27 protein-coding genes and 4 pseudogenes are annotated in these 41,986 nt (G+C 43.4%); 17 read left to right on the forward strand and 14 right to left on the reverse strand.

The window, feature by feature from the left end:
* Positions 1-214 precede the first annotated feature (214 nt).
* From DXA15_RS14275 to DXA15_RS26580, 7 genes are all read left to right on the forward strand, one after another.
* Positions 215-1,372: a HAMP domain-containing sensor histidine kinase gene (locus tag DXA15_RS14275; RefSeq protein WP_010800623.1), complete on the forward strand. Its 1,158-nt coding sequence runs from the start codon at positions 215-217 to the stop codon at positions 1,370-1,372.
* Between the two features lie 88 nt (positions 1,373-1,460).
* Positions 1,461-2,045 (forward strand): DUF177 domain-containing protein, encoded by a 585-nt coding sequence (locus DXA15_RS14280; RefSeq protein ID WP_128134448.1) that lies wholly within the window; start codon positions 1,461-1,463, stop codon positions 2,043-2,045.
* A gap of 12 nt (positions 2,046-2,057) precedes the next feature.
* Complete coding sequence (gene rpmF, locus DXA15_RS14285; protein ID WP_009859681.1) at positions 2,058-2,243, forward strand: 50S ribosomal protein L32; 186 nt, start codon at positions 2,058-2,060, stop codon at positions 2,241-2,243.
* Between the two features lie 104 nt (positions 2,244-2,347).
* Positions 2,348-3,352, forward strand: coding sequence for a beta-ketoacyl-ACP synthase III (locus DXA15_RS14290; RefSeq protein WP_122328827.1), 1,005 nt, complete (start codon positions 2,348-2,350; stop codon positions 3,350-3,352).
* Positions 3,336-4,226 carry a GTPase Era gene (gene era, locus DXA15_RS14295; RefSeq protein ID WP_009859679.1) on the forward strand — a complete coding sequence of 297 codons (891 nt, stop codon included), beginning with the start codon at positions 3,336-3,338 and terminating at the stop codon, positions 4,224-4,226. Before DXA15_RS14290 ends, era begins: the two co-directional genes overlap by 17 nt.
* Before the next feature lie 24 nt (positions 4,227-4,250).
* Complete coding sequence (gene der, locus DXA15_RS14300) at positions 4,251-5,564, forward strand: ribosome biogenesis GTPase Der (RefSeq protein WP_128134449.1); 1,314 nt, start codon at positions 4,251-4,253, stop codon at positions 5,562-5,564.
* 674 nt (positions 5,565-6,238) lie between these two features.
* Positions 6,239-6,505, forward strand: coding sequence for a hypothetical protein (locus DXA15_RS26580; RefSeq protein WP_233567281.1), 267 nt, complete (start codon positions 6,239-6,241; stop codon positions 6,503-6,505).
* A gap of 138 nt (positions 6,506-6,643) precedes the next feature.
* Here DXA15_RS26580 and DXA15_RS14310 read toward each other — a convergent pair whose 3' ends face one another.
* Positions 6,644-7,480: a DUF6261 family protein gene (locus DXA15_RS14310; protein WP_128134450.1), complete on the reverse strand. Its 837-nt coding sequence runs from the start codon at positions 7,478-7,480 to the stop codon at positions 6,644-6,646.
* 399 nt (positions 7,481-7,879) lie between these two features.
* Here DXA15_RS14310 and DXA15_RS14315 point away from each other — a divergent pair, with 399 nt between their 5' ends.
* Positions 7,880-8,188: a nucleotidyltransferase domain-containing protein gene (locus DXA15_RS14315; RefSeq protein WP_128134451.1), complete on the forward strand. Its 309-nt coding sequence runs from the start codon at positions 7,880-7,882 to the stop codon at positions 8,186-8,188.
* 449 nt (positions 8,189-8,637) lie between these two features.
* Positions 8,638-9,309: a hypothetical protein gene (locus DXA15_RS14320; protein WP_128134452.1), complete on the forward strand. Its 672-nt coding sequence runs from the start codon at positions 8,638-8,640 to the stop codon at positions 9,307-9,309.
* 231 nt (positions 9,310-9,540) lie between these two features.
* Here DXA15_RS14320 and DXA15_RS14325 read toward each other — a convergent pair whose 3' ends face one another.
* The 3 genes from DXA15_RS14325 to DXA15_RS14335 all read right to left on the reverse strand — a co-directional run bounded on the left by DXA15_RS14325 (position 9,541) and on the right by DXA15_RS14335 (position 13,162).
* Positions 9,541-11,295, reverse strand: a complete 1,755-nt coding sequence (locus tag DXA15_RS14325) for a DUF4091 domain-containing protein (RefSeq protein WP_128134453.1) — start codon at positions 11,293-11,295, stop codon at positions 9,541-9,543.
* A 214-nt stretch (positions 11,296-11,509) separates the two neighbouring features.
* The gene (locus tag DXA15_RS14330) at positions 11,510-12,580 is read right to left on the reverse strand and encodes a TIGR04133 family radical SAM/SPASM protein (RefSeq protein ID WP_128134454.1); all 1,071 of its coding nucleotides are present in this window, start codon (positions 12,578-12,580) and stop codon (positions 11,510-11,512) included.
* Positions 12,581-12,760: 180 nt separating this feature from the next.
* Positions 12,761-13,162 carry a radical SAM-associated putative lipoprotein gene (locus DXA15_RS14335; protein ID WP_233567282.1) on the reverse strand — a complete coding sequence of 134 codons (402 nt, stop codon included), beginning with the start codon at positions 13,160-13,162 and terminating at the stop codon, positions 12,761-12,763.
* Positions 13,163-13,283: 121 nt separating this feature from the next.
* Between DXA15_RS14335 and DXA15_RS14340 the strand changes: the two genes are divergently transcribed.
* Both DXA15_RS14340 and DXA15_RS14345 read left to right on the forward strand, forming a co-directional pair.
* On the forward strand, positions 13,284-15,131 hold the full coding sequence (locus tag DXA15_RS14340) for an ABC transporter ATP-binding protein (protein ID WP_128134455.1): 1,848 nt from the start codon (positions 13,284-13,286) through the stop codon (positions 15,129-15,131).
* A 33-nt stretch (positions 15,132-15,164) separates the two neighbouring features.
* Positions 15,165-17,630 carry a glycoside hydrolase N-terminal domain-containing protein gene (locus tag DXA15_RS14345; RefSeq protein ID WP_128134456.1) on the forward strand — a complete coding sequence of 822 codons (2,466 nt, stop codon included), beginning with the start codon at positions 15,165-15,167 and terminating at the stop codon, positions 17,628-17,630.
* Here the strand turns inward: DXA15_RS14345 and DXA15_RS14350 are convergent.
* From DXA15_RS14350 to pstC, 10 genes and pseudogenes are all read right to left on the reverse strand, one after another.
* Positions 17,627-18,723 (reverse strand): annotated as a pseudogene (locus DXA15_RS14350) (porin). The gene DXA15_RS14345 and the pseudogene DXA15_RS14350 overlap by 4 nt on opposite strands.
* 394 nt (positions 18,724-19,117) lie before the next feature.
* Positions 19,118-20,725: an endonuclease/exonuclease/phosphatase family protein gene (locus DXA15_RS14360; protein ID WP_128134458.1), complete on the reverse strand. Its 1,608-nt coding sequence runs from the start codon at positions 20,723-20,725 to the stop codon at positions 19,118-19,120.
* Positions 20,726-20,740: 15 nt separating this feature from the next.
* Positions 20,741-22,354 (reverse strand): RagB/SusD family nutrient uptake outer membrane protein, encoded by a 1,614-nt coding sequence (locus DXA15_RS14365; RefSeq protein WP_128134459.1) that lies wholly within the window; start codon positions 22,352-22,354, stop codon positions 20,741-20,743.
* Between the two features lie 20 nt (positions 22,355-22,374).
* Positions 22,375-25,662, reverse strand: a complete 3,288-nt coding sequence (locus tag DXA15_RS14370) for a TonB-dependent receptor (RefSeq protein WP_128134460.1) — start codon at positions 25,660-25,662, stop codon at positions 22,375-22,377.
* Between the two features lie 143 nt (positions 25,663-25,805).
* A complete protein-coding gene (locus DXA15_RS14375) occupies positions 25,806-26,810 on the reverse strand; it encodes a FecR family protein (protein WP_128134461.1) in 1,005 nt (334 codons plus the stop codon).
* 95 nt (positions 26,811-26,905) lie between these two features.
* Positions 26,906-27,487, reverse strand: a complete 582-nt coding sequence (locus DXA15_RS14380) for an RNA polymerase sigma-70 factor (protein WP_233567283.1) — start codon at positions 27,485-27,487, stop codon at positions 26,906-26,908.
* Between the two features lie 85 nt (positions 27,488-27,572).
* Positions 27,573-28,246, reverse strand: a pseudogene (gene phoU / locus DXA15_RS14385) (phosphate signaling complex protein PhoU).
* A 42-nt stretch (positions 28,247-28,288) separates the two neighbouring features.
* Positions 28,289-29,041, reverse strand: coding sequence for a phosphate ABC transporter ATP-binding protein PstB (gene pstB, locus DXA15_RS14390; RefSeq protein ID WP_128134463.1), 753 nt, complete (start codon positions 29,039-29,041; stop codon positions 28,289-28,291).
* A 131-nt stretch (positions 29,042-29,172) separates the two neighbouring features.
* A pseudogene (gene pstA / locus DXA15_RS14395) lies at positions 29,173-30,059 on the reverse strand (phosphate ABC transporter permease PstA).
* 7 nt (positions 30,060-30,066) lie between these two features.
* Positions 30,067-31,253 (reverse strand): annotated as a pseudogene (gene pstC, locus DXA15_RS14400) (phosphate ABC transporter permease subunit PstC).
* Between the two features lie 246 nt (positions 31,254-31,499).
* Here pstC and DXA15_RS14405 point away from each other — a divergent pair.
* From DXA15_RS14405 to DXA15_RS14425, 6 genes are all read left to right on the forward strand, one after another.
* A complete protein-coding gene (locus DXA15_RS14405) occupies positions 31,500-34,157 on the forward strand; it encodes a sugar-binding domain-containing protein (RefSeq protein WP_128134464.1) in 2,658 nt (885 codons plus the stop codon).
* 89 nt (positions 34,158-34,246) lie between these two features.
* Positions 34,247-34,882, forward strand: a complete 636-nt coding sequence (locus DXA15_RS14410; protein WP_233567284.1) for an RNA polymerase sigma factor — start codon at positions 34,247-34,249, stop codon at positions 34,880-34,882.
* Between the two features lie 70 nt (positions 34,883-34,952).
* Positions 34,953-36,020: a FecR family protein gene (locus tag DXA15_RS14415; RefSeq protein WP_128134465.1), complete on the forward strand. Its 1,068-nt coding sequence runs from the start codon at positions 34,953-34,955 to the stop codon at positions 36,018-36,020.
* A gap of 174 nt (positions 36,021-36,194) precedes the next feature.
* Positions 36,195-39,089 (forward strand): TonB-dependent receptor, encoded by a 2,895-nt coding sequence (locus DXA15_RS14420; RefSeq protein WP_369683071.1) that lies wholly within the window; start codon positions 36,195-36,197, stop codon positions 39,087-39,089.
* Complete coding sequence (locus DXA15_RS28040; protein WP_369683072.1) at positions 39,086-39,649, forward strand: hypothetical protein; 564 nt, start codon at positions 39,086-39,088, stop codon at positions 39,647-39,649. The genes DXA15_RS14420 and DXA15_RS28040 overlap by 4 nt, the downstream gene beginning before the upstream one ends.
* Positions 39,650-39,673: 24 nt before the next feature.
* Positions 39,674-41,602, forward strand: coding sequence for a RagB/SusD family nutrient uptake outer membrane protein (locus DXA15_RS14425; RefSeq protein WP_128134466.1), 1,929 nt, complete (start codon positions 39,674-39,676; stop codon positions 41,600-41,602).
* Positions 41,603-41,986 lie beyond the last annotated feature (384 nt).

The raw sequence follows: 41,986 nt of genomic DNA on the forward strand, positions 1-41,986 counted from the left end.
AACCACGTCGATGGTACTGCGTAAAAGTGGGAGAGTAGATAGCCGCCGTTTTAGAGTCACAGACTCCAAACAAATGAAAGGAATCAATCGTAAGGTTGGTTCCTTTTTGTATTTATAGCTTCTTTTCGTTTTTATTCTTCCTGATTTAACATCTCTCTTATAATAATGTATCTTATTTTCCGTTCTAATATACATTGAGTATGAATTTTAGATTATGAGCAGTATATATGATTCCCGGCAACGGCTGAAATATCTTTTCATTTTAATAGCCACATTGATTGCGATCGTTTCAGTGTTTGTCTCTGATAAGCTTGTAAAGAGTTTAGCACAGGAAGAACGCCAGAAGGTCGAGATTTGGGCGGAAGCGCAACGTATGATTGCTACCGAAACCAACGGTTCAAATATGGCTCTTATTCTAAAGATTCTGGAAAGTAACACCACGATACCTGTTTTATGGTGTAATGAGAAGGACAGTGTAATTGCAGAGAAGAATATCGACCTTCCGGAAAAGGATTCAGACTTGTTTCTGAAAAATAAAGTACGGGAATTAAAGAGCAAGAACCCTCCTATACTGATCGACATGCAGGATGGAACCTTCCAGTATTTATACTACGACGATTCTATTATCCTGAAAAGGCTGCTTATCTATCCTTATGCCCAGTTGACAGTTGTTTTCATATTTATCCTGATCGCCTTCCTGGCTCTTGCCAGTACGAAGAAGGCAGAACAGAATAAAGTATGGGTCGGATTATCGAAGGAGACAGCCCATCAGCTAGGAACTCCTATCTCTTCCTTGATCGCCTGGGTGGAATATCTTCGTACAAAAGAAATCGATCCGTCTCTCCTGGGTGAAATGGAAAAAGATGTGAAGCGTTTGGAGATGATTGCAGAACGTTTCTCGAAGATTGGATCAAATCCCGATCCGACACCGGTAAATATCAGCAATTCGATTCGTACGGCCTTAAATTATATGGAAACACGTATTTCTGCCAAGGTGAAGATATATACTCATCTTCCGGATAATCCCGTATTGGTTTTAATGAATGATTCACTGTTTGCCTGGGTTATTGAAAACCTGACAAAAAATGCTGTGGATGCTATGGAAGGCCAGGGCGAAATAACGTTTCAGGTGGAAGAGCGTGACAAGACTGTGCGGATAGATATTACGGATTCGGGAAAGGGGATTCCCAAATCAAAATATAAGACTGTCTTCAATCCCGGCTATACGACTAAGAAGCGCGGATGGGGACTCGGGTTATCTCTGGTCAAACGTATCATAGAGTCCTACCATGGCGGCAAGATATTCGTAAAGAACTCGGAGGTCGGAAAAGGCACGACATTTCGTATAGAGCTTCGTAAATATAGAGGCTAAATAGTTCAATAATAAAAAATAACTGCATAGGTATTGCATTTGTGTTTAGTTTTTTCGTACCTTTGCAAGGTTTTTACACTAAAAGGCTTTGGGAAAGTTTAAATTATATAACGTAGATTTGAAAAATCTCGCTCCAGGTGTGCACGAATTCGAGTATTTACTGGAGAACAAGTTTTTTGTGGACATTGACGGAGACGAAGTCCAGAAGGGCAAAGTCAAGGTTCACCTGACAGTGAAGCGTACGTCAGTGGCTTTTGAAATGAACTTTCAGATGGAAGGTGTAGCAATCGTTCCGTGCGACAGATGTCTGGACGATATGGAGATTCCGGTTGATACACATAATCGCTTGGTAGTGAAATTCGGTAAAGAATATGCCGAAGAGAGCGACGAGGTAGTAGTAATACCAGAAGAGGAAGGTGCGATTAATTTGGCATGGTTCCTTTATGAGTTTATTGCATTGGCTGTACCGATGAAGCATGTACATGCTCCGGGAAAATGTAATAAAGCGATGTCGACGAAGCTGAAGAAGCACACTGCTAAAAGTACAGATGACGGAGATGATGATTACGAAGAAGACGAAGTGGAAGATATATCCATGGATGATGACGTAAGCGGTAATTCTGATCCTCGCTGGGATGCCCTGAAAGGTTTAATAGAGAATGATAACAATTAAATAAATTAAAACATGGCACATCCTAAAAGAAGACAAGGTAAGACAAGAACAGCCAAGAGAAGAACTCATGACAAGGCTGTCGCTCCAACAATGGCTATTTGCCCGAACTGCGGCGCATGGCATATTTATCACACTGTATGCGGCGAATGCGGCTACTACAGAGGTAAGTTAGCTATCGTAAAAGAAGCAGCTGTGTAAGTTTGTCACGATCATATTGAGTCTGATAAACGAAAGAAATAGCCCTAAAATATTTTTAGGGCTAATTTTTAATTGGGATATAGAGTCTCTTTATTTTTTTAAGTATGGATAAATTAAATGCGGTTATAACAGGTGTAGGCGGATACGTTCCGGAAGACGTGTTGACAAATGAGGACATCTCCAAATTGGTCGATACGACTGACGAATGGATCATGACACGTGTTGGCATCAAAGAACGCAGAATTTTGAAAGGGGAAGGGGTTGGTACCTCTTACATGGGTATACGTGCTGTGAAGCAGTTACTCGAAAAAACACAAGTAAATCCGGAAGAGATCGAAGTGATTCTGTCAGCTACTACAACGGCAGACCATCACTTTCCAACCATGTCTTCAATCATCGCCTATCATACCGGCTGTAAGAATGCAATGACTTTCGATTTGCAGGGAGCTTGTGCCGGATTCTTATATGGGTTGGAAACAGGTGCGAATTATATTCGTTCGGGACGCTATAAGAAAGTGATTGTTGTTGCCGGTGATAAGATGACCTCGATTACCGATTATCAGGATCGTTCTACCTGTCCTTTGTTCGGGGATGCCTGCGGTGCGGTTTTACTGGAACCGACTACGGAAGAAGTCGGCGTTCTCGACACGATTCTACGTACTGACGGTGTTGGCTATTCTCATCTGATTATGAAGTCAGGTGGCTCGGCTTATCCTTCCAGTCATGAGACCGTGGATAAACGGGAACATTTTGTTTTGCAGGATGGCAAATATGTCTTTAAGTATGCTGTTTCGTATATGGCCGATGTGGCTGCCGAAATAGCGGAACGAAATAAACTGACCCACGACGATATTACATGGATCGTGCCTCACCAGGCAAATCTGCGTATTATCGATGCGACGGCTAAACGTCTGGGTGTGGATATGGAGAAGGTAATGATCAATATCCAGAAATATGGTAATACTAGTGCCGGTACTATTCCTATCTGCCTTTGGGAGTGGGAAGACAGGCTGAAGAAGGGGGACAACCTGATTCTGGCAGCATTCGGTGCAGGCTTTACCTGGGGTGCAATTTATCTTAAATGGGGTTATAATGGAAAACAAGCATAAGTCCGGCTTTGTTAATATTGTCGGTAATCCTAATGTGGGGAAGTCCACGCTGATGAACCGTCTGGTGGGGGAACGTATCTCCATCATCACGTCGAAAGCGCAGACTACCCGTCATCGTATCATGGGGATTGTGAATACCGACGATATGCAGATCGTGTATTCAGACACGCCGGGAGTCCTGCATCCGAATTACAAGTTGCAGGAGTCTATGCTGAATTTTTCGGAGTCGGCTTTAGGTGATGCCGACGTGTTACTCTATGTGACCGATGTCGTTGAGACAATCGATAAAAATGAAGAATTCCTCCAACGGGTCCAATCGGTGGAATGTCCGGTCCTGCTGCTGATCAACAAGATCGATACCAGCAATCAGGCCGAACTGGAAAAGATGGTAGCCCATTGGAAAGAGGTTCTTCCGAAGGCCGAGATCATTCCGATCTCCGCGCTTTCGAACTTTAATATTGATTATGTGAAACATAGGGTGGAGGATTTGATGCCCGAGTCTCCCCCTTATTTTGAAAAAGACGCGCTTACCGATAAGCCGGCCCGCTTCTTCGTTACGGAGATTATTCGCGAGAAGATACTCCTGTATTATCAGAAGGAGATACCGTATGCAGTGGAAGTCGTTGTAGAGCTGTTTAAGGAAGAAGAAGAAATGATTCACATCAAGGCGCTCATTATTGTGGAACGGGATTCCCAGAAAGGGATTATCATCGGGCATAAGGGACAGGCACTGAAGAAGGTAGGAGCGATGGCCCGTAAGGATATTGAACGCTTCTTTGAGAAGAAGGTGTTCCTGGAAATGTTCGTCAAGGTTGAAAAAGACTGGCGTAACCGGGATAACCTGTTGAAGAATTTTGGTTATCAGCTGGATTAAAAACAGCGCACAGAAAAGAAATTTATGGGAAATATTGTAGCAATTGTTGGTAGGCCCAACGTAGGAAAGTCCACCCTGTTCAACCGTCTGACCCAATCGCGTCAGGCCATCGTGAACGAGGAAGCAGGGACTACCCGCGACCGTCAGTACGGTAAAGTGGACTGGACCGGTAAAGAGTTTTCGCTGGTCGACACCGGCGGATGGGTAATTAATTCGGATGATGTTTTCGAAGAAGAGATAAATAAGCAGGTACAGGTCGCTTTGGATGAAGCAGACGTGATCTTGTTTGTGGTGGATGTATTGAACGGTATCACGGACCTGGACATCGAAGTGGCCAAGATACTGCGCCGTAATAAAAAGCCGGTTATCGTGGTGGCAAACAAAGCGGATAACTTTGAGATGCATGCCGAGGCCGCAGAGTTCTATGCGTTCGGTTTGGGCGATCCTTTCTGCGTTTCAGCTATCAACGGTTCCAATTCCGGCGACTTGCTGGATAAGATCATCGAGATCCTTCCGGAAGAAAAAAATGAAGAATTGGAAGAAGAGTTGCCCCGTATTGCCGTTATCGGTCGCCCGAATGCCGGAAAATCGTCTTTGATCAATGCGTTTATCGGTGAAGACCGTCATATCGTAACGGATATTGCCGGGACTACCCGCGATTCTATCTATACCAAATACAATAAATTCGGCCTGAATTTCTATCTGGTGGATACAGCCGGTATCCGTAAGAAGGGAAAGGTGAACGAAGACCTGGAATATTATTCGGTGATCCGTTCGATTCGTGCGATTGAGAATTCCGATGTTTGTGTGCTGATGGTAGATGCTACCCGCGGTATCGAAAGCCAGGATTTGAATATTTTCTCTTTGGTGCAGAAGAATAAGAAGGGGCTGGTCGTTTGTGTGAACAAATGGGATTTGGTAGAAGATAAAGGCCAGAAGGTGATCGACAGCTATACGAATGCGATCCGCGAACGTTTGGCGCCGTTTACAGATTTCCCTATCCTGTTCATTTCGGCATTGACCAAGCAGCGTATCCTGAAAGTGCTCGAAACAGCCAAAGAAGTATACGACAACCGTAAGAAACGCATCCCGACAGCCAAGCTGAACGAGATCATGTTGCCGATCATCGAGAACTATCCGCCTCCCGCATGGAAAGGAAAGTATATCAAGATCAAATACATCACCCAGCTGCCCGCAGGCTCTGTTCCTTCCTTCGTTTTCTTTGCCAACCTGCCGCAGTGGATCAAAGATCCTTACAAACGTTTTCTGGAAAATAAGATCCGGGAGAACTGGGATTTCACAGGGACATCGATTAATGTATTTATTCGCGAGAAATAAAAATTTTGATAATTCATATTATAAACCCGATGACGCTTTTATAAAATCAGCGTCATCGGGTTCTTTTGTTAAATTTTATCACGTTTTATTTGTTCTGCCGCTAAAAAAATGAAATCTGTTGTAAAAATATTCACTTGAACGTGTCTTTGATATAAAAGATATGTATCTTTGACCCATTACATGTAATAATCAACATGTTAATCAACAAAATCATCAACAGATTTTGTTATATTGTCGTTAGAGTAATAGATATGGGAAACTTAATTAGAAAAACAAAAGCCGCAATTAGTTGTAAGGAAAAGTCTACAACTGTTGTTTCGGACGTTAAAAATGATCCGAAGAAGGATACTGCTATTTTCGTACAAGTTTCATCAGAAGAACTGAAAAAAAGACGAATAGACCTGTATCCTTATTTAATCTGAAATGGCGTTTTTTACCCTCACCGGTTTGTCCAAAATTTTAATGAAGAAGCTGGGCATTTAAAATCAAAGATATTATATACGTTTAAATCGACCAAATCCAATCAGTAGTATTGGGTTTGGGTTGAATGCTATGATTATCATGTATATGCTCTAAAATTTCACCTTAAAAGTATGAGGAACTGTGAGAACAAGTATAGTGTATTAACTAATACCTACGAACCCAGGCGCATTGTTATGACCTGTATAAATATTATGCTTGAAATATATCAAAAAGATGACCACGCCTCTTTCGGATTTATTGGTTCAAATATGGTAGAAGAGGACACTGATAATACAAAACGATTTCGTTTTTATAAAAGAATAATGGCAACCTATTTTTCTGAAAAATATTTTATCCATCAGGAGAACTGCTTGAAAAGTGCTTATCTGATGCTAAACAAAGTTGAGAAGGTCAATAATCCGAGACTCAAAGAAGATATAGAAGCTGCTTTTGCGGAACAATATGAGTATTTTGATTAATTCTCCAACCACTAATTGGAGAATTAGTTAATCTTTCCTGCCAGGAGTTTTTTTCGGATATGATAGCCCCTCTATTTGGGGGATCAAATGAAAAAAGGGAAGTAATCACCTCCCTTTTTCGTTTTTTCTCCGATCAACCTATTCGATTTCTGGGCGATCGCTACTTCCGTCTCCGCCTCCGCCTTCACCTGCCGAGCCGGCACCTTTCTTTCGTTGGTTGAAAGCGGTGACGGTTTCTGAGATCAGCTGGTTCAGATTGCTGACAAATGTCGTAGCCTCTTCGGATGGTACGGCTATGCTGAAGGATTGTGCCAACGTAACCAGGTCGTCGTACTGGCTGTCGAGACGTTGACGTATTGTTGCGCTGTTGTCCTTTTTATTGGCAGCGCGGCTCTGTGTTCTCGCCGAGGTGAGTGCGATGTAGGCATTGTTTTCCTTTTCGAGTTCGGCCAGGTAGGCTTCCAGTCCGAGGGTGGTGACGTAGATCGCGTTTTCGTCCTTCCGCAAGTCAATCAGCAAGCCTTGTATTTTGGCTGTTTCCTGTGCTACCGGCAGGCGGGCGATGCCGATGTACGGTTTGATTACCTTATAGAGAAACTTTCCGGCATCACGTTCGGCTTCGAGCGGCAAGCCGCCGGCACGCGAGATGCGGGTGGTGATGTAGATGATCAGCTTATCGCGGTTGGCTTCGTGAACGGCAGCCTGCTCCGTTTCCTGTGCAATGCGGCTTTCGTCGACCGTGTCGGCCAGGAGCATGATGTCGTTTTCAAAAGTCTGTATAAACTGTGCCGACAATCCGATGCTGGGCGATTCGTTTGCCGCCTGCACGTCGGCATTGAGCGACTCGATTTCGGGACGGTCGCCACCGCCGGTCGGAGCGGGGACGAGGTCCAGCACGGAGTTGAGGAAGGCCAGATATTCGGCATTGTTGAGATTGGTCAACGGGAGTGTCTTGATTTTAGTAAAAGTTCCCATGGATTGATTTTTTAGAATTAAATATGCGCTAATGTAGATAATATGTCTGGACGGAGGAAATATTTACCACATTATTTTCAGAAAAAAATCCTCGAGGCCTCGGAAATGTCTGTCAAACGTTGAAAATGACTTATCGAGACCTCGGAAGGCGGTTTTCAACGTTTAAAGTGACCTCTCAAGGCCTCGGGTGTGAACTTTGAATGGTGAAAAAGACCTCTCGAGGTCTCGGAAAGCCACTTTCACCATTAAAAAACTCTTCCCGAGGCCTCGAAAGGTTACTTTCACTTGTTAGGGGGCCTTCTTTTGTCTTTATCTTGACGAAACAACCCTCTTTCTTGTGATTTTGAGATTTATAGTTACCTTTGCGAAAATAGAAATTAAAGAAGAAAGGAGTATCTTATGAGACGTCCTGAAATAGTAAACCGTATACGGGAAGTTATCCGTCGTGTTGCTCCCGGCGCACAGGCGATTCTGTACGGAAGCGAAGCCCGTGGCGATGCCCGTCCTGACAGCGATATTGATCTGCTTATCTTGCTTGACAAAGAAGATATCTCTCTGAAAGAGGAACAGGAGATCGCTTATCCGCTTTATGACATAGAGTTTGAGACGGGAGTAATCATCAGTCCCCGTGTATTCAGTAAAAAGATATGGGAAAAGCTGACGACGCCTTTTTCTGAAAATGTAATGAGAGAAGGAGTTGCGTTATGACGATTTTATTATGATGACGGAGGAAAAGGCAAAGGAACTTTATCCGCAAGCTGTTGATTTTATACAAGCTATAGAAGGTTTGATAGAAATGTAACAATATAAATATCCGAGAGAAAAAGATCTCGGATATTTTGTTTAATAATCTAAATGTGCGATCTTTGCGACGTATTGAAAAAATAACGTAGAAGCGTTTCGATATTATCTTGTTCTGAAATCTGGACAATTTCAACCAATCAAGATAATGGATAAATGACCTCTGCGCTTATGTTTGTTATATAAACTTACCTGGTGACGGGTGAACTATATACCTGCATAAAGCGTGGGATCATTGATCTATTATTGATTGGTGGGCAGTCCAGAGCCTCAGAACAGTGATAGCCGATGGTTCCCATGCTTCTTTTTTTGTTAACACCGAACGGCGGGGACAGGGAGGATAAAACTATATTACTATGACTTTCGATGAAATTATTGAGGCTTTATATAGCGAAGATAAGTCTCTTATTTGTGATGTGTTAAATACTGGTGGATATATAAGTGACTTTAATGACTACCTTGAAACTGATGCTATACACACAGGTTTTTATTGTAGGGTTCAGACCGGAACTATTTTTGAAGTTATCTATTTGATACCTAAACAAACAATTTGTTATAAAGATGTTTCATCTATTTTGCTATATTATCCACTAGGGTTCTTTCTGAAATATAGTCCTCGTAAATTTGCTCCATGTGAAGTTTGTTCAGTTCCTGATAAATGGATTCAAGCCTATAATATGGCAACAGGAGAGTTTGATATAGTTTCAAGAAAGGGAATAGAAATGAAGGATCAGTGTGCAGAAAGTATTATCCTTGATAATGATCTTAAAGTTTCTTCTTTTTCTATTATGGATGGTTCGATTAAAAAAAAGGACTATCCATTGTATCCTGCATATATACCTGAATTATATAAAGGAAAAGAATTTAGTCCTCAAATAAATTTTAGTAGAACTTACGATTATTCTGATAATGAACCTACCTATGAAAAATATGGAGGTACGTATGCACAGGATGTAGAAGGATGTGACGATGATTTTATTGATGATGTACTGGGAGGAGAACCCGAAGCATATTGGAACATTGATTAGTGAATGGTTAATTTTAAAATTATAATAGTTATTACATTCATAGAATGTTCTTTGTAAATATTCTCTTTAGTAGAGGTTTTTGTGATTTTCCCTTCAATTGCATTCGTTATATAGGAATATGAAAAGGAATGTCAAAGAAACCGTAAAGGGAAGCGTCTTGTGCATTATAATCAATAATGGTGATAAAATATAGAAGGCAATATCAGATTTTAGATACTGCCTTCTATATTTTTAGAATGAATTCAGCAATTTATTCAACTCATTCACCATCTCGGTTGCCGACTTCTGTGTCTCGGCCAATCCTTCCGGGGTAAACATGGCGACAGCCTTGTTCAGCTTATCCAGTTTGCTGCCCTTCAGTTCTTCGCGGAGGATGCGGATTTTTTCAGCGTCCTGGAGACCTTCTACCAGGCGTTCGAAACGGATACTGCTGCGGGGGCCCGGGTAGATACTGTATGTATCGCCGGCTGCCCAGGTGCGGAAGCGGGAGTCGCGCAACGGATCTTTTGTCCAGCTGTTGACTGCCCAACGCAGGTAACCGTCGTAACCTCCGGCAACTGCGTGGAGGATTGTCCAGGGGGCTTCTGCCGGGTTGGAGAAGGTGAAGGTGTTCGGGAATGCTTCCGAACAACAGGTATAAACCGTGCTGATCTGGCCTTTGCGGTCGCGTTCGGCTTTCACATCTTCCGGGAATTTGTGGCCGTACGGAATACTCAGGTAATACAGGTCGCCTTGTATCTCTTTATGATAGTTACCGGCCAGCGTGATCTTAAATTCCGGGTCAGCCTGCTTGATCACCTTGATGGCCTCTTGCATGGCTGCCAACGGACGTTCGTCCATAGAGATCGCTGTCTTTTCAAACCAGCCTTTTGCACGCAGGTGGCGGGAGAAATCTTTCAGGAAAGAACCCCAGTAGTCGGCATAAGCTGCATCGCCCGGTTTGGCTTCGATGAACTGGATGCGGTTGGTTGCCTGGTCGTAATAGTCGAAACTCAGTGCCCACGGGATCATGGTGTAGCAGCTGATCAGGTCGTTGATGCCTATATCGTTCATCATGAAATCTACCCATTTGTCGAAAACGGTATAGTCATATTCCCAACTGCCGTCGAGTTTCTTCATGCGGAACACCATGCTGTCGAAATGATCTTCGGTCTGTCCCGCCCAGGGTTTGTGCATGATGCTGGTGGTGATGGCACGCTGTCCGGCGTTAGCCAACATCTTCATGATCGGGCGCATGGCATCGAAATGTTCTTTGCTCCAGAGAGGCACATTATAGTAACGGGCCACGGAGTACGGGTTCTGCCACAAGTCCAGATGAAATTTCCAGTCTTTCGGTTCCGGCAGGGTACGGTTCAGTACATCTATCTCCACCTGTAACTTCATTGGCTGGAAGTTTTCGCCTGAAACGGTCAGTGTTCCTTTATATTTTCCGGGACGTGCATCCGACGGTACCCATACATTCATCCAGATAGGTTGTGTCGTACGGGCGGCGACGTCGTGCATCTTTACGATATCCAACACGTCGGCAACAACGGAAGAATCCCATTCCGCCTTGTTTTCACGTACACCGCAACCACCTGTGCGTTCTTTGTTCAACTCGTCGGTCATTACGTAACGCACGAAATTGGTGGTGACGTTGGAAGCCGGGATAACGGATGAACCGTTTTTCAATTCGCTGACGGTGATGGTTGCGTTCGACAGGTCGTTGGTAGTCCACAATACGGCCTGGGCGTTTACGCGTTCTCCTTTCCAGGCTTTCGTCTGCCAGCGGGAGGTCTTTGTAACGGTTGGGATACTGAGTTTCGGATAACGAACGTCCGTGCTCGCCCAGCTGAGTTGGGTAGGCGTTGTTATTTTATTCCATACAGCCTCACTATCGTGTGGCTTGGTATCGGTCAGTTCGGTGTAATCGGTGATATTCGATTGCTGTGCGTAACAAACCGGGCCTAGCGTTAGCAGGGCACAGAGAATAAGAGAGTTTTTCATGTATAAATTCTTTTAGAAGTTTATTCGGGGGATAAAGATAGGAAAAAGATGGGATATTGTACGCAATTACGATAGATCAAAAAAAATCAACATGGCACGCAGATGACAGAGATTAGGCAGATAACCGCAGATAATTAATTTATTTTTAAGATAAATATCTGTGTTAATCTGTCTAATCTGTGTCATCTGCGTGCCATTTAGACTTTTGAGACAATTACTTTATCCGGTTATAATGACAGAACAATAGATTGCCGTTATCGTCATACAGATGCATGCCGTTGCCTTCGCAATAACGGAACATTTTGCAGTCGGCGCATTGCCCTTTGCGTGTCCATTCGCGGTTGCGGTACGGCTTGAATTCGTTGTTCCAGATGTCGATGAATTTATCTTTGTAGATATTCCCCTGGTGGAAATTGGCACGGATACTCGGACAACCGGAAATGGAACCGTCTGCCAGCACCGAAGCCGTATTGATTCCGGCATTGCATTGGAAGATGGAGTCGCGCACTTCGGCTTCGTAGTTCCCGAGGAACCCTTCGCATCCGTAGCTGGTGTGTATCTTTCCTTCCTGCCGGCAGTAACGGATGAAGTTGAGCATCCAGGTGAACTGTTCGTTGGTCAGTTGCAGGTCGGCTTCTTCGGCAGCCCGTCCGACGGGGAAGATGGTGAACAGACGCCACCGTTTTACGCCCATCTCCATCAGGAATTCCTTGAAGAGTTTCAGGTCTTTGAAGTTCTTTTGGTTTACGCAAGTCACCACATCCCAGACAATCTCTTTCTCTTCCGCCAGCATGCAGATGGCGTTGACCGCATTCTCGAAACTCTTCGGATGACGGCGCAACCAGTTGTGTGCTTCCTCGAAACCGTCGAGACTAATGGTTGCCGAATGCATGCCGGAGGCCAGCAGCGCGTCCAGCCGTTCGCGTGTCATCAGCAATCCGTTGGAAACGATTCCCCAGGGATATCCCCGGCGGTAAAGTTCCATTCCGCAGGTTTCGATGTCTTTGCGCACCAAAGCCTCTCCTCCAGTAAAAATTACCAATACTTTATTAGGGTTGACATGGGGAGTAATATCATCTATAACTTTCAGAAAATCTTCCACCGGCATATCCTTCATGCCAGCCGATACATGGCAGTCGCTGCCGCAATGACGGCAGGATGCATTGCAACGAAGCGTACATTCCCAAAAGAGTGTGCGTAGTTCGTGTAGCTTGGCCCTGTTTCTCCGGATACTGCGGAATAGTTCCAGGGCGATGCGTTTACGAAATCCGGGACGTTTATCCATCTGTTCTGTTATTTTCTCTTGCTGTAAATAATGTAGACACAAAGATAACTAAATATTGCACTGATTCCAATAGTCCCAAAACAGGATTTTTTAATTAATCACAGATCAAAGGATCTCTTTTCATGGTAATGGTGACTTCTTTTTGGGCACTCCCGTAGTTCCAGGAACCGCTTCCTTCTTTCAGTCTTCTTTTTTGAAAGCGACTTCCGTGATTGTTTCTTCAAATGCTCCTCCGTTATCGGTGCCATCGATATCTTTTGTTGTGATTTTGAAAGTGATATCCGTGCCAAAAGTGGTGACAACCGGTCGTGCGACGAACTCTCCGGCCCTGTTCGTGATCAGCGTATCCCGATGCGTATATTCTTCATTACCAAAAGGGTCGGGAATAATAACTTGTATGCCGTTGATGGCTTTTCCGTTGTCATCGACTACTTTCCCTTTGATTTCATAATCGGCATAGGGACATCCGTATTCGTCTGCACCTATTTTGTCGCATGCAGCTAGTGAAAAGCCTAACAGGCTTAATAATCCTGCCAATATTTTATTTGTAAAGGTCAGGAAGAAATGGTTTGTTCGGTTCATATCCGTATGGTTTTAATTGTATTTACATCCATACCTAATTGATGCAAAGATAAGTCGAAACGTTGCATCACCTGTTTTTTATGAGTAACTTGCGCGCCAAATCCAATCGAACTAAATAAACATGAAAGATTTCATACGCATATTACGGCGTTTTGTGCCTCCTTATAAGAAGTATATGGTGTTGAACATTGTGTTCAATATTTTATCTGCCATACTGAATCTGTTCTCTTTTGCCCTGATTATTCCGATATTGAATATATTGTTCAAACTGAATGATGATGTTTATTCCTATAAAGCCTGGGTGTTTGATCCCTGGACCTGGGAAAGCTGGAAAGGTACTCCCGAACTGATAAAGAACAATTTCTTCTGGTTTGTCAGCGACCTGATTGAAAAAGAAGGAGGCTCATTCACTCTGATCGTTTTAGGTGCTTTCCTTATTATCTCTACATTTCTGAAAGTGGGCACAATGTACATGGCCTTTTTTACGATGATCCCTATTCGTACAGGGGTTGTTCGTGATATCCGTAACCAGATCAACAGGAAAATAACCGAACTACCCCTGGGATTTTTCTCGGAAGAGCGCAAGGGGGACATCATTGCCCGTGTCTCCGGCGATGTGAACGAGGTAGAGACCTCCATCATGAGTTCCCTGGATATGTTGTTCAAGAATCCGATCCTGATCATTATCTATCTGATCGGTATGATCGTTATCAGTTGGCAGCTGACGATCTTTGTCCTCGTACTGTTGCCTTTGGCGGGCTATGTGATGGGACAGGTAGGGAAGAAACTGAAACGTAAATCGCTGGAAGGCCAGCAGCAATGGGGCGGCTTGATGAGCCAGATCGAAGAGACTTTAGGCGGCTTGCGCATTATCAAAGCATTCAATGCCGAGAAGAAAATACAAACTCGTTTCGAGAACAGTAATGACCGGTTCCGTCGGACCACCATCCGTATCTATCGCCGCCAGCAGATGGCGCACCCGATGAGTGAGTTTCTGGGAACGGCTACTATCGCCATCGTTCTTTGGTATGGAGGTACGCTTATCCTGAGTAACCATAGCACGATCGATGCCTCCACATTTATTTATTACCTGGTTATCTTTTATAGTATTATTAATCCGGCGAAAGATTTAAGTAAGTCTGTTTATGCCATCCAGAAAGGGCTGGCCTCTATGGATCGTATCGATAAGATCTTGAAAGCTGAAAGTAATATCAATGATCCGGCCGATCCTAAGAAGATAGAATTGAATAAGGAAATACGATATAACAATATTTGGTTTAAATACCAGCATGACTGGGTGTTGAAAGGTGTAGACCTGGTAATCCCTAAGGGAAAGACCGTCGCATTGGTTGGCCAGTCCGGTTCCGGTAAAAGTACGCTGGTAGATCTGTTGCCCCGTTTTTATGATGTGGATAAGGGGAGCATTACTATTGACGGAACGGATATCCGCGATGCCTCCCTCTACGATTTGCGTGGCCTGATGGGGAATGTGAATCAGGAAGCGATCCTTTTCAATGATACCTTCTTCAATAATATCTCTTTCGGGGTGGAAGGAGCGACATTGGAACAGGTGAAGGAAGCCGCGCGTATCGCAAATGCGCATGAGTTTATCATGGCGAGCGAAGACGGATATAATACCAGTATCGGTGACCGGGGCGGCAAACTTTCCGGTGGACAGCGTCAGCGTATCAGCATCGCCCGTGCCATCCTGAAAAACCCGTCCATCCTGATCCTCGATGAAGCAACTTCTGCATTGGATACGGAATCAGAACGCCTGGTACAGGAAGCATTGGAAAACCTGATGCGTAACCGTACTACGATCGTTATTGCCCACCGTCTTTCTACGATCCGTAATGCAGACGAGATCTGTGTGATGCATGAAGGCGAGATCGTTGAACGTGGCCGTCATGAAGAACTGCTGGATTTGAATGGCTATTATAAGAGACTGTGTGACATGCAAAGTTTCTGATACCGCTTGAGTAATAATTTTATTAATAATACTATGAACTCGATTCGATTAAAGGAGATAGGACGGAAAATAATTCGTCCTTCTATCGCTGCTTTATTGGTATTGCTGGCTTCCTGTGATATGGCAGAAGTGAAAACAGCCAATAAGATCGCTTATCACTTTGATGAACCTGCCCGTATCTGGGAGGAAACTCTGCCATTGGGAAACGGTCGTCTGGGAATGATGCCCGACGGTGGAATCAATAAGGAAAACATCCTGTTGAATGAAATCTCCATGTGGTCCGGAAGCAAACAGGATACGGATAACCCGCAGGCTGTATGGTCGTTGGCAAATATACGCCGTCTGCTCTTTGAAGGGAAAAATGATGAAGCACAGGACCTGATGTATCGCACTTTTGTTTGTAAAGGAGCTGGTAGCGGTCAGGGGCAGGGTGCCAATGTTCCCTATGGTAGTTACCAGTTGCTGGGAAATCTGGTGCTGGATTATGTATATGTAGACGGTTCCGATTCCGTAGCCGCTTACCGTCGTGAACTGAATCTGAACGATGCTATTGCCTCAACCTCTTTCCGCAAGGGAAAAGTGAATTACAGCCGTGAGTCGTTTACCTCTTTCTCCGGTGATCTGGGGGTAGTTCATTTGATGGCAGATGCCGATAAGGCGCTTAACTTTACGGTGGGGATGAACCGTCCCGAACATTATGCCTTGTCGGTCGATGGAAAAGACTTGCTGATGAAAGGACAGTTGCCGGACGGCGTGGATACGCTGGAAATGAAAGGTGTTAAATATGGCGCCCGTGTACGGATCCTCCTGCCTAAAGGCGGCTCCCTGGTTCCAGGTGACAGTTCCTTGACCGTTCAGAATGCCTCCGAAGCCATCCTTCTGGTGAGTATGGCGACTAATTATAAGAACGAAGGATTTGAAGACCAGCTGTTTTCTTTGCTGGCCGAGTCGGAAAGAAAAGATTATTCCACCTTGAGAAAGGAGCATGTCAATGCCTATCGTTCCCTGTTCGACCGGGTCGATCTGGACCTGGGCCGTTCCGTAAGGGATGAGATGCCGATCAATGAACGTTTGCATGCTTTCCAGGAGGATCAGAACGATCCGTCGCTGGGGGCCCTCTACTTCCAGTTCGGACGTTATCTGCTGATTTCGTCAACCCGTACCGGTTCATTGCCTCCAAATCTTCAGGGATTATGGTGTAATACGATCAATACTCCCTGGAATGGCGATTATCATCTGAATATCAATTTCCAGATGAATCACTGGCCCGCAGAAGTAACGAACCTTTCCGAATTGCATCTCCCGATGATCGAGTGGACGAAACAGCAGGTAGAAAGTGGAGAACGTACAGCCAAAGTCTTTTATAATGCACGTGGCTGGGTGACACATATCCTGGGTAATGTATGGGAATTTACTGCTCCGGGCGAACATCCTTCCTGGGGAGCGACCAATACGTCTGCCGCCTGGTTATGCGAACATCTGTTTACCCACTATCAATATACATTGGATAAAGAATATCTGAAAGAGGTCTATCCGGTGATGAAAGGTGCTGCTTTGTTCTTTACGGATATGCTGGTTCGTGACCCGCGAAATAAATATTTGGTAACGGCCCCTACCACTTCTCCTGAAAATGCTTACCGTATGCCGAACGGCAAAGTTGTACATATCTGTGCCGGTTCGACTATGGATAATCAGATTGTCCGCGAGCTGTTCACCAATACGATTGCGGCAGCCAATATCCTCGGAATTGATTCTGCTTTTTGTCAGGAACTGGTGGATAAGCGTTCCCGTCTGATGCCAACCACGATCGGTAAGGATGGCCGTATCCTGGAATGGCTTGAACCCTATGAAGAAGTCGAACCGCATCATCGTCATGTTTCCCATCTGTATGGACTTTATCCGGGAAATGAAATCTCTATGGAGCATACCCCCGAACTGGCGGAAGCTGCCCGTAAGACACTCGAAGCACGCGGTGATAAGAGTACCGGTTGGTCGATGGCCTGGAAGATCAATTTCTGGGCACGCTTGCATGATGGCGACCATGCCTATAAACTGTTGGTCGACCTGCTGCGTCCCTGTGTGGAAAAAACGACGAATATGGTGAATGGAGGCGGTTCTTATCCGAATCTGTTCTGTGCGCATCCGCCGTTCCAGATCGATGGCAATTATGGAGGTTGTGCCGGTATTGCCGAAATGCTTGTACAGAGCCAGACCGGAAATATCGAGTTGCTCCCGGCTTTGCCTACAGCCTGGAAGACCGGTAGTTTCAAAGGACTCAAAGTTCAGGGTGGTGGCGAAGTATCAGCTAAATGGGCAGAAGGAAAAATGACGGAAGCCGGACTTAAAGCCGTTGTTCCGGGAACATTTCGCATCAAACTGCCTGCTGAATCTTCTAATATGAGTATTAAAATGAATCAGAAACCAGCCTCCTTACCGGTTATCGACGGTATGTTGACAGTAGAGATGGAGGCAGGAGATTCGTTGTTGCTACAGTTTTAAAATAAAGGAATCTTATAAACAAACCCTATGGAAAGGCGTCCGGTGTTCTCTGCAAAGACATTGAACGCCTTTGCTTTTTCTGTCAGGCTGTAAGCCCGTCCGGTACCTGTCATGAAAAGATGCAGGTTATCGTCTCCCATCGGGTAGAACTCGACCCCTCCCTGATATCCCCAGGCGGTACGGTATTTACCCGACTCGTAAGGACCGTTAGCCTTGTATACGGATGCTGTTTCGTACATCCCTTTTACGAACAGGTTCCACTTCGGATGGATCTGATAATTCAAGCGGGCGACCAGCGATAGATAACTTGTATTGCTTATTGATGCTTCATGCTCTCCGTCTTCGGGTTCGAACTGCTCGGCCAGCATCCCCAGCGGTCCATCTTACCACGGGTGTACATCACATCGAAATATCCTAGGAATTTTCCGGCTTCCACCTGCTGTCCGCCCCATACCATCCACATCCAGTTTCCTTTAGCTTGTTGTCCGGCTGTAACGGAATAACGGAGAGATAACATCTCATCCAGATAGCTGCTGTTCCATCCCAGGTTATAGAAAGAAGGAGATTTGCTGCGGTTATCGTTGCCGTTCGTCACCTGTACACAGATCTCCTGTGTTCCGGTAGGTTCATAGCTGACGGCGACTCCTGTAAAATAGCAGTCCATCCAGTCATTCATATCACTGTAATCGTAAATCCGGTAAGGATATTCGTCGTATTCGAAACCACCCCAGGCAGCATCCTGCTTTCCGGCAGTGACGGAGAATTTTTCGGAGAGTTGGAAGTTCACCCACGCATTCTCGATATAAGAACCGAATCCGTTGGCACGTACCCATTCATTCCGGTAACAGAGTACCTGGCGGTAAGCATAAGAAAGCCAGGGGAGGACGGTGCCGGTCGCTTCCACCTTGAAATCATTCAACAGAAAACGGTCGCGTTCGGCTTCGCCGGAAAGCGCTTCGTTATAAGAACCATGAGTTTCGAGCGACAGTTTGAATACTTCCGTATTGTTAGGAATTAACGTCTTCTGCGAAGTAGCGGTAAAAGTTGTTCCTGTCAGCAAGGCCGACAGGCAAAATACAGTCAGTCGTTTCATGAATCTTTCTCTGTTTGTTAATTTGGGGTGCAAAGATATATATAAACGGGTAATATGGCAATAAGAGAGCTTTTGCTCATTTGTCTTTTATCAGCCGCCTGATCGGGATTATCGAGAGCCAGTCATACTTCACCCGTATCTTCAAGAATGAGTTCGGAATGATCCCTACTGCATTTATTCAAAAGAACAAGGCCGGAAAGTAAAATTACCCTTGGGATCTAGCCCGCAGCCTGGGACATACAATGACTTTGTTCCGGGGTAGAGTGGTTTTTCCCTTGATCTTCTATTCATATCACAGCTGTGATACAAAAGAAATCCATCTGTGAAACAAACGGAATCCAACTGTGATATGAAAAGAAGACAGTAGTGATATGCAATACTTGCAGTTTGCCTTTTATTTAAAGTAGAATGATGTCACTACACTTCCATGGTCTGACGGCCAGCCTACGGGATGATGGGAGAGGGCTTCCGAACGGTACGGGATAAGTTTATCTCCTTTATAATAGATATAGTCGATACGTTGGGGCAGACAGCTTAGTTTTTTTGATCCCAGGTTGATAAGGGGAGACCAGGTCGCCCCTTGATTCAGCAGAACGTCCGGATAGAGGTGGCGGAAACTATCCGTAAAACCTTCGTTGAGGACTTGTCTGGATACTTCCAGTTTGGCAAAAGCCCCCAGGTGGGCGGGACGTGCCTGTTCGTTCCAGTCCAGATGCGAATCGCAGTTGAAGTCTCCAACCAATATGACCGGGGTTTCTGCCGATTGGGCAGTGCGGGGAGCCATTTGTTTCAGAATCTCCTTGATCTCCGGGATGCGGGTTTGTGCTTCATCTTCTTCATATTTCTTTACGGCTGCTTTTCCATTGTTCAGGTCTGAAACATCGGGCAGATAATGGAGCCAGATATCGTAGAAAGCAATCTGTTGTTCTTCACTTATGCGGATGAGTGCCCCTCCCGAATTGAACGAGCGGAACAGTTGGATCGTTTCATCTATCGGATAACGGCTCATGATGCTGAGATTGGAACTGATCAGATAGAAATAATACCCCAGGGAATCAGCGATAATTGCTCCAGAACCGTATGTCTCGATCAGGCCGATCACATCCGCATTTTCCCTTTTTAATACTTCGATGACGCGGTTTACACCGACCTGTTTACCAAAGCGGCGTCCTCCGTGCCATATATTCCATACCTGTACTTTTAACCGGTCGGGTTTGTATGACGGATAAAGAGGGGATAAAGGAAAGAACTGCTCGTAACTCTTCCGTACTTCGGCGCTGCTGACCGGGCGGTCCCACATTTTCACTTCATCGATTTTTCCGTTGAAAGCCATCCATTCGCCCCGGCATTCCCAGTCTTGCTCTTCGTCGCTTCCTCCTATAATCGTCCGGAATTTACTTTCAAGAGATTTCAATCCTTCGATCTGGTAGATGGCGACATTGCGTCCGTCCAGGTACATCCATACTTCTCCCTTTGTCTTGTCTACTGAGACTGTCAGTTGGTGCCACTTTCCGTCATTGATCGCCTGGCGCTGTGCTGTCGGTTGGTAGGTATAACTGTTTTTCCCGTCGTTCAGGCTCAGGTACCAAGCACCATTTTCCTGTGTGCCGATACACCAGCCGGTAGGTTCCTTGGTGGTGGCATTTGTCATGATCGGTGTACCTAAAGGTGCGCCCGGCTTGGTTTTAACCCAGACCTGCAAGGAAAAAGAACGGCCGTCGTCGAAAGATGGGCAATCTTTTGCCGTCAGGGAAAGGGGAATACGGTAAGCGACTTCATCTGTCAGGTCAAGGGCTTTCCCTTTCAGTCCTTCACTGTAAGACGATGTATGTACCAGAAAAAGGGAAGATGAATCCCGCGTCGCAATTTCTGCCATCCGGATCGCTTCCGGTTGCGGGTCATCGAATGACTGATAGTAGGCCAGCCCCTGTCCGGGGCTTTGCGCTACTATGTTAGAACAGAGGGTTATCAGAGATATACCCGAAATTAGTTTGTTAAGCATAAATAAGAATGGTGTTTAATAACCTTCATTCTGGGGAAGAAGGTTACTGTTTAATGTTATCTCACTTGTCGGTACTCCGAACAGGCGATGCCAGCTATGCACGTTGCGGGCTGCTTCTTTGGGATAATACGCCTCCGAGAATAGAAATTCGATATCATCCAGGTGAGTGACACCCTTGATCGCCGCCTCAAGTGTCCCGGTACGGGAAAGATCGAATTTACGGTGTCCCTCAAAGCAAAGTTCCAATGCACGTTCTTTCAGGATTGCCGTTCTCAGTTCGCTTTGTGAAAGTCCTTTGAGCTCCCAACCCGGATTGAGGGTATTGTCTTTGTTTGTATAGGCGCGTTTTCTGACTTCATTGATGTAAGTGAATGCTTCGCCTGTATTTCCCTGTTCATTCAGCGCTTCGGCATACATCAGCAATATATCCGACCAGCGCAGGATCGGGAAGTTTAGCGATGTACCCGAACGGTCCGGCCGGCGGTTGTTTACATCGCAGAATTTGACGATATATGGCATACGGACAATCTCCCCTTTATATTTGATACCGGCACCGAGGTGTTTGGCTGATGTGCCTGTACCGTCTATCAATTCCTTATATTTGGATTCGGAAGCCAGGCGGAAATTGAAACCCCACCGGTTGTCATTCTCCGTATCATACCATTGGTCTTCTTTCGGTACATAGTAGGAGGCAAAAGGCAGTAACGGGGCAATGGCACTGCCATTGTTATACGGACTGTCGTCATCTTCTGTGAAATCACCGTAACAAGTGGTCTGTGCCGGCGATTCTTTTTTCTCTATCAGTGACTGGATAGCCAAAAGGCTTTCTTTACTGTTGTTGTATTTTGAATCGAAAACATCGGCATACTGATTCAGTAAACCCCGCTTACCTTCCGAATAAAGAGTTTTACAGAGTTCGGCGCATTTGGCGTAATCCTTTTCAAACAGGTAGACCTTTGCCATCATGCCGATTGCTGTACTGCGGCTGATACGTCCGGCATCATTGCTGCTGTACTCGTCGAATTCCGGTAAATGGTCGGCGGCATATTGCATATCTGCCAGTACGATCTCTTTTCTGATCTGGCTGGCAGGCGTGCGTGAAAGATGCAACAGTGAATTCAAATCCTCGGCAGGTTCGGTGATGACCGGCAGATCGCCGAAAAAGTTTGTCAGGTGGAAATATAGGAATCCCCTGATGAAACGTGCTTCAGCCAGTAGCCGTTCTTTTCCGGCATGTTTGAACAGGGAAGCATCCATGTTTTCTATACTGGCGATCGAGAGGTTGGCATTCCGGATATACTTGTAGCTATCCCGCCATACCCACCAGATACGTTGGGCGGAAGCATCGTGCGTATAGGTCGCTATCGGGTCGAGTGTCGGCCAGTTATCGCTAGGGGAACGTGTTCCCAGGTCTGTGCCGAATTCCATGACCATCATTGCCTGGCGACTATATACGTTTGCATCCCCGAAGGCATTGTAGAGATCATTTATGTTTGATAAAGCATTCTCTTCATCTGTAAAGAAGTTGCTACCAGCAACGTCTCCTCTCGGATCTTCATCCAGCAACCCGGAGCAGGAGGCTGTAGTGAACAGGATAAATAAAATCAGAAGGATATTATACTTTTTCATCTTTCAATCATTTTATAGGTTTACAAAGTGAATTTAAGTCCGATGGAGAATGAACGGTTCATCGGATATTGTCCCCAGTCGTATCCTTTCAGGATCGGGCTGGTGGAATAGAGGCTGACTTCCGGGTCGTATCCGCGGTAGTTGCAGATATTGAACAGGTTGTTGCCGGTTGCATATACTCTGGCTGAAGCCAGGCCGATGTATTGCAGTAGGTTGCGGGGTAAATCATACGCCAGGGTCAGCGAAGAGAGACGAAGGAAACTTCCGTTCTCTACGAAGCGTGAATCGACGGAGTAGATGTAACTGTTTCCAGGACGTGCAACGTCTGTGTCCGGATTTTCAGGAGTCCACATCTTCTCTGCCAGTTCGCGGTAGCAGTTTACGTTGGCATTACCCGGCAGGAAATAGGCACTGTTCAGGTTCATCACATCGTTGCCTACCGAATACTGGAAGAAGGCGTTTAGGGATATTCCTTTATAGGCTACTGTTGTGCCTAATCCTCCGAAGAAATCCGGATTGGCATTACCGATAACGGTAGAGTTGTTCGGATCATCGGGAATATTTTTAAATTTCGGATCTCCCGGACGGGCGGATAGGTTTCCTGCGTCGATATCCTGCTGGGTCAGTACACCTTCGTATACCTGACCGTAAAACAGTCCGACGGGTGATCCTACTTTCAGGATGCTGCTGTAATAACCGCCCCAATGTTCTCCTACCGGTTTTTCCTGGTCCGGGCCAAGGCTCAGTACCTTGCTGCGGTTGGTCGAGATATTGAAGTTCATATCCCACTGAAAATCCTTCTTGTTTATAAGGGAAGCATTCAATGATAATTCAACTCCCTGGTTGGAGAGCGATCCCAGATTCTGCAACTGGGTGGATTGTCCGATGTAGGAAGGAACGGATATCTCCCATAGCAGGTCGCTGGTCTTTTTATGGTAATAGTCGAGCGAACCGGTCAGGACGGAGTTGAAAAAAGAAAAATCAATTCCGGCATCGAACTGGTCTGTCTTTTCCCAGGTAAGATCTTTGCTGGGGACTTTGCTCGGAGTGTAAGTAACAACTTCCTGACCTCCGAGGATCGTGCTGCCGGATGAGAAGAGCGACTGGGTTGAATAGATATCGATAGCCTGGTTTCCGACACGGCCATAGCTGAGGCGGAGTTTCAGATCGTTCACAACCTGCTGGCTTTTCATGAAATCTTCTTCCGTAATTCTCCAGCCGACGGAAACGGAAGGGAAAAATGCCCATTTGTTTCCCGGAGAAAAACGGGATGATCCGTCGTAACGTGCTACGGCTGTCAGCAGGTAACGATTGTCATAAGAATAGTTGATACGTCCAAGCCAGGACATATATCCCCAGTTGTGGTAACCTGATTTGACCGAGTTTTTCAGTTGGGCGGAGTTCAGGTCATAGAATCCGGTGATATCATTGGCAAAGTTCGAGACTTCGGTAGATAACCCTTTATCGTAGCCTTTTTGCGCGGTGAAACCTCCCAGGGCAGAAAATGAGTGTACTTCCTTTTTCAGTGTATAGGTCAATGTATGCTCTGTCAGCAAGTCCTGTGTTTGCAGGGTAGTCGCCTTGGCACTGTTGGTTTTTTCCTGATAAGAGCCTTTACGCGGAGAGAAATAATCTTCACGCCAGTAGTTCCATTTGATACCTAATGTAGAACGCCAGGTGAAATGTTCTCCTATCTTGAATTGCAGGTAAGAGTTGTTCAATACATAATAAGTATTCTTTTCATCCGTAGGTAGCAAGGCTTCTGCGAGGGGATTACGACCGAGCGGGCGGCTGGATTCGGTATAATTATATGAACCGTCCGGATTGAATGCCGTTCCGATAGGCGACATGCCTATTCCGTAAACAGCTAATGAATAATCGCTCGGGAGTGTGGATATATCGCTGAATTCGCGTGACAGGCTGACTGTTGTGCCAAGACTGAACCAGGGATTGACTTCTGCATCTACATTCGTACGTAAAGTCGTACGGTTAAAACCGGAACCGACCATGATGCCATCTTGATCGAAATGGTTCTGCGAGATCAGGTATTTGATCTTTTCCGTACCACCGCTGCTTGACAGGTTTACATTATAAACAGGAGCAGTGCGGAATAGTTCGTCCTGCCAGTCTACGCCTGTAACTTTGGACGGATCGTCATAAGGAACCGTGGTCCCGTTCATTCGGGCAATTTTATTGAGATAAGAAGCATATTCTCCGGTAGAGAGCAAGTCTATCTTTTTAGGTAACTTTTGCCAGCCGTAGGATGCTTCCACGTCAAACTGTGCTTTACCTTCTTTTCCCCTTTTGGTCGTGATCAGGATAACACCGTTTGAACCGCGGGCTCCGTAAATGGCAGTGGATGTAGCATCTTTCAGTACTTCAATGGATTCGATATCATTCGGATTCAGGGAATTCAGGTCTCCGGCATCGATAAAACCGTCGATTACATAAAGCGGTTCGTTGCTAGCTGAAAGTGAGTTGCCGCCACGGATACGGATACTCGATGAGGCTCCCGGCGTTCCGTTTGACTGAACGACCTGCATCCCGGCTACACGGCCGCGTAATAGCTGGTCGACGCGGGGAACCGGTTGTTCGGCCAGCTCTTTTCCGCGTACTGAAGTGATTGCACTGATCAGGTCTGACTTCTTTTGTGTACCATACCCAACGACAACTATTTCCTCCAGGTTCTGTGTGTCTTCCGTCATTTTGATGGAGAGGGAAGTTTGTGTACCGGCTTTTATCTGCAAAGGGTTGTAGCCTATATAGCTGATCTCCAGGATATCGCCGGGAGATGCCTGAATGACAAACTTACCGTCCAAGTCTGTGACTGTACCGTTCGTGGTCCCTTTGACCATGATGTTGGCTCCGATGATCGGTTCCCCTTTTTCATCGGTAACAACGCCGTTGATCGTTCCCGACTGTCGGGAGGATTGAGCCGGTTGCGGTGTCTTGTCCGGTTTGATGATAATGTGTTTGTTTTTGATTTCATATTTCAGGCCTTTTCCTTTCAGTACCTGATTCAGAATATCGTTAATGGATTCGCTGCTTATTTGCAGACTGATTTTCTGCCGGGTATCCACGTCGCCGGTTTCAAAGAAGAAAATGTAATCGCTCTGTTTTCTGATTGTTTCAAAAGCCTCTTTTATCGTGGCATTTTGAAGATTCAGTGTGATCTTTTGATTTTGTGGTAATGCTGCGAACGCCTGTTGCATACTTGTTGCGAAAAGTATCATACATAACCAGGCTACATAGAACCGGTTGCGAACAATTAGCGTGATTTTTCTTTCTTTATAAAGAATGTTTTCCATACTTTTGTAATGTGATTAGAATTTAATTATTAAGTTTTAATGAACTCGTGAGTCGGGAAATGGTGCGAACATTTTCCGGCTCTTTTTTGTGCTTTCTTTTTTTCTTTTCGTGATTCTCCTTTCTTTTTTAATTATCAACTATTTTAATATATCTCAATGATATTGTTATTTCGTCTGTAAGTAAATTTCTCACTGGAAGACATAATCGTCAGAATGTCGTTAAGCGTATCCGTGCTGCGGAACTCTCCGTAGAAACGAAGTTTCCGACGTTCCGGATTCCGGAAAATGAAGGTTACGTCGAAGGCTTTTTCCAACTGTCCGGCGATTTCTTCAAAACTGACTTCATTAAAGAAGTGGGCCCCTGTTGTCCATTGGCAGATTGCGTCTGTCGAAACTTTTCTAACTTCTGTCTTTTGGGTCAGTCTGTTATAAACGGCTTGCTGTTGAGGTTCCATAATGATGGAATTGGCTGGGGCTGCTCTGTCTATCATGTTTACAGAACCTTCAGCCAGGGTAACGGCTATTTCCTGATCGTCGGAATAGGCTTTGACATTGAATTTTGTACCCAGTACCTTCACATCGATTTCTTTTGCATTGACGATGAACGGCAGCTTTTCATTACGGGCCACTTCAAAATAACCTTCTCCTTCCAGTGTGACCTGTCGGTTCTTCTGTGAGAATCCGGGTTGACAGCTGAATTTACTACCGGCATTCAGCCATACTATGGTTCCGTCTTCCAGTTGGAGGCGGCTTCGTGAACCGAGCGGCACTTCAATGGTCCGTATCATTGCCTGCTCGTCCTGTCTGTTAGACTGATTGAACAGATATAATCCGGTAGTACCCAGGAAAACTCCGACCAGCAGAGCCGCTGCGATCCGGGTATATTCCCGTAGGAACAGATATTTTTGTTTTCTGAATCCGGCCTGTTCAGCAAAACGGCGGTATACGGCTTCGTTCTTTCTTCTGTTTTTATGTTGTTTATCATAGGAAGATAGCCACAGCTCGGTCATTTCATAATAATGTTTTTTATGAGACTCGTTTGCTGCGACCCAACGGCTGAGTTCTTTCTCCTGCTCAGGAGTAAGCGACCGGTTCAGATAACCGGTGATCAGCTCGTCGTAGTATTCTTGTTGTTTATTTTGATCCATTTTTATGCTTCTTACCCTAAAGACAACATACGGGTAGAGCGAGGGTAGTGAAAAATGAAATATTTTTCAAAAAAATGATTTTGGATTGAAATGTATCAGAACAAAATGGAAGATAAATAGCCTTTCATACGAGTACGGAGGGTAGACAGGGCTTGTTTAATATGGTATTTGACTGTGTTAACCGAGATGCCTACTTTATCTGCGATCTCGTCGTAAGCCAACTCTTCGATCCGGCTAAAGATGAAAACTTGCCGGGTTTCGCGGGGAAGTTTATTGATTTCGAGGAGTATTTGCTCGTTGAGTTCTCTTTCTAGCAATTGTCCCAACGGATATTCGTCGGAGAGGAACAGTCCCTGAAGAATAGCTTCCGGGTATTCTTCGTAATCGTCGATACTGATTTCCCGGTCTGCAAATAATTTCTTTTGATAATTGATTGCATAATTACGTATGCAACAGACCAGATAGGCTTGCAGTGAAGAGGTGATATGGAGTGATTCGCGTGTTTCCCATATATGGGATAATACATCACCGACGATGGTATCGGCTACTGTATCATCCCTTACATATTGACAGGCAATACGGAATAGAAGATGATAATAGTTGTCAAATAAAATACGGTAGGCTCTGCTTTCCCCACTTTTCAAACCGGCTATTAATTCTGTTTCATGAATCTCCACGATAGTATTGTAGATATTGCTCCCTTATAACGGATACAATATTACAAGATAGAAACGTAAAACACAAATCTTATTTATGCCTATTTTAATTTTCTGTCTTTCCGATGTGCTTCATTACCTTGGCATCCAGATAGAATATCAGTTCTTCGGCGATGTTGGTACAGTGGTCGCCGAAGCGTTCCATTTTGCGGATGACTCCGGCCATGTAAAGGCCGACCAGGGCACTTCCCGGATGCTTTTCTATGTAATCGGCAATGATCCTGGTCGAGTTATGGTTGATCTCGTCGATCAGGTTATCTTTTAGGAAGATGCGTGATGCAATTTCAGAACTTTCCTTTTCGAATGCTTCCTGGCTGAGCATAAGCATACTTAGTAACTCCTGCAACATTTCTTCCACCCGGGTATCCTTTATCAGTTGTGGGTCGACGGGAACACCTTCCGGCAGGTTTCCGGCAAAGCGGGCGATGCTTTCGGCAAAGTCTCCCAGGCGTTCCAGGTTCGTGTTGATTTTGTACATGGCAAGAACGAAGCGCAGGTCGACGGCAACGGGAGCATATAATGCGATGATATCTTCGCAGTCGCTGTCTATCTTCAGTTCGAACGCATTTACCCGGCGTTCGCGGCTGATTACTTTGTAGGCCAGTTCCTTGTCTCCGGTTAGCATGCTTCGCCGGCATTATATAACTGTTGGTGGACCAATGCCCACATCTCGCTGATGCTGTTTTTTAAGGAGGCAATCTCCTGATCTATGACTTTCATATATGATCGTTCAATTTTCAATTTTTAATTCTTAATTTTCAATTACCCGAACCGTCCCGTAATATAATTCTGAGTCGATTCCTTCTCCGGATTGGTAAATATCTTACGTGTATTATCGAACTCTATCAGTTCCCCCAGATAAAAGTACCCGGTCTTGTCGCTGACACGGGCAGCCTGTTGCATATTGTGGGTAACGATTACGATAGTATATTCGCTTTTTAGTTCATGTATCAGGTCTTCTATCTTACCAGTCGATATAGGGTCCAATGCCGAAGTCGGTTCATCCATTAAAAGAATGGAAGGCGATATGGCCAATGCACGGGCGATACACAGACGTTGTTGCTGGCCGCCGGACAGGGCGAAAGCCGATTCTTTTAGTTTATCCTTTACTTCATCCCAAAGAACAACCTGTTTGAGGGTTTTGACGACAGTCTCTTCGATATAAGCATTGTCCTTTATCCCGTTTACCCGGAGCCCGTAGGCAACGTTTTCAAAGATTGTTTTCGGGAAAGGATTCGGTTTCTGGAATACCATGCCCACATTTTTCCGGAGCAGGTCGACCTTTTCTCCTTTACCGTAAATATCTCTTCCGTCAATCAGGATTTTTCCGTCCATGTGCGTGTCGGGTATCAGGTCGTTCATCCGGTTGAATAAGCGCAGGAAGGTGGATTTACCACAACCGGACGGTCCGATAAAGGCGACCGACGTGTTTGCTTCAATTTGCATAGATATATTCTTTAAGGCATGAAAATCGCCATAATAGAAATCTACATTCTGAGCATCAATCTTTATCATAATATAAATAATTTATCAATATGCTAATATGCCAATGTGCCAATATGCCGATGAAAAATGTATCAATAGGGGGCGAAATGTTAGCTTTTCTTTTATTGGCATATTGGCACATTTCCCTATTGGCCTATTATTTAGTTCATTTTTACTTTCCTGGCGAAATAGCCTCTCAGCGCATTAGCCAGTAAGTTTACGATTAATACGATTGCAATCAGTACCAGAGCCGTTCCGTAGGCCATTCCACGCGAGGCTTCGATGTCTGTTCCGCTGGTGGAAATGACATACAGATGATAGGGCAGGGCCATACACTGGTCGAAGATGCTTCCCGGCAGTTGGGGCAGGAAGTAAGCGGCAACGGTAAACAGGATAGGAGCCGTCTCTCCGGATACACGTCCGATAGACAGGATTAATCCGGTAATGATATTCGGAAAAGCCATCGGTAATACAACCCTGCGAATGGTCTGTAACTTGGTAGCTCCCAGTGCCAGACTGCCGTGTCGGAAAGAATCGTCGATGCTTTTGAGGGCTTCTTCCGTTGTACGGATAATCAGAGGTAAAGACATCAGTGCCAGGGTAAACGAACCGGCGATGATGGAGTCTCCCCACCCCAGGGTAACGACGAACAGGGACATTCCGAATAGTCCGAATACAACCGACGGTACACCGCTCAGGTATTGGTCATAATCCGGATGAAACGGATTATTTTTCCGTTTGTCGCATATTCATTCATATAGATACCGCTCATGATTCCGATAGGGAAACTAATCAGGCTACTGCCCAATACCAGATAAAGTGTTCCGACAATCGCCGGGAAAATACCTCCGGCAGTCATCCCGTCGGCCGGCGCTTCCGTCAGGAAATCCCAGCTGATTACTTTTCCTCCCTGGATAATGATAAAACCGAGAATAAGGAAAAGAATGACAACAACCAGATAACTGAGAAGTGTGAATATACCGAACGCAACTTTCTGTGAAGTCCGTTTCTTTGTGTCAACATTGCCTAACTTTTGAACAGGTGCCATAGCTTAATCACATTTTTCTTTTGGATGAAATGTATTCTACTGTAATGCTTAACAGTAGCGTAATGATAAATAATACTGCCCCTAACAGGAACAATGCCTGGTAATGAGCTCCTCCGGCAGGTGCTTCTCCCAGTTCTGCCGCGATGGTTGCCGGAATGGTCCGTACGGGTTCAAAGAAGGAGGTCGGGATAACGGCCGCGTTTCCTGTTACCATCAGGACGGCCATTGTTTCTCCGATTGCCCGCCCGATACCCAGGACGATTGCCGATGTGATACCGGATATGGAATAGGGGATGATTACCTTATAGATTGTTTGCCATTGGGTTGCTCCCAGGGCCAGACTCGCTTCTTTCATGGCACGCGGCGTGGTGCGCATGGCATCTTCGGCAACCGTGATAATGGTCGGCAACGCATGATGGCCAGAACGACACTGCCGGCAAAGGCTGTTTCTCCAACCGGAAGGTTCAGCCCTTTCTGTATGAGCGGAACGATTACAACCAATCCGAAGAAACCGTATACGACCGAAGGAATCCCTGCCAGCAATTCAATAACCGGCTTCAGTATCTCCCGGGTCCGTTTATTTGCAATTTCTGCCAGGTAGATGGCAACGGCAATACCGAAAGGGAGCGAAAGAACAATGGCGCCGATACTGACCAGCAATGTTCCGAGCAACAGGGGGATCAATCCGAAGATTGGAGCAGGTGCAGAGGTCGGGTACCATTTGGTGCCGGCGAAGAAGTCGGAAAGCGATATTTTCTCTTCGGGAAGAACGGTTCCCCTGAAGTCTTTCGCCAGATATTGCTGAGGAAAGAATGCGATGATTCCCGGCTCTTTGCTGACGAGTTCGCTGATTTTGTCGGGAACGTACTGAAATTCATCTCCCAACTCTTCTTCACTGTAATATTGCGTCAGGTCGGAAAAACGAAAGACCAGGATTTCTTCATCCTTGCCGTTAACCTCTTTCCAGTTGGTTATTTTGGCATCGAAAATATCCATGATTGTTTCCGGTGACAGATGACTCACATCGTTACTCTTATTCACGGCAAGCACGTATCCCTCTTCGACTACCGGACTGTTGAAAAGGCCGGATGCTTCTTTAAACAGAAAAAAGACAATCAGCAGAATCGTGAAACTGGTTACACCTCCGCTGATTAATAATCCTCCTTCTACAATTTTTTCAAAAAACTTTCTCACGTCATTAACCTCTTTGTTCTGAGTGCAAAGTAAGGTAACATGTATTAAAAATGGGTTAAGACGCTTTGAAGTAAATATTACATTGATGTTGCAAAACTGTTACACGGGAAGATATTACATGCTTTATGATTAAATGATAAGATTTTACAACTATAGGTGTTATTTATTCAATGATATAATATCTGTAAAAACTACTTTTGCTCTTAATTGGGAATAATACCTATGATTTATTCAACATAATATCGAATGAAAAAAGAATTTTTACTAGTCTTCTTCTTATTTTGGGCAGTTCAACTGTTTGCCCAGAACCAGCCCCGATTCTCAACGGCAGGTTTTTATGAATTACCCAACACGGGGCGTGAAGTTTATTCCATGAATTTGGCCTGGAGGTTTATAAAAGGAGATGTATCGGGAACTCCTTATGCTGTTGATTTTGATGATTCCTATTGGGAAGTTGTATCTGTCCCACATGGTTTGGAGTATTTGCCATTGGATGCTAGTGGTTGTGCCAATTATCAGGGAGTTGCTTGGTATCGTAAACGTTTTACTCCGGACGAACGCTTGAAAGGGAAACAATTGTTTATTCATTTTGAGGCGATTATGGGTAAAAGCGAAGTTTATGTGAATGGTAAACTACTGAAGGAATATTATGGGGGATATTTGCCTGTAGTAGTAGATGTGACGAATATCCTGAAATGGGATGAAGAAAATATAATAGCGGTAAAAGCCGACAATAGTGATGATCCTCTTTATCCTGTCGGTAAAGCTCAAAATATGTTGGACTTTACTTATTTCGGAGGTATCTACCGTGATTGTTGGTTAATTGCACATAATGATGTGTTTATCACCAATGCTAATTATGAAGATGAAGTGGCAGGAGGCGGTTTATTTGTCTCGTATGCGAATGTGTCGGAAAAGAGTGCAGATATAAATCTGAAGGTTCATGTCCGTAATAATTCAATGAAAGGAGAAAATCTTACTGTTTTTTTTGAGTTGAAAGGCAGGCAGGGAGGAATAGTCAAACAGGCATCGAAGAAAATATCGGTAGGAAAAGGACAGGCTTCTTATGCGATAAGTTCGATGCGGATTAATTCGCCCCGTTTGTGGAGTCCGGATGATCCTTATCTGTATGATTTGGATGTAATGGTCAAAGACAGACATGGAAAAGTGATAGATGGATATCGCCAACGTGTTGGGATTCGGAGCATTGAATTTAAACAGATCGATGGGCTTTGGATAAATGGGAAGCCTTATGAAGGAAAGTTGATGGGTACAAACCGTCATCAGGATTTTGCTGTTCTCGGAAACGCGTTACCCAACTCCATGCAATGGCGAGATGCCAAGAAACTGCGTGATGCCGGTTTGAAGGTTATTCGTACCCATTATGTGATAGATCCTGCTTTTATGGATGCTTGTGACGAACTCGGCCTGTTTGCTTTGGTTGAAGTTCCGGGTTGGCAATTCTGGAACAAAGAGCCGTTTTTTGGGGAACGTGTTTATTTGGATATACGTAACATGATCCGTATTCATCGCAATCATGCTTCTTTGTTTTTCTGGGAACCGATTTTAAATGAAACACACTATCCGAAGGAATTTGCAAAGAAAGCATTGGAGATTTGTGAAGAAGAATACCCTTATCCTTACAGTATCGCAGCGTGTGACCATGGGGCGGCTGGAGACCATTATTATTCTTTGTTGCTACGTCCTATCGAGTCTAAATTGCGCACGGATAAAACCTATTTCATTCGTGAATGGGGAGATAATGTGGATGATTGGAATGCCCAAAATTCAGATAGCCGTGTGGCTCGCGGTTGGGGAGAAGTTCCTATGTTACTGCAGGCAGAACATTATGCGAAACCTTCTTATTTAAAGGATTATCCGATTTTATGTTACGAGACGATATGCAATAAGCCGAGCCAGATTGTTGGAGCTTGTTTCTGGCATTCGTTCGATCACCAACGAGGTTATCATGCCGATCCTTTCTATGGTGGGATAATGGATGCTTTCCGTCAGCCGAAAACATCTTATTATATGTTTATGGCTCAGCGTTCTCCGGAAAAGAGTGATCTGATAGCAGATAGCGGACCAATGATTTACATAGCGCATGAACTTACACCTTTTTCACCGGAAGATGTGACTGTGTATTCCAATTGCGATGAGGTACGGTTAACTGTTTTCAAAGGTGGTAAAAAATATAGTTACAAGAAAGATCCTTCTCATAGAGGTATGCCTTCGCCGATTATAACATTTGAGAATGTCTTTCATTTTATGGAATGGAAAGCGATGGCACGTGCCGGAAAGCAGAATGATGCCTATTTATTGGCAGAAGGGTTGATTGACGGTGAAGTAGTGGTAAGTCATAAGCGTTATCCGTCCGGTCAGGCTGATCATATTTCTCTTCGTCTGGACAATGAGCAAGTCCCATTGAAAGCAGATGGTTCTGATGTTGTAACTGTAATTGCCGAGATTGTGGATAAACGGGGAACGGTGAAACGTTTGAACAACTCTGTTATCCGGTTTGAAATAGAAGGTGAAGGCCGATTATTAGGAGATGTCTCGACAGGGAATAATCCCTGTGAAGTGACTTGGGGTACAGCTCCGGTACTCGTGCAATCGACAGCGGTATCCGGAAAGATAAAAATAATAGCTTCCATGCAAAATCCGGGCCAGGCACGTCCTTTGGAGGGTGTGTTGGAGTTTGAAAGTGTACCGAATGAACAGCGGGAAATCTTTTCGAAAAATGAGTTGATCCTTTCTGGGCAATCCCGTTCTGTAGTTGATACTTCTGTAAACAAAAGTGACCTGGAGAGGGAAAACGAACGCTTGCGTAAAGAGCTAAACCAATTGAAAGTAAGGGAAGTAGAAAAACAACAAACTCAGTTTGGGGTAGGAATCAATGACTGAAAATGTGTTTTTTATCAATATGGATAAGATTGTACAAGAACAAATGTAATTTGTTCAATGGAGTAATATAGGCAAAAACTACTTTTGGAGTGATAGAAGTAGTTTTTGCTATGTTTACAGATATAAATATTGATAAAGAAGCTTGTTATCCTGATTCTAGTGCGAAAAAGTTGACCGACAATGTGGGGCCGACTGATGAATATTTATGGGTACATTATTTAAATGGGGATAAACACGCCTTTGATCAATTATATAGGCGATACTATTCATTACTCTTGCATTATGGGTGTAAGTTTTCACAGGATCAGGATTTGGTCCAAGATTGCATCCAGGATCTATTTATGGAATTAATGCTGAAATCTAAAAAATTGTCAGTACCTCTTTCGGTAAAGGCATATATGTTTAGAGCTTTTCGCAACAATTTGTTAAACTTGCTGGAGAAGGAAGGCAAACGCTATGATTTTGTCTTGGTCGATGATCTGCCTGAAATGTTGCATACAGCAATGGAAGAAAAGGATTCTTTTAAAGATGATTTGAATGATCTGTTATTGGCATATCAAAAATTGTCAGTTAAACAAAAAGAAGTATTGTACTTTTTTTATGTAAAGGGATTATCTCATAAAGAAATATCCAATGTGTTGGAAATCAATTATCAATCAAGTAAAAACAGATTATGCCAATCACTCGTACAGTTGCGTAAATTATTTTTCCAGATAAAAAAATAAATTTTTTCGGTATTCGACGAGTACCTTTTTCCTTTTTTCTCTCTTAATAATAGAAAGATGTAAAAAGAATATGCATAAATCAGAAAATAAGATACGAAAAACAATTTTCAAAAATGCCGGACAAGCATTAATTGAAAGTATACAGGATATGGAAAAAACAGATCCACAAAAGGTTGAAGATTCTTTGTTGGAGCTGAAGGCTAAATATATCCTGAAAAAACAATCCAAAAGGAGATTTATTTATTTATCTTCTGTAGTAGCTGTATCATTTTTGATACTATCTTTATCGATAAGTTATTTTTATTCCTTCGATTTGTCAAAACAAGATGTTTTAGCGATATCAATGCTGAATGATAGTGTGCCGGAAGAGAGTCGGGAGATAACCTTGATTACCCAAAATGATCGAATGGAACTTTCTGATGGAGTTTCTTTGGAATACAAAGAAAAAAGTCTGCAAGTAAATAAAGAAAGGACCGTAAAAGAGACTTTGGAACCTGTAAAACAGAATATTAATCATATTATTGTTCCTAAGGGGAAAAGGGCTACCATAACTTTTTCTGATGGTACATTTATGTACGTTAATTCTGGAAGCCATGTTATTTATCCTACCGAATTTGAGAAAGAAAAAAGGGAAATCCTTGTAGAAGGGGAAGTCTTTTTGGAAGTAGCGAAAGATTCCCGACGACCTTTCTTTGTGAAAACAAAAGATTTATGTGTACAAGTATTGGGTACGACTTTTAATGTCTCTGCCTATAAAGACGATGAAATAGCTTCTGTCGTGTTAGTTGAAGGAAGTGTGGAGGTTGACAACAATAAGAAGAAGACTATAATTTCTCCAAATGAGAAATATTCTATTGCAAAAGGAGTCTCGACTGTGGATGTTGTGGATGTAAATGAATATATTTCATGGAAAGATTATATTATGTTGCTTTCTGAACATAAAGCGGGGGAAGTATTTAAACGTTTGTCACGTTATTATGGTATCCATATCGATTATGAGCAACAAATAGCTTTATTACCGGTTTCCGGAAAATTGGATTTGAAAAGTGGAATAAGTAATTCTTTAAATATTCTTACGGAGTTACTGGATATTAAATATGAAATCAATCCGGATGGAAGTATTCGGGTTTTTCAATAAAAATGTTTAACCTTAAAATGAGTTAGCCTATGAAATAAGTACACGAGAAGAAAAAAGGAAATTCATCTATCCTAGAAAAAGATGTATCTGTTAAAAAGCCAGACAATACCCGCATATTGCCTGGCCCTAAAAAAGTATTAATTAAGTTTTACCATAAAAAATACACACAAATGTATGAAAAAACAGAAGAGTTCCCAATTTAAAAGATTTAATTATCTAAAAAGTATATATTTAGGTGGTTGTCTGTTGTGTTTCTCAGGCAACGTTTCTGCCAATTTCATTGGAAGTTACTCCGATGAAATCGACTTTACGATAAAGATGGAAAATAAATCGGTACGGGATGTATTCTCCTATATCGAAAAGAATAGCGAATTCATTTTTATTTATCAAGGTACAAAGATCGACCTGAACAGAAAAGTATCCATAGATATTCATGATCAGCCGGTTCAAAAGATCCTTCATGAAGTTTTTGCCGGAACCAATGATACTTATTCCGTTATAGGGCGACAAATCATTGTAAAAAAGGCAAACACAAAAAATGAAGCAGAGGTTCAGATACTTAATCAGCAGAAGAAAACGGTCACAGGTTTGTTGACAGATGCCGACGGTAATCCAGTTATCGGGGCAACAGTATCTATCAAAGGAACTACTTACGGCGTAACAACTGATATAGATGGTAAATACATACTCAATAACGTCAGTGAAGGAGATGTTTTGGAGTTCCGGTATATCGGTTACAACACGGAAGAAAAGATATACAAAGGCGAAAAGACCATCAATATCCGTATGGTGGAAGCTTCGGTAGGCCTGGAAGACGTTGTGGTTATCGGATATGGACAGCAGAAGAAAGAAAGTGTTGTTTCGTCTTTGAATACTATTTCTGCAAAAGAGTTGCAACTGCCGGGAAGAAGTTTGACAAACAACATTGCAGGGCAGATTGCTGGTGTATTGGCGGTACAGCGTTCTGGTGAACCAGGGAAAGACAATTCCAGTTTTTGGATTCGTGGTATCAGTTCTTTTGCTGGAGGAACATCTCCATTGGTATTGGTGGATGGTATTCCACGTAATATGAATGATATTACTCCAGACGAAATAGAGTCATTCACTGTTTTGAAAGATGCTGCTGCTACAGCTGTTTATGGTGCTGAAGGAGCCAATGGGGTTGTTTTGGTTACTTCCAAGCGTGGTATGGCTCAGAAGCCGACATTGGATGTACGCGCAGAGTTTAGCATGGTGACTCCTACTCGCATGCCTGAACAATTAGGGGCTTATGACTATTTGAGTTTGTATAATGAGGCTACTTGGGAAAGTTTGGGAAATCCAACTGCTTGGACAAAACCTTATTCGGATGAAGTATTGAATTTGTATCGTACTCATGCAGATCCGGATCTTTATCCTGATGCTGATTATTTGAGTCTGATGAAAGATTGGACTCACAATGAACGTGTTACACTGAATTTGCGTGGAGGTTCGGACCGAGTAAAATATTTCGTGTCTGGTGCTTTTTATAATGAAGCTGGTATTTTTGATTCAAAGGCCATTGATAAATATGATGCAAACATCAATCTGAGTCGTTATAATATCCGTTCCAATGTTGATATTGCAGTGACTAAAACTACCGATTTGTCTGTAGACATGAGTGGGCAGTATTTGGAATCTACCTATCCAGGCTATACCTCAGATAAAATTTTCAAAGGTATGTTTTATTATGCTCCTCATGTCATGCCTTTGATATTTTCAGATGGTACTTTTTCGGAATCCTATTTGTATAATGGAAGTAGTGAGCAAAACCCATATAATATGTTAAATGAATCTGGTTATCAAAAATACTGGAATGCTCAACTGCAATCCAAACTTATGTTGAAACAGAAATTGGATTTTATAACAAAGGGGTTAAGCTTGAAATTAACGGGAAGTTTTGATGCTATCTATTCAGCTACTACTGAACGAACAAAGAAGCCTACCACTTATCGTATGGATTTGGACAAGGATGGGAATAAGGAATATATTTTAGTTAACGAAGGTAATCCTAACTTGAGTGACCCGAAAGAATCTGGAACTTCTGGTCAAAAACAGATTTATCTGGAAGCTTCGTTGAATTATAATCGAACTTTCAATGATGTGCATGATGTACAAGGTATGGTCCTTTATATGCAAAAAGATCGTGTAGATCAAAAAGGTAATGGTCTTCCGTATAAAAAACAGAGTATGGTGGCACGTGTGTCGTATGGTTACGATAAGCGTTATATGCTGGAAGGAAGTTTCGGTTTGACAGGTAGTGAAAATTTTGCCAAAGGACATCGTTATGGTATTTTCCCTGCTGTGGGTGCGGCTTGGTACATCAGTAATGAGAAATTCATGGAAGGGACAGAAGATATTATTAATAAACTGAAATTGCGTGTTTCCTATGGTCTGACAGGAAATGACAATGTCGGTGGAAGTCGTTTCCCTTATCGTCAAACGATGGGAACAGGGGCTGCCGGTTATAATTTGGGATTCCTTGTGGGTTCTGGAGGTGGCGGAAAGAATAATCCGGGTAATGGTATTATTGAAGGATTGTTTGCTGCTCCTTATTTGTCATGGGAAATTGAAGAAAAAAAGAACGTGGGGTTTGACCTTGGTTTGTTACGTGGACGGATAGATTTGAGTATGGATGTATTCAAGAATGATCGTAGAGACATCTTGATGCAACGTAAGACTATCAGTGCCATGACTGGTTTCCGGCAGTCTCCTTGGCAAAATTTCGGTAAAGTGACAAATAAAGGATTTGATGGAAATATTGTTTTCAAACAAAATCTGGATAAAGTGTTGTTGACATTCCGTGGTAATATGACTTATGCCCAAAATAAAGTTATTGAGTATGATGAGGTTCCAACTAGATATGAATATCAAATGTATACAGGAAATAAGTTAGGGACTCCTTATCTTTATATTGCAGATGGGCTTTACACTCCCGATGATTTTAACATCACTCAAAACTCAGATGGTAGTAATACCTATACGTTGAAAGAAGGCCTTCCAAACCGGCAGCATCTGTTAAGCCGGGGGATATCAAATATCGTGATTTGAATGGTGATAATTTGATTGATAGTTATGATCAGACATACAAACATGGTATGTATTCGGTTAATCCTGAATGGGTTTATGGTTTTGGCGTATCTGGTGAATGGAAAGGACTTTATGCCGGAGTCTTTTTTCAAGGTGTGGCAAATGCTTCCATCAATTTGAAAGGAGATAGTGAATCTTTTGAGCCTTTCAGTCAAGGTGATTTGCGTTCTGTTCGTTCAGAGGTTTTGGCTAGCCATTGGAGTAGTAATGATCCTTACAACCAGGATGTTATTTTCCCGCGTCTGTATCCTTATCATTCAGATCATAATACAATGAACAGTACATGGTGGTATCGTAGCGGTAATTTTCTACGGTTGAAAAATGTGGAAGTGGGTTACGAGTTTGATCGGAAAATACTGTCTCGCCATTGGATCAAACGTGCCCGTCTTTATGTACAAGGTACCAATATTGCCGTATGGGATGATATTAAGATGTGGGATCCAGAATTGGGTAATGCCTCTGGTGGAGAAAAATATCCTATTAACATGAATTGGCTTGTAGGGTTGGAATTAGGATTTTGATTTTATTTTTAAGACAACAATTTTATGAAAGCAAGACATTTTTTATATACAATGCTACTGGCAGGTAGCTTATCTATGACCACTTCTTGTTCCGATTACTTGGATGTGTCGGATGAGTTGGCTAGTAACTTGACAATGGAACAGGTATTTGACAATGTGGGATATACGAAACGTTGGCATGGCAATATTTTCAATTGTATTTCGGAGTTTTCCGGAATGTTTATTGATTTGAATGGATTTATGAATCCTTGGCCTTATATGTGTAATGAATTGACTAATTGTTATGGAACTCCGAAGACTGTTATGTTGAATGGTTTTACAGCTGCCAATGCTCCATATCATAGGTTTGCTGCGCTTTACCAATATATCCGTCAGGCGTATATCTTTTTAGAACGAGCTAAACCCTTAGGGCAGGTTAGTGACCAACAGAACTTGACGGAAGCAGATATTCAACGCATGAAGTCGGAGGCTAAGTTTTTTATTGCCTATTCTTATTTTTCTCTTTTTGAACTTTACGGCCCTGTCCCTCTGGTTACAGATATAGTGGATGAAAACCAGTCAACTTTTGACTATCCGAGGGCTTCTGTTGATGAATTGGTAAAATTTGTCGACGATCTGTTACAAGAGGTATTGGAAGAAGATTATTTGCCACATACCTTACGTTATACAGAAGAAATGACAGGTGAGGTAAAAGAAAATATGAACGAAATGGTTCGTCCTACACGGGCTGTCGTTTTGGCTTTGCGTGCTAAATTATGGGTTTTTGCTGCGAGTAAATTGTTCAATGGGGGATATACTGAAGCTGTGGAACTCCGTAATCCGGATGGTAAACAAATCTTTCCTGAGGAAGATCGTAATAAATGGAAAACTGCCAAGACACATTTGGAGACATTCTTGAAGTTCGCAGAAGGAAATGGGTATGGCTTATTTAAAGCTTATAATAACGATAAAACAGAGAATCCCAGCCAGTCGGTTTACCAATTGTTCCAAAATTACAACAATGAAATTATTTGGGCCAGTAGTAAAACGTTTATGAATGGATTGACACAAAATAATGAGTTGGATTTGCGTTGTACGCCTAGGGATATATTTAATCGTATGGCGGGTATTGGCGTTACTCAGCAGATGGTGGATGCATTCTTTACAGACAAAGGTTTGGATATTCATGAAGATCCGGATTATAACGAAACGGGTTTTTCTGATATAGAGAATCCTTGTGCTTACAAGAAACCGCAGATAGACAAGCATGTATTCAACATGTATGTACATCGTGAACCTCGTTTTTATCATGCAGTAACCTATCATGGTAAAAGTTGGCATATCCAACCTAAAGCCGGTTATTATGTAGGTATGGGTAAAGGTGAACCTAATGATAATTTTACAGCTGGTCGTGAACATTATTGCGGTTATTACTTATATAAGCGTTTAAATCAAGAATTATTGATGACCGGCTCGTATTTGAGGACTTGGGCTCGCCCCTCTATTATTTATCGTTTGGCTGATTTTTATTTGTACTATGCGGAAGTTTGTAATGAAGTGGATCCTAAAGATCCGAACATAATCAAGTACCTCGACTTGGTTCGTCAACGTGCAGGCATTCCTGGGTATCGCGAATTGAACGATACGGGGGTAAAGATGGGAATTATAGGTGATTATGAGGCACAGGCTTATGCTATCCGGAGAGAACGCCAAGTAGAACTATTCTCTGAAGGACAACGTTATTTCGATGTACGTCGTTGGATGATTTGTGGACCGGGTGAGGAAGCTGATCAAGCAGTAGCGTATGGTATGAATGTGAATGGTGTATCTACATTATCTCCGGGCGATCCGGGTTCATACTTTAATCGTGTGGTAGCTCGTAATTACAATTGGACACGTGCCATGTATCTGTATCCTATACCTCATAATGAAATAGAGAAATCGCCGAGCTTGGTGCAGAACCCGCTTTGGTAAATAAAACTATGAGGAGCCGCGACTTTAGAAATATGTCTGAAGTCCGGGATTAAGGTATGTAAATAACGAAGATTGGGTATCGACAAATGCAGACTATATTGATTATAAATAAAATAAGTCTGCATTTGGCCAATATGGGGTGATAGTTTTGCCATATCCGCAATATGATTAGTATCAATGAAGGTTGTGTCAAAATTCCGTTTTATCTAGATGGATTAAGTCCTAGATGATAGAACTATGAATTTGGGCATAGCCTTTGTGTTTTATTTATAAAAAGAATAGAATAACCTAAAGAACATAAGCTATATATTAGCAAGCTTTCTTTTTTTATTCAGTTGTTCATTAGAACCTGAACAAAAAATGAAATCTGAGTTAATCTCAGTT

It is taken from the genome of Parabacteroides sp. AM58-2XD (genome assembly GCF_003463685.1).
In the GTDB taxonomy this organism is placed as follows: Bacteria; Bacteroidota; Bacteroidia; order Bacteroidales; family Tannerellaceae; genus Parabacteroides; species Parabacteroides segnis.

What these genes read in the sequence shown, in the direction of transcription:
- DXA15_RS14275 (WP_010800623.1), top strand. Translation starts at nt 215, where the DNA reads ATGAGCAGTATATATGATTCCCGGCAACGGCTGAAATATCTTTTCATT.
- rpmF (WP_009859681.1), top strand. Translation starts at nt 2,058, where the DNA reads ATGGCACATCCTAAAAGAAGACAAGGTAAGACAAGAACAGCCAAGAGA.
- DXA15_RS14290 (WP_122328827.1), top strand. Translation starts at nt 2,348, where the DNA reads ATGGATAAATTAAATGCGGTTATAACAGGTGTAGGCGGATACGTTCCG.
- era (WP_009859679.1), top strand. Translation starts at nt 3,336, where the DNA reads ATGGAAAACAAGCATAAGTCCGGCTTTGTTAATATTGTCGGTAATCCT.
- der (WP_128134449.1), top strand. Translation starts at nt 4,251, where the DNA reads ATGGGAAATATTGTAGCAATTGTTGGTAGGCCCAACGTAGGAAAGTCC.
- DXA15_RS26580 (WP_233567281.1), top strand. Translation starts at nt 6,239, where the DNA reads ATGCTTGAAATATATCAAAAAGATGACCACGCCTCTTTCGGATTTATT.
- DXA15_RS14310 (WP_128134450.1), bottom strand. Translation starts at nt 7,480, where the DNA reads ATGGGAACTTTTACTAAAATCAAGACACTCCCGTTGACCAATCTCAAC.
- DXA15_RS14315 (WP_128134451.1), top strand. Translation starts at nt 7,880, where the DNA reads ATGAGACGTCCTGAAATAGTAAACCGTATACGGGAAGTTATCCGTCGT.
- DXA15_RS14320 (WP_128134452.1), top strand. Translation starts at nt 8,638, where the DNA reads ATGACTTTCGATGAAATTATTGAGGCTTTATATAGCGAAGATAAGTCT.
- DXA15_RS14325 (WP_128134453.1), bottom strand. Translation starts at nt 11,295, where the DNA reads ATGAAAAACTCTCTTATTCTCTGTGCCCTGCTAACGCTAGGCCCGGTT.
- DXA15_RS14330 (WP_128134454.1), bottom strand. Translation starts at nt 12,580, where the DNA reads ATGGATAAACGTCCCGGATTTCGTAAACGCATCGCCCTGGAACTATTC.
- DXA15_RS14335 (WP_233567282.1), bottom strand. Translation starts at nt 13,162, where the DNA reads ATGAACCGAACAAACCATTTCTTCCTGACCTTTACAAATAAAATATTG.
- DXA15_RS14340 (WP_128134455.1), top strand. Translation starts at nt 13,284, where the DNA reads ATGAAAGATTTCATACGCATATTACGGCGTTTTGTGCCTCCTTATAAG.
- DXA15_RS14345 (WP_128134456.1), top strand. Translation starts at nt 15,165, where the DNA reads ATGAACTCGATTCGATTAAAGGAGATAGGACGGAAAATAATTCGTCCT.
- DXA15_RS14360 (WP_128134458.1), bottom strand. Translation starts at nt 20,725, where the DNA reads ATGCTTAACAAACTAATTTCGGGTATATCTCTGATAACCCTCTGTTCT.
- DXA15_RS14365 (WP_128134459.1), bottom strand. Translation starts at nt 22,354, where the DNA reads ATGAAAAAGTATAATATCCTTCTGATTTTATTTATCCTGTTCACTACA.
- DXA15_RS14370 (WP_128134460.1), bottom strand. Translation starts at nt 25,662, where the DNA reads ATGGAAAACATTCTTTATAAAGAAAGAAAAATCACGCTAATTGTTCGC.
- DXA15_RS14375 (WP_128134461.1), bottom strand. Translation starts at nt 26,810, where the DNA reads ATGGATCAAAATAAACAACAAGAATACTACGACGAGCTGATCACCGGT.
- pstB (WP_128134463.1), bottom strand. Translation starts at nt 29,041, where the DNA reads ATGATAAAGATTGATGCTCAGAATGTAGATTTCTATTATGGCGATTTT.
- DXA15_RS14405 (WP_128134464.1), top strand. Translation starts at nt 31,500, where the DNA reads ATGAAAAAAGAATTTTTACTAGTCTTCTTCTTATTTTGGGCAGTTCAA.
- DXA15_RS14415 (WP_128134465.1), top strand. Translation starts at nt 34,953, where the DNA reads ATGCATAAATCAGAAAATAAGATACGAAAAACAATTTTCAAAAATGCC.
- DXA15_RS14420 (WP_369683071.1), top strand. Translation starts at nt 36,195, where the DNA reads ATGAAAAAACAGAAGAGTTCCCAATTTAAAAGATTTAATTATCTAAAA.
- DXA15_RS14425 (WP_128134466.1), top strand. Translation starts at nt 39,674, where the DNA reads ATGAAAGCAAGACATTTTTTATATACAATGCTACTGGCAGGTAGCTTA.